This window comes from Stenotrophomonas sp. Nf1, from assembly GCF_003028475.1.
Taxonomy (GTDB): domain Bacteria; phylum Pseudomonadota; class Gammaproteobacteria; order Xanthomonadales; family Xanthomonadaceae; genus Stenotrophomonas.
Map to the genome: position 1 here is coordinate 230,687 of NZ_PYTV01000004.1, position 56,697 is coordinate 287,383.

Consider the following 56,697-nt stretch of genomic DNA (forward strand, 5'->3'; position numbering starts at 1 on the left):
GACACTCGCGATTGCAAAGCGCGACAAAAGCGTGTGTCCTGAGCCCGGGGGAAAAGTCCGTTCGTGTAATGAATGCGAGCTTCTCTCGGAGCGCCCTAAGAGATTGATGAACAGTCATACCAATGGTGACGACTTCGAGGTCATCGAGAGTACAGTCATCCTGCGTACCTCTACTCAACCACACCTCGAGATCGAACTGCCTGGTGGTCGGCCCTGCCAACAGCTTGTTTCGGACATCCTGCACAATAGCCATCTAAGCCGTAACTCCATTTCCGGTGACTCATGATACCGGCGCAGAGTGCGAGGATTTCGGGGCAGCCACCACGCCGAGTACTTTGCGATACCAGTCCATCCCTTCGATGGTTCCGGCGCTTCACTCAAAGAGCCACCACGGGTAGTGGACGGGAGCGGCCTGCGCTCGCGCTGCTCCTAGCTCGGGCATCTACTGATCGGCTGGCGAGGACAGCAAGACGCTGCGCGCGGACAGGCAGCTTCGGCTAAAAATCGGCTAAGGGAGTCTACTAGCAGCGGAGAATCGACCCCAGGCCCATAAGACTCATGGCTGCGCCATTCTGCGGCGCTTTCGTCGCTGCCTACGGAGGCGCTCTGCCTCTTCTGCGGGCTCTACAGATGCAGTATGCGGTCAGCGTAGCTGCGTTGCTGGGATCCGCAAATGAACGTCGAGGATCGAGCTTGAACCAGTTGAGGGCGTCACTTTTCAGGTAGCTCTAGTGAATCGATCATCCGATCAGAGATGGCGTACGCCCGGTGCGTGACCATCAGGCTTCGCCGCTCAGCCCCGCCAAGCAGGGTGAGCAGTAGACCAGGGGGCAGCGGCCCCTGATCCGAGCTCGCATTTGTCCCCATAGTTTGTGTAGGTGATCGCTCCCATAGTTTGTGCAATCGGCAGGAACTATGAGGACATGGCTACTACCGGCGCAGAGTTCCCTGAACGCCAGCCTTATTTATATACCAGTCAGTTCAATATTCAGGGTCGATTAGACCCCCTAACGGATAATTCACACCTGTCGACCGCCTCCTCTCTCTCCCCCTCCCGGGAGGCGGTCGACGAAACCAAAATAATTAAAGGTGTGTCCCGATGAACAAGAATTCGCTGCTCGCCCTGGGTCTTCTGGCTGCTCTGCCGTTCGCTGCATCGGCAACCGACGGCCTGTCGTACAACTATGTTGAAGGCGGCTACGTGAACACCGATGCCAAGGGCGGCGACGCCGACGGCTGGAAGGTGAAGGGTTCGGTGGCGGTGCACCCGAACTTCCACGTCTTCGGCGACTACAGCGCCCAGGAGACCGACAAGTTCAAGAATGACGTCGACCAGTGGCGCCTGGGTGTCGGCTACAACTACGGCATCGCACCGAACACCGACCTGGTGGCCCGTGTTGCGTACCAGAAGTACGACGAAAAGCGTGGCCTGGACTTCAACGGCTACTCCACTGAAGTGGGCGTGCGCACCGCGTTCAACCCGTACGTGGAAGGCTATGTGCTGGCCGGCTACGAAGATTTCAGCAAGAAGCACGGCATCAACCCGGACGGCGAGTTCTACGGCCGTGTCGGCGCCACCGCCAAGTTCAACCAGAACTGGGGCCTGAGTGGCGAAGTGAAGCTGGCCAAGGCCGGCGACCGCGAGTGGTTCGTGGGCCCGCGCTTCACCTGGTAACAAACGCCTGTCGTTAGTGCGTGTTGTGCTGGCGTGTGACTCTCTCTCTCTCTCTCCCACACGCCAACCGAAGCCCGGCCTCGCGCCGGGCTTCACTTTTTCCGGCGCCACTAGGGCATCGGTCATGCGCGGGCATACTGTCAGCCTACCGGATAGCGGATTCCGCATGCAGACCTCCCTTTGCGCTTACGTGCAGCAGGCCGATGGCAACACCGTGCAGGTGGTGCTTGTGGATACCACCGCGCAGCCGGCGCTGGGTGCGCTCGGTTTTCAGGGCGTGCCGCCGATCCTGCATGCCTGTGTCGCCGACGATGCTGCCAAGGCCCGCATGTTCGTCGCGTTGCGTGATCTGGGTGTGGCCTTCTCGGCGGGACGCGAGTGGTGCCCGGCCGAGGTGTTCGCCTGGCTGCGCGAACGCGGCCTGCTGGAAGGCGCGTACCTGCGCATCGCCTGGACGGGCCCGCAGCAGTTCCAGTTGACCCGGGCGTAGTGCGGCGCTGCTGGCAGCGGAACGAGAACCGCTCCGGCCGCGCGCAGGTGGTTCGGCTATGATCGCCCGCACATCGCCACGCGATGCGCCCGCCTCAAGCCAGCAGGAACTGCCGTGAACTCCCAGCCCGCCCCGATCACCGCCCTCAACCACACGCTCGACAACGAGCCGCAGCAGATCACTGCGCCGCTGACCCACTCGGCCGCGTTCCTGGTGCTGAGGGTGAAGGATGACGAGGCCTCGATCGCGAAGGCGCGCGAGGTGCTGGCCAGCACCGATGATCTGATCAAGAACACCGCCATCCGCGAGATCGAGCGCACCTTCACCTGCAACGTGGCCATCGGCCACCGTGTGTGGCAGCCGCTGGTGGGCACCACGCCGCCGCGCGAACTGCACCCGTTCCGCGAGATCAAGGGCGCCACCCACACCGCGGTGTCCACCCCGGGCGACCTGCTGTACCACATCCGGGCGCGCACCCTGGACCTGATCGTGGCGTTCGAGCGCAACCTGCTGATGGCCTTCGGCGATGCGGTGGAGGCGGTGGACGACGTGGCCGGGTTCCGCTATTTCGATGGGCGCGACCTGCTCGACTTCGTCGATGGCACCGCCAATCCGGAAGGGCTGTCGCTGCCGGAGGCGACGATCGTCGGCGATGAGGATCCGGACCATGCCGGCGGCAGCTACGTGGTGGTGCAGAAGTACCTGCACAACCTCGATGCCTGGCGCGCACAGAAGACCGAGGCACAGGAAGCGATCATCGGCCGCACCAAGCACGACAACATCGAACTGGACGATGCGCCGGCTGATGCGCAGAAGTCGCACAAGACGCTGTGCACCATCGAGGACGCCGACGGCGAGCATGAGATCCTGCGCGACAACATGCCGTTCGCCAACCCGGGCCGCGGCGAGTACGGCACCTACTTCATCGGCTATACGCGCCGCCTGTGGGTGATCGAGACGATGCTGGAGCGGATGTTCATCGGCAATCCGGCACCGCTGCACGACCGCATCCTCGACTTCTCCACCGCCGTGACCGGCGGAACCTTCTTCGCGCCGGCGCGCAAGGTGCTGGCCGACCTGGTCCAGTAGATCCACGCCATGCGTGGATGGATCAACCGGTTGCCCAGAACAGCCACGCATGGCGTGGCTCTACTTCATCGCCATCTGCCTGTCATCTACCGCGCCGACCATCACGTGCTGGATGCGAGTGCAGGAGGCAGGCGATGGCTGCAGCAGGACACAGGAACGGCGCACGCCGCGGGTGGCGGCCGCTGGCCGCCTTGTTCGGCGTGCTGGCATTGGGCGGTGGCAGCGCGTCCGCGCAGGAGGCACCTGCGCACTGGATGGCCTACGCCGCTGCCGTAGCTGGGCAGCTGCAGCAGCGTCTGCAACAGGAACAGGACCCGCAGGCGCAGCGTGTGCTGGCGTGGCTGCAGGCGCACCCGGACATGCCGGCACCGCTGCCGGTAAGCCTGTGGATCACCGCCGATGGGCGCATTTCGAAGCTGGCATTCGACAGCCTGGGTGACGCCCAGGTGGATGCAGATCTGCGCGCGACGCTGCAGGCCAGCCCGCTGCCGGCGCCACCGGCGGACATGCGCCAGCCGCTGCGCCTGGGCTTGGCCCTGACCCGGTAGATCCACGCCACGCGTGGATGTGCTGGGTAGATGCCGACCTTGGTCGGCACGCACGCCAACCCAGGTTGGCGACTACCGGTGAACCCCATCCACGCATGGCGTGGATCTATCGGGTTGCTGCCTGCGGTGCGCGTGCCGCCGCCTGCCACGCGCGCAGGCCGAACACGGCCAGGCCAAGGAAGAACACGTACAGCGCGGCGGTCACGTGCAGTGACTTGAACAGGTAGGCGCCCACATACACCACATCCACTGCGATCCACACCCACCAGCAGGCGGCGTGCCGGCGCGCCTGCCACCACTGCCCTACCAGGCTCAGCCCGGTCAGCAGGGCATCCAGCCACGGCAGCGCGGCGTCGGTGAAGCTGTGCATGACCGCGCCCAGCGCCAGGCCGCCACTCACGCCGATGGCCAGGTCGCGCAGCAGTTTGCCGCGCGCCAGTGGCACGATGCGGATGCTGCCTTCGTCGGCCGCATGCTGGCGCCAGTTGATCCAGCCATAGACCAGGAAGCCGCCGAAGATCACCTGCAGCAGGGTGTCCGAGTACAGTTTGGCCTCGGCGAACACCAGCCCGTACAGCGCCACCGACAGCAGGCCCACCGGCCACGCAGCGAGCTGGCGCCGGGCCATCAGCCAGACGCCCAGCACGCTGCACAGCGCGGCGGTCCACTCGAGCACGACGCCGCTCACAGCGCGAAGGTCACCGACAGGCGCGCCTGCCGCGGTGCGCCGGGGAACAGGTAGTAGTCACCGCCGCTGCTGCCGGTGTCGCGCCAGTAGAAGCGGTTGAACACGTTGTCCACCGACAGGTTCCAGGTCACCGCACGTTCGTGCAGGCGATGCTGGAAACGCAGGCCGGCATCGAACACCGAATAGTCTGGTGCACGCACGCCGCCATCGGCACGCGCGACGTTGGCACCGGCGTAGCGCCAGCCGCCAGTGACATCCAGGCCCTGCGCGAACGGCAGCGCGTAGGCTACGTGCACGCTGGCGCGCACCTTCGGCACGTTCACCAGCTGATGGCCTTCATAGGCCGGCGTGCCGGTATCGCGCGCGCGCGCCTGCAGCACGCTGGCACTGGCCACGATCTGCAGTGCGTCGGTCAGCTGGCCATTGGCGGTCAGCTCCAGCCCGGTGTGGGTCTGGGTGCCCTGCTCGACGAAGGTGTAGCCGACGTCGCTGTTGTCGGGCTGGGCGTACTGGTAGGGCTGCGAAATGCGGAACAGCGCCGCGCCCAGGGTCAGTGCTTCGACCGGCACGTACTTCACGCCTACTTCCAGCTGCCGCGACTGCACCGACGGCAGGAAGGTATCGGCGTTGCTGGTCCAGAACGGCGCTTCCTGGCCCAGCGAAATGCCGCGTACGTAGCTGGCGTAGGCGTTGAGCTGATCGGTAGCCTTCCACACCAGCGCGGTCTGCGGCAGGAAGCGCGACAGGCGGCTGTGGCGCTGCGGGGTGCCGCGCTTGTCGTAGGCACGCTCGTCCAGGCGCACGAAGCGGCCGCCGGCCAGCCACTGCCAGTCATCGCCGAAGCTCATCCGGTCCAGCGCGAAGAACGCGGTCTGGCGGCTGTCCAGGCGCCGTGCGGACGGGCCGGGCATCTTCGGCGACGGCTCGAACACCGGCACCGGCGCTTGGTGGATGTTGCTGGTGCCGACGTACTCGTTGACGCTGGGGCGCTTGTCCACGGTGCGGCGGAAGTAGTCGGCGCCGATGGTCAGCTGGTGGCCGATGCTGCCGGTCTCGAAGCGGCCGCGCAGTTCGGCGCGTGCCTGCTGGTTGCGGCGGGTATCGTCCGGGCTGCGATAGTCGTAGATGTCGTAGTCGCCGTTGGGCGCGAAGTAGTTGCCGGGCACGCTGCCATCGGCGCACTGCACGGCGTAGTAGCAGCCGTAGGCGAAGGCGACGTTGTCATCGATCACCGAGCGGCTGTGGCCAACCGACACGCGCGACTGCCAGGCGTCATTGAAATCGTAGGTGTGCAGCGCGGTGATATTGGTGCTGGCGATATCCACCGGGCGCTGCCACGGCTGGTAGCCCAACAGGTGTTCACGGTCGACGCCGCGTGGCAGGTCGCGTGCGCCCAGCAGCTGGTAGCCCGACACCGAACGCTGCGAGCTGGTCTGGTAGTTGGCATCCACCTCCAGCTTGCCGCGTTCGCCGATCAGCCAGTCGGCGGCCAGCGAGTAGAAGTTGCGGCGGCCATCGGCGTGCTCGACATAGGAGTTGCTGGAATCCCACGCAGCGTTCAGGCGCAGGCCGAAGCGCGGGGTGATCCAGTGGCCGACATCGACGGCGACGTAGCGCGAGCCTTCCGAATCGGTGCCGAGCGTGGCGGTGCGCACTTCGGCCGGGCGCTTGCCGATGTAGTTGATGATGCCGCCCGGCGCCATCACACCGGCGGCCAGGCCAGCCTCACCCTTGAGGATTTCCACCGCCTGCACGTTCTCCAATGCCAGGCGCTGCTCGCCGGCGATGGACAGGCCGTTGAAGCGGTAGCCGGTGGCCGCGTCCAGCGCGAAGCCGCGGATGGCGATGTTCTGGTAGTAGCCCACCGGCGCATACGCATCGCCCAGCGAGGCATCGTTGCTGGCCAGCTCGGACAGCGTGCGCACCTGGCGACGGTCGAGGTAATCGCGCTCGAGCACGTTCACCGAGGCCGGCGTGTCTTTCCAGCTGCCACCCCCGAAGGCGTTGACGCGCGAGGTATCGGTCTTCGGTTTGCCGGCCTGCACGCGCACCGCCGCCAGTTCGGTCGGCGAGCGTTCGGCGCCGGTGGCAGCCGCATCGGGGGAGGCATCGGCCTCGCTGGCATGCAGCGGCAGCGCAGTACAGAGGGCGAGGGCGAGCAGGGTGGGGCGCAGGCAGCGGTTCATTCGATTCGTCTTCGGACAACAAGGGAGACGAAGCGACGGCGCGCAGGTGCACCGGCCCGGAACGGGGGTGTGGCTGCGGCTCAAAGCTCCCTACGCCGGTGCAAACCGGATCAGGTTCCAAGGGACTCTCTCAGCCTGGCAGATCCAGGCACCCCCGCTTCAGATGACCATTTCACTACAAATGGTACGGATTTGCGAGCGCCGCCCGGGGTCAGATCCCTTTCCACTGGAAAGGGCTTTGACCCCCCAACCGGGAGAACTCATCGACGCATGGCGTCGATCTACCGGGGCGCGGGCAGGCCGACGCCGGGGTCGGATCCCTTTCCGCAGGAAAGGGCTCTGACCCCCCAACCGGGAGATCTCATCGACGCATGGCGTCGATCTACCGGGGCGCGGGCAGGCCGATGCCGGGGTCGGATCCCTTTCTGCAGGAAAGGGCTCTGACCCCAATGATGCGTCCCCGGCGGTGCGCCAACCAGGTCACGCGGCGGCGCGCAGCGCCTGCAGCAATGCCTGCCCGGGCGCGCTGTGGAACCACGCCGGATGCCCCAGCATGAAGGGCTGCCAGGCCACGTCGGCATTCGCGGTGGAGCCGGTGACGCCTTCGAAATACTCCACTTCGGACAGTGCGAAGTCGAAATGGACCATCGGCAGCAGGTCAGCCAGCAGCTGCACGCGCGTGGCCGACAGCGGCAGCACCTGCCGATAGCCCTCGAGCAAGGCCAGCGCGATATCAATGCGCACCGCCTCCCTGCCGCGCTCCAGTTCCAGCCACGCCACCGCATTGCGTTCGATGGCGGTGGCAAGGTCGAACAGTGCGCTGGTGGGTGAGGCCAGGCCGAAATCCAGCACGGTGCTGACCTGGCCATCGCGCCACAGCAGATTGGACACGTGCCAGTCGTTGTGTGCCCACAGCCGCGGTTCGTCGCGCAGGCGCTCGGCCAGGCCCGCATGCCAGGGCAATACGTCACGGCGCAGCTGCGCTTCCCAGGGGATGCGCGCGAGATAGCGGGCCAGCCCCGGGCGTGCAGGCAGGTCGGCCTTGATCGCTGCGATCGGATCGTCGGCGCGGATCAGATCGTCGCGCGCCACCAGCAGGTGGGTGCTGCGCTGGGGTGCGTCGTAGCTGGCCGCAGCGCGGTGCAGCTGCGCGAGAGCGCGACCGGCTTCGCGGGCCTGTGCGACGTCGGTCAGCAGCGACCACGACACCGCATCGCGGTACAGGTCCTCGCCCACTCCCAGCGCGTGCAGTTCAAAGGTCCATTGACCGTGCTCGACGGCAGTGCGGCCATCGGCCGAGGCCAGCACCTGCACCACCGGCACGCCACCGGCGGCGAGATGGGTGATGAAGCGGTGCTCTTCTTCCAGGCAGGACGCACTGCGCACGCTGTGGTGGTGGCGCTTGATGAACACCGGGCCATGCGGTCCGTCAACGATGGCGGCGGCCGACAGCGGGCGTGGGCTGTGCCAGCGCGGCACGCTGCGCTCGCCCAGCGGCGGGTAACGGGCGCTCAGCCATGCGATGTCAGCGGCGTTGATCGGTGGCCAGTCGGCGGCAACCTCGTCGTTGTTGAGGCCCTGCACGCGGTGGGAAGAAGAAGTCATGCCGCAGCCCATGAGGGAAGTCACATCCAAGGCTGCGCATTCAACGCGATGCCCGCCGGCAACGCAAACGGGCGGGTCATGGACCCGCCCGTCGTCAGGCGATCAGCCGCCGTGCCGCAGGGTGTGCTTACCAGCCGCGATGACGGCCACGGTCGTGGTAGTAGCGGTTGTCGTAGTAGCGCTCGCGCTGCCAGCGACGGTCGTCACCCCGGTCGTAATAGCCGCTGCGGTAATAGCCACGGTCGTAGCGGCGGTCGTAGCGGTTGTCGTAGTAACGCCGGTCGCGGCGGTCGGAGGTGGTCAGGTTGCCGATCGCGCCGCCGGCCACGGCACCGCCGACGGTTGCGGCCGGGTCGCCATTGGACAGCAGGTTGCCGGCCACGCCACCGACCACGGCACCGACCAGGGTGCGCTTGTCCTTCCTCGACATCGCGCTGGCATCGCTGACCACGGCCACGCCGGCAACCAGTGCCAGGGCCATCGCCAGACCACGGAAGCTGAGTGCGGAAGTACTGAGCATGTTCGGTTCTCCTGTGAGGTGCATGCCACGCGGGGCAGGGAGGGCGGGGGCGCCCCGGCTGCCGTGGAGACCACGCTGACGTTCCCACATTGCCGGAACATTGCCTGGCCGACCGAGCGGCGTGCGCATTCATCTAGCGTCAGGCGCCATGAAGGCGGCCTGAAAGTTCCTCCACCCGATGGCCGGTGTTCAGATTTTTCCGTCGCGCAGGTAGTCGAACAACTCGGCATCGCCCTTCAGCCCCAGCTTGAGCATGGCATCGCCCTTCTGACGGCTGATGGTGCTGACGCTCTTGTGCAGCTGCAACGAGATTTCCTTGACGGTCATGCCGGTGCCCAGCAGCCGCAGTACTTCCACCTCGCGTGGTGACAGCGGCTTGCCATCGCCTTCGCGCATGCGCCAGCTGCCGGCGGTCTCAACCCGCTCGCGCAGGCTGCGGCTGATGTAGGTCTGCCCGCGGTAGACGGCCTGGATGGCCTGCGGCAGCTCGTCCATCGACGAGCTCTTGTCGACCAGGCCGAGCACGCCGCTGTCGAGCACCATGCGCAGGATCGCCAGATTGTTGGAGACGCTGAGCATGAGCACCGGCAGATCCGGATGGCGGCGACGGATCATTCCGATCATGGCAAAGCCGTCGGCCTGCGGGCTGCCCGGCATGGAGTAGTCGGTGACCAGCAGGTCGCAGGGTTGGCTGCCCAGCATGGCCATCAGCGCCTGCGCGCTGTCAGCCTCGCCGACCACGCGGCCGACCCCGCTCGACTCGATGACGGCGCGGGTACCGATACGGACCACCGGGTGGTCGTCTGCGATGATGATGCGCAAGCTCATGCTCTAGTATGGCCATCGGGCACGCCGGACCGCGACCTTCGCGGATCCTGGCAGGATTCTGGGAGATCGACGCAGATGGGTAGGTGGGCTGTTCGTGGGCTGCTCCTGCTGCTGGCCATGCTGGTGGTGCCCGGTGCGCTGGCACAGGGGGCGTCTGGTCTGCTGCCACTGAGCCCGGTGCAGCGCCAGTACCTGGCGGCGCATCCGACCCTCGTCGTGGGGCAGTATGACAGCGGTTGGCCGCCCTTCGAATCCCTGCGCGACGGCCAGCAGGTCGGCCTGGGGCCGGAGTACCTGGCGCTGCTCGCCGGTCAGCTTGGCGTGAAGGTTGAAGGTCGTCGCTATCCGGACTGGCCTTCCGTGCTGGATGCGGCCTGCCGTGGCGAGATCGACGTAGTGATGAATGTCGGTCTCAGCGCCGACCGCACCCGCTGCATGGTCTATACCGCCGCCTACGGCGAAGCGCCGCTGGCGGTGGTTGGCCGCCCCGGTGACCTGCGTGCCTCCGAGGCGCCGGACCTGGACGGGCTGCGGGTGGTGATCGAGCAGGATTTCCTGACCGCCCCGCAGGTGCGGGCACGCTTCCCTCGCGCTCGTCAGCTTGTCGCAATCAACACGCTGACGGCCTTGCAGATGGTCAGAGACGACAAAGCCGATGTCTATATCGGCAATGCTTTCGTCGCCACCGAGTTGATCGCCAGCCAGCGCCTGCAGGGCGTGGTGCTGCTGCGGCCCAGCGATCTGCCCCCCGAGCGGCTGCATTTCGGGGTGCCCAACAGCAAGCAACCCCTGGCCGAAGCGCTGGATATGGCCCTGGCCGCGACCAGCCAGGCCCAGCGCGATGCACTGGAGCAGCGCTGGTTGATGCCGCCGAAGTGGTCGGCGTCGGCCCAGCTGGCATTGAGCCAGGCCGAGAAGCGGGTGCTGCAGCAACCGCTGAAGATCGGCTTCGCGCCGAACGCGGCGCCGCTGTCGTTCACCGGCGAGGATGGCCAGCCCAGTGGCCTGGCGGGCGAGTACCTGCGCCGGTTGATGCAGGCCGGGGCCAACCTGAAGACCGAAAGCAGCCACGACTGGTACGAAGTGCGTGAAAAGGCCCGTCGCGGTGAACTGCAGGCGGTGATGGGCATCCCTTCGGACTCGCGCTACCTGGGACCGGAGTGGGTGTTCAGCCAACCCTTCATCAGCGTGCCGAACGTGATCGTGACCCGCAGCGATGGCGGGGTCGTGCTGGGCCTGGCCGATCTGCAGGGCAAGCGGGTGCTGCTGTCCGACCCGGAGCGCGTGCGCGGCTATGTGCTGCAGCAGGCGCCGCGGGCCCGCATCATCGCCGCGCGCAGTGCCGAACAGGCCCTGCAGCGCCTGCTCGATGGCGAGGCCGACGCCTATATCGGCAACCTGGCGCTGGTGGACCACCTGCTGCGCGATCGCTTCCCGGGGCGGCTGCAGGTGGCCGCGCCCGCCGGTTTCAATGACCAGCTGGTGCTGGCGGTCGAACGCCGCCATGCGGCGCTGGCCACCACCTTCGACCGCCTGCTGCTGCAGATGACCCCTGGCAGCCGGGAGGCACTGCGCAGCACCTGGCTGGCCGTGGAATACCGCAGCGGCGTCGACTGGAGCCAACTGTTGAGCTGGGGCATACCGCTGCTGCTGGTGCTGCTGACCGCGTTGCTGGTGCACGGGATCGGCTACTGGCGCCTGCGCCGCGAGGTGGCCGGGCGGCGCCAGCTGGAACAGCGCCTGGCCGAGGTCACCGACAACCTGCCGGCGGTCGTCTACCAGGCGCGCCGAAGTGCCGATGGCATTCTGTCGTTCCCGTTCATCGCAGGCGATCTGCAGGCGCTGTTCGGCATCTCCCGGCAGCAGGCCGAGCAGGACGCGCGGGCGTTGCTGGCCTGTATCGAGGAGGACGACCGCGGCGGGATCGTGCGTGCGATCGAGCAGGCCGCGCGCCAGTTCGCGCCGCTGACGCTCGAGTTCCGCCTGTGCGGCGACGACGATCCACCGCGCTGGGTACGCAGCCACGCCCATCCCTATGCCACCGAGGAAGGCGCGGTGACCTGGAGCGGATACTGGGTGGACGTGAGCGAGGCACGCCTGCAGGCCGATGCGCTGGCGGCGGCCAAGGCCGAGGCCGAGCAGGCCGCCGAGACCAAATCGCGCTTCCTGGCCACCATGAGCCACGAGATCCGCACGCCCATGAGTGGCGTGCTGGGCATGCTGGAGGTGCTGGCGCATTCGCCATTGGATGCCGAACAGCAGCGCATCCTGGGGGTGATCGATGATTCTGCACAGATGCTGCGGCAGATCCTCGACGACATTCTCGACTACTCACGGCTGGAAGCCGGGGCGCTGCGCCTGGAGCCGGTGCCGCAACCGCTGCGGCCGCTGCTGGAGAGCGTGTGCCGGTTGCTCTCCGCGCAGGCCAGCGCACGTGGCCTGGCGCTGCAGGTGCAGATCGATCCGCAGTTGGCGGCGGCGCACGAAGTGGACGGTGTGCGGCTGCGCCAGATCGTGTTCAACCTGCTCAGCAACGCCATCAAGTTCACCACGCAGGGCGAAGTACGCCTGCAGCTGGATGTGCTGGGGCCGACCTCGGACGAAGGCGTGCAACCGCTGTGCCTGAGCGTGACCGATACCGGCATGGGCATTGCGCCGGAGCAGCTGCAGCACCTGTTCGAGCCGTTCACCCAGGTCGGTGTCTATATCCAGCGCGACCACGGGGGGACCGGCCTGGGCCTGAGTATCTGCCAGCGCCTGGTGCAGATGATGGAGGGCGAACTGACCCTGCAAAGCGCGCTGGGTGAAGGCACGCGCGCTGAAGTGCGGGTATCGCTGGTGGAAGCCGGCAGCGAGGATGCCGCCGCGCTGGTGGCCGAGCAGGACCAGGCCGCGCTGCTGCCGGCCGCGCTGCGCCAGGCACGGGTGCTGGTGATCGAGGACCACCCGACCAACCAGGCAATGATGGCCTGGCGCCTGCAGCAGCTGGGCGTACCCTATGTGCTGGAGGGTGATGGCCAGCAGGCGCTGGACCGGTTGCTCACAGAGTCGTTCGATCTGGTGATCACCGATTGCCGGATGCCGGTTCTGGACGGATTCGGCTTCACCCGGCTGCTGCGCGAACGTGAGGGCCGCAATGGCCAGCCACGGCTGACGGTGCTGGCCTTGACCGCCAGCGTGCTCGACGACGATGCGCGGCGTTGCCGTGAGGCGGGCATGGACGCGGTGCTGGCCAAGCCGTTGACGCTGGCAGCGCTGCGCGCGGCGTTGCTGCGCTGGCTGCCGCAGGCCCAGGGACAGCGACGGGCCCAGCCACAGGCGTTCGCTGCGCCGCTGCAGGAGTGTGCCGACGACAGCGCGGTGATGCCCGACCTGGCGGCGCTGGAGCGGCAGTTCGGCTCACGCGCGGTGGCCGAGCAGCTGCGCGACAGCCTGCTGCAGGCCAGCGAAAGTGATCTGGGCGCCGTGCTGCATGCGGTGCAGAGCGGCGACCCCGCAACGGCGGCCTTGCACCTGCATCGCCAGGCCGGTGGCCTGGGCGCGGTGGGTGCGGCGGCGCTGGCCAGCGAAGCCGGCGTGCTGGTCGAACGCCTGCACGCCGCCGGTGGATCCGATCCGGCGGAGCTGTTCGCGGCGGTCGAGGCCTTCGTGGCACGGCTGCGGCAACAGCTGCAACGCCTGGCTCACTGAGCGGGCAGCTGCTGCAGGTAGGCAATCACCAGCGCGCGGCGTTCGGCACTGGGAAAGGCGTTGTACATGCGGGTGCCGGGTACCACATGGGTGGGCGATTGCAGGAAGGCATCCAGGGTCTGCGCGGTCCAGGTGATGTCAGCGCGGCGCATGCCGTCCGAATAGCCGTAGTCGGGCAGGCTGCCGGCGCGACGGCCGATCACCCCGTGCAGGTTGGGGCCGAAGCGATGGATGCCGCCGGGTTGGACGGTATGGCAGCCGGCACACAGTTCGAACGCGCGCTGCATGGCCTGCTGGCGCGCCTGCTGCGGCGTGGCCGGCACGGCCGGTGGACGCTGGCAGGCGGTGCCGGCCAGGGCCAGGGCCATCACGATCAGGGCAGGGAGCACGCGCATGGGCGGGCAGGATAGCGGTCTGCTGGAACGGCTGGGCTGCGACATGCGGTCGCAGCCCATGACAGTCACATGCCCGAGTAGTTCGGGCCGCCGCCGCCCTGCGGGGTCACCCAGACGATGTTCTGGGTCGGGTCCTTGATGTCGCAGGTCTTGCAGTGCACGCAGTTCTGCGCGTTGATCTGCAGGCGCGCGTTGTCGGCTTCGCCGACGAACTCGTACACGCCGGCCGGGCAGTAGCGGGCTTCCGGGCCAGCGTACTCGGCCAGGTTCACCTTCACCGGAATGCTCGGATCCTTCAGCGTCAGGTGGCTGGGCTGGTTCTCGTCGTGGTTGGTGCTGCTCAGGAACACCGAACTGAGGCGATCGAAAGTCAACACACCGTCCGGCTTCGGGTAGGTGATGCGGGTGTGCTGGGCCGCCGGCTCCAGGCAGGCATGGTCCGGCTGGGTGCGGTGCAGGGTCCACGGCGGGTTGCGAACACCCAGCTTGGGCAGCAGCCACTGCTCCACGCCGGTCATCAGCGTGGCCACGGTCTGGCCCTTCTTGAACCACTGCTTGAAGTTCTTGGCCTGCTGCAGTTCGGTGAACAGCCAGCTGGCTTCGAAGGCCTTCGGGTAGGCGCTCAGCTCATCGTGCTGGCGGTCGGCGGCGAGCGCATCGAAGGCGGCGTCGGCGCACAGCATGCCGGTCTTGATCGCCGCGTGGCTGCCCTTGATGCGGCTGGCGTTGAGGTAGCCGGCCTCGCAGCCGACCAGCGCGCCACCGGGGAACACCGTCTTCGGCAGCGACAGCAGGCCACCGGCGGTGATGGCGCGGGCGCCGTAGCCGATGCGGGTACCGCCTTCCAGGTGCTTGCGGATGTCCGGATGGGTCTTGAAGCGCTGGAATTCCTCGAACGGGCTCAGCCACGGATTTTTGTAGTCCAGGCCGACCACGTAGCCGATGGCGACCTTGCCGCCGTCGGCGTGGTACAGGAACGCGCCGCCGTAGGTGTCGCTGTCCAGCGGCCAGCCGGCGGCATGCACCACCAGGCCCGGCTCATGCTTGGCCGGGTCGATCTGCCACAGTTCCTTGATGCCGATGCCGTAGGCCTGCGGGTCCTTGCCTTCGTCCAGCTTGTAGCGGGCGATCAGCTGGCGGCCGAGGTGGCCGCGCGCGCCTTCGGCAAAGATCGTGTACTTGGCCTGCAGCGCCATGCCGCGCTCGAAGGCCGGGCCGATGCTGCCGTCCTTCTCGATGCCCATGTCGCCGGTGGCCACGCCGATCACTTCACCGTTGTCGCCATACAGCACTTCGGCGGCGGCGAAGCCCGGGAAGATCGCCACTTCCAGCGCCTCGGCCTGCTGCGCCAGCCAGCGGGTCACTTCACCCAGGCTGATGATGTAGTTGCCTTCGTTGTGGAAGCACTCCGGCAGCAGCGCGTTGGGCGTGCTGCGCGAACCGGTCTCGCTGAGGAACAGGAATTCGTCGCGGGTGACCTTCTGCTTCAGCGGTGCGCCACGCTCGGCCCAGTCCGGGAACAGTTCGGTCAGCGCGCGCGGGTCCATCACCGCACCGGACAGCACGTGCGCGCCCGGCTCGGAACCCTTCTCCAGCACACACACCGACAGTTCGCGGCCGGTCTCGATCGCGCGCTGGCGCAGGCGGATCGCGGTGGCCAGGCCGGCAGGACCGGCGCCGACGATCACCACGTCGAATTCCATTACTTCACGCGGGGGCAGGGCGTTGGCTTCAGCGCTCATCGATTGCATGACTCGTGGGTAGGGCCGGCATCGGGGCCACCGGCGGTGCCTGGGAATCGCGCGTGCGGCCACGGGCGAAACGGTTGTTTGAATGTGTCAGGGTACCGGGACGCGCCGGATCCAGCTAGATCGCCGATGTTCACATCATGATTGCTGCAGTGCAGCGTACGCGGCTTCGGTAGTCGCCAACCTTGGTTGGCGTGAGCAGAAGCACCTGTGCCGACCAAGGTCGGCCTCTACCGGCACACCAACGCTGCCCGGATGACCGACAATGGCCGGGTCCTGACTGCGTGTGAGTGCCATGGCTTTGCATCCGTACGATCTGTTCGATGTCCGTTCCCTGCTCAACGAGGAAGAGCGCGCGGTGCAGGAGAGCGTGGCCCGCTTCACCAACGAACGCGTGCTGCCGATCATCGGCGATGCCTTCGACCAGGCGCGGTTCCCGTCCGAACTGGTCCCGGAGATCGCCGCGCTGGGCCTGCTTGGCGCGACCCTGCCGGCGCAGTACGGCGGCGGCGACCTGGGTGCGGTCAGCTACGGCCTGATCTGCCAGGAGCTGGAACGCGGCGACTCGGGCCTGCGCAGTTTCGTCTCCGTGCAGAGCTCGCTGTGCATGTACCCGATCTACGCTTACGGCAGCGAGGAACAGCGTCAGCAGTGGCTGCCGGCGATGGCACGCGGCGAGCTGATCGGCTGTTTCGGCCTGACCGAGGCGCACGGCGGTTCCGATCCGGCCAGCATGAAGACCCGCGCGGTGCGCGATGGCAGTGATTGGCGCATCAGCGGCAGCAAGATGTGGATCACCAGCGGCCCGGTGGCCGACCTGGCCATTGTCTGGGCCCAGACCGAGGATGGCATCCAGGGCTTCGTGCTGGAAAAGGGCATGGCCGGTTTCACCACCCAGGAAATCAAGCACAAGATGAGCCTGCGCGCCTCGTTGACCGGCGCCCTGTTCTTCGACGATGTGCGCGTGCCCGACAGCCACCGCCTGCCGAATGTGAAGGGCCTGAAGGGACCGCTGGGCTGCCTGACCCAGGCCCGTTATGGCATCAGCTGGGGCCCGATCGGTGCGGCCATTGCCTGCCTGGATGAAGCGCTGGGCTACGCCAAGGAACGCGTGTTGTTCGGTCGTCCGCTGGCGGCCACCCAGAGCGCACAGATCAAGCTGGCCGAGATGGCCCGCCGCATCACCACCGCGCAGCTGCTGGCGTTGCAGCTGGGGCGGTTGAAGGAAGCCGGCCAGCTGCAGCCGCAGCAGGTCAGCCTGGCCAAGTGGAACAACTGCCGCATGGCCATCGACATCGCCCGCGAGTGTCGCGATCTACTCGGTGGCGCCGGCATCACCACCGAGCATGTGGCGATCCGGCATGCGCTGAACCTGGAATCGGTGATTACCTATGAAGGCACCGAGACCGTGCACCAGTTGGTGATCGGGCGTGAGCTGACCGGGATCAACGCGTTCTGACCGTCATCCACGCATGGCGTGGATCTACCGGGTAGGTGCCAACCTTGGTTGGCACATTCCTTCCGCGCGCGGCCCTGCATCCGTGCGGACCAAGGTCCGCACCTACCAGAAGCGGTGCTGGTAGGTGCCAACCTTGGTTGGCACATTCTTTCCGCGCGCGGGCATGCTTCCGTGCGGACCAAGGTCCGCACCCACCAAGGGCGGTCCGCACCCACCACAAGCGGTCTGCGGCGTCATGCGCCGCCGGCAAACCCATGCTGGCGCCAGGCCTCGTACATCACCACGGCCACGGTGTTGGACAGATTGAGGCTGCGGTTGTCCGGCCGCATCGGCAGGCGCAGGCGGCGTCCATCGGGCAGGGCGTCAAGCACATCCTGCGGCAGGCCACGGCTTTCCGGGCCGAACAGGAACGCATCGCCATCTTCAAAGGCCACGCTGTCATAGCGGACGCTGGCACGCGTGCTCAGGGCAAACAACCGCTTCGGTGCGATCCGTGCCAACGCGGTGTCCAGGTCGGGGTGCACCTGCAGGCGCGAATACTCGTGGTAGTCCAGCCCGGCGCGCTTGAGCTGCTTGTCTTCCAGTGCGAAGCCGAGCGGCTCGACCAGGTGCAGCTGCGCGCCGGTGTTGGCGCAGAGCCGGATCACATTGCCCGTGTTGGGCGGGATTTCCGGTTGGAACAGGATCACGTGGAACTGGGGCGCGGCATTCATCGGCGCAGTGTACCTGCGACGGCGGCCGCCTTTACGGCGCACGCCCTGCGCGAGGCAGGGCGGCACCGCTTACGGGCGCAGCAGGACCTGGGCGGTTTCGGTGGCCAGGGCCTGCAGATCGGCGGCGCTCGGGCGCACCTGCAGGGCCGGCAGGTTGACGATCACCGAGTGGGCGACGTTGGTGGCGGCGGCAGCCAGGGTGTCGGCATAGCGCTGGGCTTCCTGCTCGGCGGCCAGGGCGACGCGCTGTTCCAGGCTGGGGCGCACTTCCACCGAGGCCAGGGTGGTGATCGGCATCGCGGCGGCAACCGGGGCGGCGACGTAGCCGTTGCGCTCGGCCAGCTGGTCGGCGCTCGGACGCACTTCCACGGTGGCCAGGGTCGGGATGCCGCTGGCGCGTTCCCAGGCCTGCTGGGCCAGCTGGTCGGCGGCCGGGCGGACCTGCACGGTGTCCAGGGTCTTGATGGATTCGGAGGCCTGCACCGACGAAACAACCGCGGTGCCGGCGATCAGGGCGATGGCGATGGCAATGGTCTTGGCGTTCATGACGGGGCCTGTTTAGTGTTGGTGAGCAGTGGTGTGGTAGTAAGGTAGTACACCGATTCTGGGCTTGCAAGGAAAATTTTCGATTTCCTGCATCTGTTCAGTCTTCAGTCAGCTTTCGTCTGAAGCCCTTCCTGGCGCAGGAAGTACCAAGCAATCCCCGTGCCAACTTTTAATCATTGATTTACAAGGGATTTTGTCGGCCTGGAAAGTGTCCGCTGGGCGGACACCTGTCCATTCGATGCGCGGCGGACACTGTCCGGACGCCGCCTGCGGGTGCATGTGACCGCCTTTACCCGGCCGCAAAGGGCGCGCGGATGGCGCAGAGGGGCAAACACCCCCAGTGACTGCCGACCGATTCCTGCCACTGCGCGCGCAGGCTAGGATCGGGGTTCACCTATGTGACCAAGGATCTGGATATGTCTTTCGCCGTTCGCCCGCGTGCTGCACTGCTGGCCGTCGCCCTCAGCACCGCCCTGGGCACGCTTGCGCCCACCTCTGCGCTGGCCGCCAAGCCCGCGGCTCCGGCCAAGGTCGACATTCCGTATGAGCAGTTCACCCTGCCCAACGGTCTGCGCGTGATCGTGCATACCGATCGCAAGGCGCCGATCGTGGCGGTCAACGTCTGGTACCACGTCGGCAGCAAGGACGAACCGGCCGGCCGCACCGGCTTTGCGCACCTGTTCGAGCACCTGATGTTCCAGGGCAGCGAAAACCACAGCGGCGAATTCTTCGAACCCTTCAAGCAGGTCGGTGCCACCAACCAGAACGGCACCACCAACACCGACCGCACCAACTACTTCGAGAACGTGCCGACCACCGCGCTGGACATGGCGTTGTGGATGGAATCGGACCGCATGGGCCATCTGGTCGGTGCGATCGACCAGGCCGCGCTGGATGAGCAGCGTGGCGTGGTGCAGAACGAGAAGCGCCAGGGCGAGAACCAGCCGTATGGCCAGGCCTGGGACCAGCTCACCAAGGCCCTGTACCCGGTGGGCCATCCGTACCACCACGGCGTGATCGGCTCGATGAACGATCTCAACGCCGCGTCGCTGGACGACGTCAAAACCTGGTTCCGCACCTGGTACGGCCCGAACAACGCGGTGCTGGTGCTGGCCGGCGACATCGACCTGGCCACCGCCAAGGAAAAGGTCGCCCGCTACTTCGGCAGCATCCCGGCCGGCCCGAGCATGGCGCAGCCGGCGGTGAACGTGGCCAAGCGCAGCGCCGATACGCGCGAGACGATGACCGACAAGGTGCCGCAGGCACGCATCTACCGCGCCTGGAACGTGCCGCAGGTTGGCACCACCGACATCGACCAGCTGCAGCTGTTCGCACAGGTGCTGGGCGGTGCCAAGTCCTCGCGCCTGAGCCAGCGCCTGCAGCACCAGGACAAGCTGGTGGACAGCATCGGCTCGGGCCTGTCGTCGTCGCAGCTGGGCTCCAACTTCCTGATCGTGGCCACGGTCAAGCAGGGCCAGGACCCGGCCAAGGTCGAAAAGATCATCGATGAGGAACTGGACCGGCTGATCAAGCAGGGCCCGACCGCCGCCGAACTGGAGCGCGCCAAGACCGGCGCCCGCGCCGGCTTCATCCGCGGCATCGAACGCATCGGTGGCTTCGGCGGCAAGGCCGACGCGCTGGCCGAGTGCGCGGTGTTCACCGGTGATCCGGGCTGCTTCCGCACCTCGCTGGCCAACATCGAGAAGACCACCGCCGCCGACCTCACCCGCCTCGGTGCGCAGTGGCTGGACAAGGGCAGCCACACCCTGGTGATCGCACCGGGTGAGCGCGTGGCGCTGAAGGAAGAACCGAGCCAGGCGCCGAAGCCGTTCACGGTGCCGGCGGTGGATCCGAAGTACAGCACCCTGCCCGACCAGGTCGACCGCAAGGCGGGCGTGCCGCAGACGCGCGAGTTCCCGCAGCTGAAGTTCCCGGCGCTGCAGCGCGCCACGCTGAAGAACGGCACCCAGGTGATCCTGGCCGAGCGCCATGAGATTCCGGTGGTGCAGTTCAGCTACCAGTTCCCGGGTGGCTTCAGCGCCGACCAGGGCCGCAAGCCGGGCACCGCCAACTTCACCATGAGCCTGATGACCGAAGGCGCCGGCAAGCTGGGGTCGCTGGCCTTCGCCGATGCGGCCGACGCGCTGGGTGCCAGCCTCGATGCCTCGGCCGGGCTGGATTCGATGAGCGTGGATCTGTCGGCCCTGAAGGAGAACCTGGCGCCGTCGCTGGCGCTGTACCGCGACCTGCTGCGCGAGCCGCGCTTCGAACAGGGTGAGATCGACCGCGTGCGCGCCACCTGGATCGCCGGCATCCAGCAGGAGAAGGTCAACCCGGGTGCGGTGGCGATGCGCGTGCTGCCGCCGCTGCTGTACGGCAAGGGCCATCCGTACGCCATTCCGTTCACCGGCAGCGGTGATGAAGCCGCCATCAGCGGCCTGACCCGCGAGGATCTGGTCGACTTCCACCACGACTGGCTGCGCCCGCAGAACGGCACCCTGATCGTCGTAGGTGACACCACGCTGGCCGAGATCGTGCCGCTGCTGGACAAGCAGCTGGGTGACTGGAAGGCCGCCGGCGATGCGCCGCAGGTGAAGGCGGCCACCGATGTGGCGCTGCCCAAGGGCCCGCGCGTGTTCCTGATCGACCAGCCGGGTGCGGTGCAGGCCAATCTGTTCGCCGGCCAGGTGGTGCCGCCGTCCAGCGCCGCCAGTTCGACCCGCTTCGACATCGCCAACGGTGTGATCGGTGGTGACTTCACCTCGCGCCTGAACATGAACCTGCGCGAGGACAAGCACTGGTCCTACGGCGCGCGCAGCAGCGCGACCAGCTCGGTGGGCCAGCGCCCGTGGATGGCCAGCGCGCCGGTGCAGATCGACAAGACCGGCCCGGCGATGGCGGAAATGCGCAAGGAGATCGCCGCGTTCGCCGATGGCAGCAAGCCGGCCACTGCCGACGAGGTCAACCGCATCCGCAACATCCAGACCCTGAGCCTGCCCGGTGCCTACGAGACCGCCAGTGCGGTGGCCGCGACCATCGGCTCGATCGTGCAGTTCAAGCGCCCGGACGATTACGTGCTGCGTCGCAAGGCCGAGATCGAGGCGATGACCCCGGCGCAGGTGCAGCAGGCCGCCGCCGAGATCAAGCCGCAGGCGCTGACCTGGGTGGTGGTGGGTGACCTGAAGCAGACCGAAGCGGCGGTGCGCGCGCTGAACCTGGGCGAGGTGACCGTGATCGATGCCGAAGGCAACCCGGTGAAGAAGTAAGGCAGGCTTGGCCCGGTAGTGCCGGCCGCTGGCCGGCAACCCGGTGACCCGACGGCGGGGTCAGATCCCCCTGCGGGGGATCCGACCCCTCTGCCGACCCCGGCCCCGGCTACCCCCGATTCAGGCTGTTCAGGCAGAATCCCCTCAACCCCTTCCAGGATCTGCCCATGCGCATTCTGCTGCTGTCCTCCCTGCTGCTTACCGTCACCGCCTGTACCTGGGTGCCGATCGAACCGGCCGGCAAGGCGACCCGCGTGCTGCCGGCAGGGCCGGTTCCGTCCGGCTGCATCGCCAAGGGCGAGGTGGTGGTGTCGGTGAAGAGCAAGGTCGGCTTCTACAACCGCAACCCGCTGCGCGTGCAGGAAGAGCTGGAAACGCTGGCCCGCAACGAGGCCCCCAGTGCCGGTGCCAACGCCGTGCAGGCCGCTGCCGCCCCGGCCGACGGCAGCCAGCGCTTTGCCGCGTTCCAGTGCCCGCCGCGCTGAACGCTTCACCATACGGGCAAGGCTGAATTCGTAAAGATGCGGTGAAAGCCCGGGGGTTATAGAATAGCGCCCCCTTTGCCTGAGCCTTGGCGCTAACCTCGATGCTCTTCAAGAATGTCTCGATCGCCGGCCTGGCACACGTCGACGCGCCGCATACGCTGACGACCAAGGAAATCAACGAACGCCTGCAGCCGACGCTGGATCGCCTGGGCATCCGCACCGACGTGCTTGGCGATATCGCCGGCGTGCACGCGCGCCGCCTGTGGGACAACGGCGTGCTGGCCTCGGACGCGGCCACCATGGCCGGCCGCAAGGCGCTGGAAGATGCCGGCATCGAAGCGACCCAGGTTGGCCTGCTGGTCAATACCTCGGTCAGCCGTGACTACCTGGAGCCGTCGACCGCGTCGATCGTGTCCGGCAACCTCGGCGTCAGCGACGAGTGCATGACCTTCGACGTCGCCAATGCCTGCCTGGCCTTCATCAACGGCATGGATATCGCCGCGCGCATGATCGAGCGCGGTGATATCGACTATGCGCTGGTGGTGGACGGCGAGACCGCCAACCTGGTGTACGAGAAGACCCTGGAGCGGATGACCGCCCCGGACGTGTCCGCCGATGATTTCCGCAATGAGCTGGCGGCGCTGACCACCGGTTCGGGTGCCGCGGCCATGGTGATGGCGCGCTCGGAACTGGTGCCCGATGCGCCGCGCTACAAGGGTGGCGTGACCCGCTCGGCCACCGAGTGGAACCAGCTGTGCCTGGGCAACCTGGACCGCATGGTCACCGACACCCGCCTGCTGCTGATCGAAGGCATCAAGCTGGCACAGAAGACCTTCGCCGCTGCCAAGATTGCACTCGGCTGGGCAGTGGAAGAACTGGACCAGTTCGTCATCCACCAGGTCAGCCAGCCGCACACCGCCGCGTTCATCAAGAACTTCGGCATCGACCCGAAGAAGGTGATGACCATCTTCGGCGAGCACGGCAACATCGGCCCGGCCTCGGTGCCGATCGTGCTGAGCAAGCTCAAGCAGCTGGGCAAGCTGAAGAAGGGCGATCGCATCGCGCTTCTGGGCATCGGCTCGGGCCTGAACTGCTCGATGGCTGAAGTGGTCTGGTAAACAGCCTGCTGCACGATCTCCTGTAGAGCCGAGCCCTGCTCGGCTCACGCGCGCAGCGCGGCTCTTCAGCAGCGGACGAGAAAGCAGCCGAGCATGGCTCGGCTCTACAGTGCGCCGCGACTCTCCTTAGGTGCTCCGCATGCGCGATCTTCCCGGTTACCCCGCCCACCCGCAGCGTTTCGAGGTTCGTCCCGGCCTGTCGATGAGCTATCTCGACGAAGGCCCGCGCGACGGCGAGGTGGTGGTGATGGTGCACGGCAACCCGTCGTGGAGCTATTACTGGCGCACGCTGGTGGCCGGCCTGTCGGACCGGTACCGCTGCATCGTGCCGGACCATATCGGCATGGGCCTGTCGGACAAGCCCGACGACCGCCGCTACGAGTACACCCTGCAGTCGCGCGTGGATGATCTGGATGCACTGCTCAAGCACCTGGGCATCACCGGCCCGGTGACCCTGGCCGTGCACGACTGGGGCGGCATGATCGGCTTCGGCTGGGCGCTGTCGCACCACGCGCAGGTCAAGCGCCTGGTGGTGCTCAACACGGCCGCCTTCCCGATGCCGGCGGCGAAGAAGATGCCGTGGCAGATCGCGCTGGGTCGCCACTGGAAGATCGGTGAGTGGATCATCCGCACCTTCAACGCGTTCTCCTCCGGTGCCTCGTGGTTGGGCGTGGAGCGGAAGATGCCGGCCGACGTGCGTCGCGCCTACGTGTCGCCGTACAACAGCTATGCCAACCGCATCAGCACCATCCGCTTCATGCAGGACATTCCACTGTCGCCGGCCGACAAGGCGTGGTCGCTGCTGGAACGCGCCGGCAAGGCGCTGCCGTCGTTCGCCGACCGCCCGGCCTTCCTCGGCTGGGGCCTGCGCGACTTCGTGTTCGACCACCATTTTCTGAAGGGCTTCCAGGCCGCGCTGCCGCAGGCCCAGGTGCATGCCTTCGAGGACGCCGGCCATTACGTGCTGGAAGACAAGCACGAAGTGCTGGTGCCGGAAATCCGCGCGTTCCTGGACAAGAACCCGATCTGAGGGGGCGTGCCGACCAACGGTCGGCACGCCGGACTACGCCGCGATCGGCGCCTGCGGTGGCGAGGACGGGCTGTTGCCGTTGTCGTCCGGATGATCGTCGTCGTTGCCCGCCTCGTCGCGCCAGCGCCAGTCGGCCAGGGTCAGCGGATCCAGCCCATAGGCGATGCGCGCCTTGTCGCACTGCGGGCTGGCCTTGCCGTACTCCCACGATGCGTCCACCTCGCGGCACACGCTGGGCCGGTTGGGGTGGATGGTGCAGCGCGAATACACGCCGATCTGCGCATCCAGCGCCACGCAGCGCACCGGCTTGGAATGGGTGCCGCGCATGCACAGGCGGTGCGGGTCCAGCACCTCGGTCAGCTGGTGCGGTACGCCGCCGGGGGTGACCTCGTCCGATTCCATCCAGTGGAAGGCCACGCGGTATTGGGTGCAGCAGGCGCCGCAGGTCATGCAGGGATGTTGCATGGGCAAGCCGCCTCGGGCGGCAGTCGGAATCGGGAACGAGGCAGCGGATTTTCCACGAAGCGGGCCGCCGCGCAAGAAATTCCGTAAGCGGCGACAATGAACGGATGAACCGACCCTGCAATATTGCCGCCCGCCTGCCTGAACTGGCGCGCGAACGGCCTGACCAGATCGCCATCCGCTGCCCTGGCCGCCGTGGCGCCGGCAACGGCATGGCCGCCTACGACGTGACCCTGGATTACCGCCAGCTGGACGCCCGCAGCGATGCCATGGCGGCCGGCCTGGCCGGCTACGGGATCGGCCGTGGGGTGCGCACGGTGGTGATGGTGCGGCCGTCGCCGGAGTTCTTCCTGCTGATGTTTGCCCTGTTCAAGCTGGGCGCGGTGCCGGTGCTGGTCGACCCGGGCATTGACCGGCGCGCGCTGAAGCAGTGCCTGGACGAGGCGCAGCCGGAGGCCTTCATCGGCATTCCGCTGGCGCATGTGGCGCGGCTGGTGCTGCGCTGGGCACCGTCGGCGACCCGCCTGGTGACCGTCGGCCGCCGCCTCGGCTGGGGCGGGACCACGCTGGCCGCGCTGGAGCGCGCCGGTGCCAACGGTGGGCCGATGCTGGCCGCCACTGACGGCGAGGACATGGCCGCGATCCTGTTCACCAGCGGCTCCACCGGCGTGCCCAAGGGCGTGGTCTACCGCCATCGCCACTTCGTCGGCCAGATCCAGCTGCTGGGCAACGCCTTCGGCATGGAAGCGGGCGGGGTGGACCTGCCGACCTTCCCGCCATTCGCGCTGTTTGATCCTGCGCTGGGCCTGACCTCGGTGATCCCGGACATGGACCCGACCCGGCCAGCGCAGGCCGATCCGGCGCGCCTGCACGACGCCATCCAGCGTTTCGGCGTGACCCAACTGTTCGGCTCACCGGCGCTGATGCGAGTGCTGGCGAAGCATGGCCGGCCACTGCCGACGGTGACCCGGGTGACCTCGGCGGGCGCGCCGGTGCCGCCGGACGTGGTCGCCACCATCCGCAGCCTGCTGCCGGCCGACGCGCAGTTCTGGACGCCGTATGGCGCCACCGAGTGCCTGCCGGTGGCCGTGGTCGAAGGCCGTGAACTGGAGCGTACCCGTGCCGCCACCGAAGCCGGTGCCGGCACCTGCGTGGGCAGCGTGGTGGCGCCGAACGAGGTCCGCATCATCGCCATCGATGACGCACCGTTGCCGGACTGGTCGCAGGCACGCGTGCTGGCCACCGGCGAGGTGGGCGAGATCACCGTGGCCGGTCCGACCGCCACCGACAGCTACTTCAACCGCCCGCAGGCCACCGCTGCAGCGAAGATTGCCGAGACGCTGGCCGACGGCAGCGCCCGCATCGTCCATCGCATGGGCGACGTGGGTTATTTCGATGCGCAGGGCCGCCTGTGGTTCTGCGGACGCAAGACGCAGCGCGTGGAGACCGCGCGCGGACCGCTGTACACCGAACAGGTCGAGCCGGTGTTCAACACCGTCGCGGGCGTGGCGCGCACCGCGCTGGTGGGCGTCGGCGTGGCCGGTGCGCAGGTGCCGGTGCTGTGCGTGGAACTGTTGCGCGGCCACTCCGACAGCCCGGCACTGCAGGAAGCGCTGCGCGCAAAGGCCGCTGCACGGGTGCCCGAGGCCGGCCTGCAGCGCTTCCTGGTGCATCCATCATTCCCCGTCGATATCCGTCACAACGCCAAGATCGGCCGCGAGAAGCTCGCCGTCTGGGCCAGCACCGAACTGGAGAAGCGCGCATGAAGATCCTGGTCACCGGCGGTGGCGGTTTCCTGGGCCAGGCGCTGTGCCGTGGGCTGGTCGAGCGCGGCCACCAGGTGCTGGCGTTCAACCGCAGCCATTACCCGCCGCTGCAGGCGCTGGGCGTGGGCCAGATCCGCGGGGATCTGGCCGATGCGCAGGCGGTACTGCATGCGGTGGCCGGCGTCGATGCGGTATTCCACAACGGTGCCAAGGCCGGCGCGTGGGGCAGCTATGACAGCTACCACCAGGCCAACGTGGTCGGCACCGACAACGTGATCGCCGCCTGTCGCGCGCATGGCATCGGCAAGCTGGTCTACACCTCCACGCCCAGCGTGACCCACCGCGCCACCCACCCGGTGGAAGGCCTCGGCGCTGACGAGGTGCCGTACGGCGAAGACTTCCAGGCGCCCTATGCGGCGACCAAGGCGATTGCCGAACAGCGTGTGCTGGCCGCCAACGACGCCACGCTGGCCACGGTGGCGTTGCGCCCGCGCCTGATCTGGGGCCCGGGCGACCAGCAGCTGGTGCCGCGCCTGGCCGAGCGCGCGCGGCAGGGCCGCCTGCGCCTGGTTGGCGATGGCAACAACAAGGTCGATACCACCTACATCGACAACGCTGCGCTGGCGCACTTCCTGGCCTTCGAGGCATTGGCACCGGGCGCGGCCTGCGCGGGCAAGGCGTACTTCATCTCCAACGGCGAACCGCTGCCGATGCGCGAACTGGTCAACAAGCTGCTGGCGGCCGTGGGTGCGCCGACCGTGGACAAGGCGATCAGCTTCAAGACCGCCTACCGCATCGGCGCGATCTGCGAGCGCCTGTGGCCGCTGCTGCGCCTGCGTGGCGAACCGCCGCTGACCCGCTTCCTGGCCGAGCAGCTGTGCACGCCGCACTGGTACAGCATGGAACCGGCACGCCGCGATTTCGGCTATGTGCCGCAGGTCAGCATCGAAGAAGGGCTGCGCAGGCTGAAGGCTTCATCTGCCGCATAGATCGCCGTCACTGGTTGCACACCGCCAGACCGGGAGGATGGACCCACGCCATCCAACGGCCCGGACATCTGCGAGGAGCGCCATGCTGCATTACGCCGTCATTTTCTTTGTCATCGCCATCATTGCCGCCGTGCTCGGTTTCTCCGGCATCGCCGGTGCAGCCAGCAACATCGCCTGGATCCTGTTCGTGGTGTTCCTGATCCTTGCGGTGATCTCGATGTTCCGCAAGCGCGGGTAGAGCCTGCAGGGCGTGCCGGTCACCGACCGGCACGCCGCTTTCCGGTGGGTGCCGACCGTTGGTCGGCACGCCTCCTGTAGAGTCGAGCTTGCTCGACTACCGCAAAAGCAGTCGAGCATGGCTCGACTCTACAGAAGCGGCTTCCCGGGTTACACCAGCGCCTTGTCAGCCGCATGGCGCTCCAGCGCCAGTTCGATCAACCGCGTGATCAGCGCGGTGTAGCCCAGCCCGCTGGCGCCCCACAGTTTCGGGTACATGCTGATGCGGGTGAAGCCGGGCAGGGTATTGATCTCGTTGATGACGATCTTGCCCTCGGCGGTGAGGAACACATCCACCCGTGCCATGCCTGCACACTCCAGCGCCTGGTACGCCTGCAGCGCGATCTGCTGGATGCGTGCCTGGGTATCGGCATCGATATCGGCCGGCACCACCACCTCGGCACCGTCGGCGTTGATGTACTTGGTGTCGTAGGCATAGAACTCATCGTGCAGCACCACTTCACCGCACACGCTGGCCTGTGGCTGCGCGTTGCCCAGCACGGCGCACTCGATCTCTCGGCCGACCACGGCCGATTCCACCAGTACCTTGTGGTCATGGCGCAGCGCCAGTTCCAGTGCGGCAGCAAAGTCGTGCGCGTCCTTCACCTTGCTCACGCCTACCGACGAGCCCTGGTTGGCTGGCTTCACGAACAGCGGCAGCCCCAGCTGCGCGATCAGCGCCGCCACGTCCACCTGCGCGGCCTGATGGCGGCGCAGGCATACCCAGGGCGCCACCGCCAGGCCGGCATCGCGCAGCAGGCGCTTGGCCACGTCCTTGTCCATGGCCGCCGCCGAGCCCAGTACCGATGACCCGACGAAGGGCAGGCCGGCCATGCGCAGCAGCCCCTGCAACGCACCGTCCTCGCCCAGCGGCCCGTGCACGATCGGCAGCACCACATCGATCTGGCCGAGCGCGGTGGACGCCTGCACCGGTTGCAGCGGCGCTTGCCCGGCCCCCGGCTGCAGCGCCAGCGTGGTGCCGGAAGGACGCAGCGCAATGCGTGCCGGATCATCGGCATTGAGCAGGAAGGTGTCTGGCTGGCTCAGGTGCCACTGGCCCTGCTTGTCGATGCCGATCAGCACCGGCTCGAAGCGCTCGCGGTCGAGCGCGTCGAGGATGTTCTTGGCCGACTGCAGTGAAACTTCGTGCTCGGAGGAGGTGCCCCCGAAGATGATGCCGACCCGGGTCCGTGCCATGGGGAAAGCGATGTCCTGTGCGTTGCGTGGCCTCATAGCATGAACCTTCATCGGCCCTTCGCGTGAGGCACAGATGAATCATCAGCAGGGGGCGGATCCCGTTGCCCAGCAACGGGACCCACCCCGCCACCCCACGGAATACCCGCTGTTGCTGTTGGTTTTGGTGTTGAGGTTGCCGGCCAGCGGCCGGCACTACCGCGGTTGCCGGGTGGCAGCCCGGCCCAAGCCCCTCACCCACGCAGGTAGAATGTGCACATGGCTCTTTCCCTGCTCAAGTCCCTCAAGCCGGCCGCCGGCCGTGCGCTGCAGATCGCCCTGAACCGCGCGCTGGCGCTGGATCCGGATACCCGTCTTGCGCTGACCGGTCTCGATGGCCGGCATATCGACCTGACCCTGGAGGCACCCTCGCTGGCGATGCGCATCAGCGTCGAGGGCGATCAGCTGCGGGTGGGCCCGGTGGACGCGCAGGAAGCCGATCTGGCTGTGCGCAGCAGCCTGGCCGGCGTGCTGGCGCAGCTGCCGCTGTTGGCCAACGCACGGCGTGCCGACAGCCAGGGCAAGGGCCGCGTACGCGTGGCCGGCGACGCCGAGCTGGCGCGGCGCCTGCAGCAGCTGGCCAAGGGTTTTGATCCGGACTGGCAGCAGCCGTTCGTGAGCGTGTTCGGCGAGGTGCTGGGCGTACAGGTGGCCAACACTCTGCGCAGCGCCCTGCAGCACGCGCGCCAGGGGGCGATCGATCTGGCCCACAGTGCCGCTGAATTCATCACCGAGGAATCGCGCGACGTGGTGCCGCGCGCCGAACTGGAGGCCTTCCACGATGACGTGGATGTGCTGCGCGATGATGTCGAGCGCCTCGGCGCGCGCGTGCAGCGCCTGCGGGGTGCCGCATGAAGGCGCTGTTGCGGGCCAGCCGTATCGGCCGGGTGATCCTGCGTTACCGCCTCGACGATCTGCTGCAGGGCACGCCGGCCGAACGCTGGCTGCGCCTGGCCAAGCCGTTCGTGCCGCGCGCTTCGGCCGACATCGCCGCACAGTCGCGTGGCGCACGCCTGCGCCTGGCGCTGCAGGACCTGGGCCCGATCTTCGTCAAGTTCGGCCAGATCCTGTCCACCCGTCGCGATCTGGTGCCACCGGATGTAGCCAACGAACTGACCCTGCTGCAGGACCGGGTCAAGCCGTTCGACGGCGATACCGCGCGCCGCATCGTGGAAGAAGCGCTGGGCCTGCCGGTCAGCGAGGCCTTCGCCAGCTTCGACACCGAACCGCTGGCCTCGGCCTCGATCGCGCAGGTGCATGCCGCCACCCTGGCCGATGGCCGCCAGGTGGTGGTCAAGGTGCTGCGCCCGGGCATCGAGAAGCAGATCGATGCCGACATCGCCCTGCTCAATTCGCTGGCCACGCTGGTCGAGCGCACCCATCCGCGTGCCGACAAGATCCGCCCGCGCGAAGTAGTGGCCGAAGTGGAAAACACCCTGGCTGCCGAGCTGGACCTGCAGCGCGAAGGCGCCAATGCCAGCGTGCTGCGCCGCTTCTGGGAAAACAGCGACGACCTGTACGTGCCGGAAGTGATCTGGAGCCACACCGCCGAGCGCGCGTTGACTCTGGAACGCGTGTGGGGCATTCCCTCCGATGACATCGCCGCGCTGGACCAGGCCGGCATCGACCGCAAGGCGTTGGCCGCCAAGGGCGTGCGGGTGTTCTACACCCAGGTGTTCCGCGACAACTTCTTCCACGCCGATGCGCACGCCGGCAACATCTGGGTCGATACCGATCCGGCACGCCGCGCCAACCCGCGTTTCATCGCGCTGGACTTCGGCATCATGGGCCAGCTTTCGCAGGAAGATCAGTACTACCTGGCCGAGAATTTCATGGCCATCTTCAATCGCGATTACCGCCGCATCGCCGAGCTGCACGTGCAGGCACGCTGGATGCCCGACCACGTGCGCATCGATGATCTGGAAGCGGCGGTGCGCTCGGTGTGCGAGCCGTACTTCACCCGCCCGCTGTCGCAGATCTCGCTGGCCGAAGTGCTGATGAAGCTGTTCCGCGTGGCCCAGCGCTACCAGCTGACGTTGCAGCCGCAGCTGATCCTGCTGCAGAAAACCCTGCTGAACATCGAAGGTGTCGGCCGCCAGCTGGACCCGCAGATCGACATCTGGGCGGTGGCCAAGCCGGTGCTGGCCAGGATCCTGCGCGAGCGCTACAGCCCGCGCCGGGTGGTGCGCGAGATCGGCAAGCGGCTGCCGGAGATCATGACCCACGCGCCGGACATGCCGCGCCTGGTACACGCCTGGCTGACCCAGCAGGTGGAGGGCCGACACGAACTGGCGATGCGCTCGCGCGATCTGGTCGCGCTCGATGCCAGCGTGCAGCGCCTGCAGAAGCGTGCGGTCGGCGCGATCACCGGGGTCGGCCTGCTGGCCATCGCCGCGCTGATGTACGTGTTGCAGCCGCCGGGCTGGTACTGGGGTGACCTGCCGATGTGGAGCTGGCTGTCCGGTGCGATCGGCGCGGTGGCGCTGGCGCGCGCCTGGTGGAAGTAGACGCCATGCTGCAGGCGCTCAAGGATGAGCTGGCGCGCTTTGGCGCCGACAATGACGCGCGCGAGACCGAGCGCGGTCGGCGCATGCTCAACATCACGCCCGATACCGGTGAATTCCTGTCGGTGCTGGTGCGCTTCGGCAACGCACGTCGGGTACTGGAAATCGGCACCTCCAACGGCTATTCCACGTTGTGGCTCGCCGAGGCCGCCGCTGCCGTCGATGGCCATGTGACCACACTGGAGTTCGCCGAGGACAAGGCGGCGATGGCGCGTGCCACGTTCGCACGCAGCGGCCTGGAGCAGCGCATCACCCTGGTCCACGGTGATGCCGGTTGCTGGCTGGCGCAGGCGGCCGAGGCCAGCATCGATCTGCTGTTCCTCGATTCGGACCGCGAACAGTACGCCGGCTGGTGGCCGCAGCTGCGCCGCGTGCTGCGGCCCGGTGGGCTGCTGGTGGTGGACAACGCCACCTCGCATGCAGCACAGATGGAACCGCTGCGGGCGCTGCTGGTAGGCGATGAGCGCTTCAGCACCAGCCTGGTGCCGGTGGGCAACGGCGAACTGCTGGCCGTGCGCAACGCCTGATTGCCGCGCCGCCCCCCTGATTCGGTAGTGCCGGCCGCTGGCCGGCAACCGCAGCAGTCAGGCGACCGGGAGGCAGCCGGCCAGCGGCCGGCTCTACCCCATTCAGTGCCCAGCCCCGATAATCCTGCGGTGAGTACTGATACCGAAACCACCCCCGAAACCGCGCCCCTGCAACTGCTGCACCTGGATGAACGCCTGGCCGTGGTCAACAAGCCGGCCGGGCTGATGGTTCACGACAGCAAGCTGGCCCGTGGCGAAGACGACTTCCTGGCCGACCGCCTGCGCGAGCAGCTGGGCCGCCCGATCTTCCTCGTGCATCGCCTGGATCGGGCCACCAGTGGCTGCCTGCTGCTGGCCTTCGACCGTGACACCGCCAGCACGCTGGGCAAGGCGCTGATGGGCGGCGACGTGCTGAAGGACTACCTGACGGTGTGCCGCGGCTGGCCGGCCGAGCTGTCCTGGCAGGTCGATCACGATCTGGACGGTGGGCCGGGCAAGCCGGTGAAGAAGCCGGCGATCACCGACTTCCAGCGCCTGGCCACCGGCGAGCTGTCGGTGCCGATCGGCGAATTCAGCAGTTCGCGTTATGCGTTGCTGCGCTGCCAGCCGCAGACCGGACGCTTCCGGCAGATCCGGCGGCACCTCAAGCACCTGTCGCACCACATGATCGGCGACACCAGCCACGGCGATGGCCGCCACAACCGCATCTTCCGCATGCAGGGTGTGCACCGCATGCTGCTGCACGCCGAGCGCCTGCGTTTTCCCCATCCAGAGGGCGGCGGCGTGGATGTGCGTGCACCGCTGGACCGCGAGTTCCAGAAGGCGCTGGACCTGTTCGGCTGGAGCCAGGACCTGTAGACGGTAGTGCCGGCCGCTGGCCGGCATCCGCCCGATTCCGGTTGTCCCGGAATTGCCGGCCAGCGGCCGGCACTACCTCATTTCTTTTCCGGCTCGTTGACGATCGTTTCCAGGTCCTTCTGCAGGTCCACGAACAGTGGCTGCATGCGTGCCTGGATGGCCACCATCACGTTCTGCATCAGCGCCGGGGTCTTGTCCAGCAGGCTCTGGCCGGCCGAACTCTCGTAGAACTCGGCCATCGCCAGCACGTCTTCCTTGCTGAAGGTCTTCTTGTACAGGTCCACGTACATCGGCCGCAGCTGCTGCCACGACAGGGCCTGGCGCAGGGTCTGGCTGGTGCGGGCCTGGATCCGCTTGAGCTGTTCCTGCTGCTGCGCGTTGAGCTGGCGCTGCGCGGCCACCTGCTGGAACTGCTGCTGCTGCATCGCCTCGATCTGCGGCAGCATGGTGTCGATCATGCTCTGCGCGCGCGAGGCCGACAGCAGGCGGTTGATGTCGCCGTCGGTCGGCGGCGCGGCCAGGGCCGGGGTGCTGGCCACGGCCAGCGCCAGCAACAGGGCGGTACGGCGCAGCAGGGACGGCAGGGCGGGTGCGAAGCGGGTCATGCGAAGCTTCCTGCGGTACATGGGATGGCCAGCATACCCGCAGCCAAGGCGAAGGCGGCGTGTTCGGTGCCTGATCGGCGGCATACGGTGCGCGATGTCGCACTCCGGTGCGTGGCTGCCGCTACAATGCGCGGATGGGCAGTGGACCGGTCACCATCAACGCGCAGCTTGAAATCCCCGACGGCGAGATCGTCGAGCGGTTCGTGCGCGCCAGTGGCGCCGGTGGCCAGAACGTCAACAAGGTGTCCACCGCGGTGGAACTGCGTTTCGATGTGGCCAACTCGCCCTCGTTGCCCGACCCGTTGCGCGAGCGCCTGCTGGCGCGACGTGACCGGCGGGTGACCGGCGAAGGCGTGCTGGTCATCGATGCGCAACGTTTCCGGACCCAGGATCGCAATCGCGAGGATGCGCGCGAGCGGCTGGCGGCCTTCATCCAGGCCGGGCTGAGCGTGCCCAAACCGCGCAAGGCCACCAAGCCGACCCTCGGGTCGAAACTGCGTCGTCTGGACGCCAAACGCGGGCGCGCGCAGATCAAGCGCGGGCGCTCATCACGTGACTGGGAGTGATTGCTTGAACAAGCCGACTTCGTTGCTGCCGGCCGTGCCGCCGCAGATGCCGCAGGTCAAACCCAACGCCTTCCTGCGCTGGCTGGCGCGCTGCACCCTGCGCATGGGCGGCTGGAAGGTGACCGGCACCCTGCCTGACATCCCCCGGCTGGTGTTCATCATCGCGCCGCATTCGTCCAACTGGGACGGCCTGTGGGGCATGGCCGCCAAGATCGCGCTGGGCATGAAGGTGAAGGTGCTGGGCAAGGCCTCGCTGTTCTGGTGGCCGCTGGGCCCGCTGCTGCACAGGCTGGGCGTGATCCCGCTGGACCGCAGCTCGCCGCAGGGCACGGTGGGCCAGGCGGTGGACCTGCTGCGCAACAACGAGAAGATGTGGTTCGCCATCACCCCCGAGGGCACCCGCAAGGCGGTGAAGGACTGGAAGGCCGGCTTCCTGAAGATCGCCCGGATGGCCGACGTGCCGATCCTGGCCGCCTATTTCCACTACCCGGAAAAGACCATCGGCATCGGCCCGCTGTTCACGCCCAGCGGCGATGATGCCGCCGACATGGCCGCCATCCGCGAGTTCTACCGGCCGTGGATGGGCAAGACCCGCGGCACGGTCTGAGCCGCCTGCGGGCTGCCGCCTAGACGCCACGTCCGGCACATGCCGGGCGTGCGCGACAGGAGTAGGGTGGAGGGCTGGTATCCCGTACCGTCTGCCCAAGGAGCGTTCCACATGTCGCGTACCGTAGTCCTGGCCGCCGCCATCAGCCTGGCGCTGGCGGCCTGTTCCGGCAAGGAGTCCACCCCCGTGTCCGATGCACAGAAGACCCCGGCCCAGCAGCCGGCCGAAGCGTCCACCAATCCGCTGCTGAGCGCCAGCACGCTGCCGTTCCAGGCGCCGCAGTTCGACAAGATCAAGGACAGCGACTACCTGCCGGCGTTCGAAGAAGGCATGCGCCAGCACCTGGCCGACGTGCGCAAGATCGCCGACAGCAGCGAACCGGCCACCTTCGACAACACCATCGTGGCGATGGAGCGCAGCGGCGAGACCCTGACCCGCGTGTCGCGCATCTTCTTCGGCCTGGTCCAGGCCGATACCAACGACGCGCGCCAGAAGATCCAGGAAGAGGTGGCGCCGAAGCTGGCCGCGCACCAGGACGAGATCAACCTCGACCCGAAGCTGTTCGCGCGCGTGAAGTCGATCTATGACCAGCGCGACACGCTGGAACTGGACCCGGTGCAGAAGCGCCTGGTCGAGCATTACTACGACGGCCTGGTGCGTGCGGGTGCGCAGCTGTCCGACGCCGACAAGGCCTCGCTGCGCAAGCTCAATGTGGAAGAGACCACCCTCTCCACCCAGTTCCACACCCGCCTGGTGGCGGCCACCGCCGCTGCGGCCGTGGTTGTCGACGACAAGGCCAAGCTGGCCGGGCTGGACGAAGGCGCGATCAACAACGCGGCGGCCGCCGCCAAGGACCGCAAGCTGGACGGCAAGTTCCTGCTGCCGCTGCAGAACACCACCCAGCAGCCGGTGCTCGGTTCGCTGAGCGACCGCGACCAGCGCGCTGCCGTGCTGAAGGCTTCGGAAACCCGCGCCGAGCGCGGCGATGCCAACGACACCCGGCAGACCGTACAGCGCCTGGCCCAGCTGCGTGCGCAGAAGGCCAAGCTGCTGGGCTTTGACACTTTCGCCGACTACCAGCTGGGCGACCAGATGGCCAAGACCCCGGCCGCTGCGCTGAAGCTGCTGACCGACACCGTGCCGGCCGCCACCGCCAAGGCGCGTGCCGAAGCCGGCGAGATCCAGAAGGTGATCGACGCGCAGAAGGGCGGCTTCCAGGTTGCTGCCTCGGACTGGGACTTCTACGCCGAACAGGTGCGCAAGGCCAAGTACGATCTGGACGAATCGCAGATCAAGCCGTACTTCGAACTGGACAACGTGCTGCAGAACGGCGTTTTCTACGCCGCCACCCAGCTGTACGGCATCACCTTCAAGCCGCGCACCGACATTCCGACCTACAACCCGGACATGAAGGTGTACGAAGTGTTCGACAAGGACGGCACCTCGCTGGCGCTGTTCTACACCGACTACTTCAAGCGTGACAGCAAGTCCGGCGGCGCCTGGATGGACGTGTTCGTTGAACAGGACGGCCTGACCGGTGCCAAGCCGGTGGTCTACAACGTCTGCAACTTCACCAAGCCGGCCGCCGGCCAGCCCGCGCTGATCAGCTTCGACGACGTCACCACGATGTTCCATGAGTTCGGCCATGCACTGCACGGCATGTTCTCCAACGTGAAGTACCCGTCGATCGCCGGCACCGCCACCTCGCGCGACTTCGTCGAGTTCCCGTCGCAGTTCAACGAGCACTGGGCGCTGGATCCGAAGGTGTTTGCCAACTACGCCAAGCACTACAAGACCGGCGAGGCGATGCCGCAGGAACTGGTCGACAAGATCCTCAAGGCGCGCAGCTTCAACCAGGGCTATGCGACCACCGAGTACCTGTCGGCCGCACTGCTGGACCTGGCCTGGCACACGCAGAAGGCCGATGCGCCGCTGCAGGATGTCGGCGCCTTTGAGGCCAGCGCGCTGAAGAAGTTCAAGGTCGACCTGCCGCAGGTGCCGCCGCGTTACCGCACCACCTACTTCGACCACATCTGGGGTGGCGGTTACTCGGCCGGTTACTACGCCTACTTCTGGGCCGAAGTGCTCGACCATGACGCCTACCAGTGGTTCACCGAACACGGTGGCCTGACCGCCGCCAACGGCCAGGAATTCCGCGACAAGATCCTCTCGCGCGGCAACAGCGTGGAGCTGTCGACCCTGTACCGCGATTTCCGTGGCAAGGACCCGTCGGTGGAACCGCTGCTGAAGTTCCGCGGCCTGAAGTAAGAAACGGAAAACGGCGGGGGCAACCCCGCCGTTTTCCCTTGTGTAGCGTCGAGCTTGCTCGACGTTTTTTGTAGAGCCGAGCCATGCTCGGCTGCCTTTCCCGCCTCTGTAGAGCCGAGCCATGCTCGGCTGCCTTTCCCGCCTCTGTAGAGCCGAGCCATGCTCGGCTGCCTTTCCAGGAAAACCAGTCGAGCATGGCTCGACTCTACAGAAGCGCGTCACGTGCCCACGTGCACGCGATTGGCCTGCTCGGCCAGCCCCAAGTGGTCGAGCGCGATATCCAGCGCCAGCACATAGCTCTGCGCACCATACCCAGCCGCAATGCCCAGGCGCTGGCCGACACCGGCCGGCAGGCACGGCTCGGCCACCGCACCGTCGTCATGCACTTCCACATAGGCGTTGTGCAGGTACGGCAGCAGGCGCTGCAAGCGCAGGCTGTTGGCACACGCACCCGGATCGAGCAGGGTCACTTCGCCGCGGCTGTGATCGGCCACGCGCAGCGCATCCAGCAGTTCCTGTTCCGAACCGCAGGCACGGATCGCCACGCTGGTGCCGGCGTCGATCGCACGATGCACCAGCGATTTCAGTACCGGTGCCGGCAGCGGCATGGCCGTGCGGATCAGCGCGCCGGCGGCTTCCGGGCCACGGATGATGAAGATCGACATGGCTCAGCCCTCCTGCGCCAGGCGGCGGCCGACAATGGCCAGCGACAGCGGATAACCGGCCTGCTGGCTGCGCTGGTCGATCACCACCGCGGCCGGGCCGTGCTGCAGATGCAGGCGTGCATCCAGGCCACGCTCGCTCGGGGCCTGCAACTCGATGTACTGCGCCGGCAGCCGTTCCAGCGCCGCCTGCAGTGCGCCACCTTCGGCCTGCCACTGCGCTTCGTCGGCCACGCCGACATCCAGCAGCACCCAGTCGGCCGAGCGCGCCTGCGGCTGGCACAGGCATTGGCGCACTTCGGACAGGCTGGCGCAGTCGCTGCACAGCACGCGGTGGCCGGACAGCTGCGCCGGCAGCTGCGGGCGCGGTGCCGACGCAGACGCGTGGCGGATCACCAGGAGGGTCATACAACACCTTGCGGAATGCGCCCTGCGGCGCGGTAGGCACACGATGCGCGCGGCCGCCGTAAAGGTGCGATGCCCGGAGCCGGCCCCGCGCGTAAATCCTGCGTAACCCTTCCTGTAGAGCCGAGCCCACGCTCGGCGTGCACTTTGTAGCGTCGAGCTTGCTCGACTGAGGCGCAGGGCGGTCGAGCAAGCTCGACGCTACGAAGATGCCGGCGCGGGAACCTCTGCGGCCCGACTGTGGTCTGATGCAGCTACCACCCACCCGGAGCCTGACATGGATGCTGTTGCCCGCCCTCCCTTTTCCGAACGCGCGCTGGCCTGGCTGAAGAAGGAGGCGCTGCCGCTGCTGGTGATGCTTGGCCTGCTCGCCGCCGCGCGCGATACCCTGGCCAACCACTACGTGGTGCCGAGCGGTTCGATGCAGCCGACCCTGCAGCCCGGCGACCGGGTGGTGGTGGACATGCGCGCCTATGGTCTGCGCCTGCCGTTCACCGGCAAGGAACTGCTGGCCACCGGCACCCCGCAACGCGGCGAAGTGGCGGTGTTCGACTCGCCGGCCGACGGCACCCGCCTGATCAAGCGCATTGCCGCGGTGGCCGGTGACCACGTGCAGATGCGCGAGGGCCACCTGAGCATCAATGGCCAGCCGTTGCAGATGGCCGACCTGCAGGACGTGGAAGCCTTCGGCCAGCGTCGCGCCCGCCTCGACCTGGACATGGGCGGTGGCCCGGACATCGCCGATCTGGTGGTGCCGGCCGGCAAGCTGCTGGTGCTCGGCGACCACCGGGGCAACAGCTTCGATGGCCGCTTCTTCGGGTTTGTCGACGCCGACAAGGTCTATGGCCGCGCGGTGGCGGTGTACTACCGCCGTGGCGACGGCTTCGAGTGGCAGCGCCTGTAAGCTGAATTGATACTTTCCATGTATCAATCATGATCCAACAGGTTATGGATCGACTGGATGGACGGGCCTAGTCTGGGCCCGTTCCTCTCCACCCGGCCGCCCCCACCGGCCCATCGATCCCATGACTGGCGAAACCGCGGCGGCCGTTGAAGGCCGTCCTTCCACTCTCGATACCGGCACTGACACCCGCATCCAGCAGGGCACGCCGGCCTTCCGCCGCACTGCGCTGGCGCTGTTCCTGGCCGGCTTTTCCACCTTCGGCCTGCTGTACACGGTGCAGCCGCTGCTGCCCGAGTTCAGCCGCCACTTCGGCGTGTCCGCCGCCGGCAGCGCGATGTCGCTGTCGCTGACCACCGGCACGCTGGCGGTGGCGATGCTGCTGGCCGGCCTGCTGTCCGACGCGGTCGGCCGCCGCCCGTTGATGATCGCCGCCTTGCTGGCCTCGGCCGTGCTGTCGCTGTGCACCGCGCTGGTGGATGACTGGACCACGCTGCTGGTGCTGCGCACCCTGCTGGGGCTGGCGCTGAGTGGCGTGCCGGCGGTGGCGATGACCTACCTGGTCGAGGAAATGGACAGCCGCGCGCTGGGCCTGGCGATGGGCCTGTACATCGGCGGCAATGCCATCGGCGGCATGAGCGGGCGTCTGCTGGCCGGCATCATCGCCGACCACTGGGGCTGGCGCTGGGGCATCGGCGTCGTCTCGATCATCGCCATCGCCAGCACCGTGCTGCTGTGGCTGCAGCTGCCGCCGTCGCGGCATTTCCAGGCCCGGCGCGGTGGCCTGCGCCACCTCCCGTCGCGTTGGCGTACGTTGTTTGCCGATCCCGGCCTGCCGTGGCTGTTCGCCACCTCGTTCGTGTTGATGGGCGTGTTCGTCACCCTCTACAACTACCTCGGTTACCACCTGCTGGCGCCGCCGTATCACCTCAGCCAGACCGTGGTCGGGTTGATCTTCAGCGTGTATCTGGTGGGTACCTTCAGTTCGGCGTGGATGGGCCAGCAGGCCACGCGCTACGGCCGTGGCCGCATCCTGTCGATCTCCTTCGCGCTGATCGGTGCCGGCATCGCGCTGCTGGCGATGCCGTGGCTGGGCACGATGGCGCTGGGCATCGCGCTGGTGACGTTCGGCTTCTTCGGTGGCCATTCGGTGGCCAGCAGCTGGGTGGGGGCGCGTGCCGGTGCGATGCGCGCCGAAGCCTCGGCGCTGTACCTGTTCGCCTATTACCTGGGGTCGAGCGTACTGGGCGGCGTGGGTGGCCTGGCCTATGCGGCCTGGGACTGGCGCGGCGTGTGCGCGTTCGCCGCCGTGCTGACCCTGGCCGGTGGCGGCATCGTGTGGGCGTTGCAGCAGCGCGCCCCGCAGCCGGTGGCGGCGCGGTAGTGCCGGCCGCTGGCCGGCATGCCGACCCATGTGGGGTTGCCGGCCAGCGGCCGGCACTACCGGTTCACCCCTCGGCAAACGCGCCGCGCAACAACCCGGCGAAATTGCGGATCAACGGCGTCACCCGTTCGCGATGCCAGGCCAGCTGCACTTCCGAATGCGCACCGGCATCGGCCAGCGCTACGAAGCGCGCGCCTTCCACGCGGATGTGATCGCACGAGGAGGGCAGGATGGCCGCGCCCAGCCCGGCGGCGGCCAGGCTGATCAGGGTCGAGGCTTCGCCCGCTTCCTGCACGATGCGCGGGGTGAATCCTGCCGCCGTGCACAGCGCGATCATATGGTCGTGGATGCCGGCGCCGGCACTGCGACGGAATGCCACGAACGGCTCCTGCGCGAAATCGTGCAGCGACAGCGTGCCCTGTTTCGAGAGCCGATGCAGGGCGGGGTGGCCGGCATGCACGATCATCGCCAGTGGATCGACGAACAGGCTGTGCGCCACCAGTTCCGGCGGCAGCGCGCGTTTGCGGATGATGCCGACGTCCAGCGTGCCGTCGAGCAGCGCATCGATCTGCTGGAGCGTGTTCATCTCGCTCAGCTGCAACCGCACCTGCGGGTATTGCTGGCGGTAATGCAGGATCGAGCGCGGAATCTGCGGCGACAGCGGCGTGGCCCGGGTCAGCCCGATGTGCAGCTCGCCCTGCTCGCCGCGCTGCGCGCGCTGCACCTCGTCCACCGCCGCTTCCACCTGCTGCACGATCGCGCGCGCGCGTTCCTGCAGCAGCTCGCCGGCGGCGGTCAGCTGCACGCGGCGATGGCTGCGCACGAACAGGCGCGCGCCGATCAGTTCTTCCAGCTGCCGTATCTGCTGGCTGAGCGGCGGCTGCGACATGCCCAGCCGCTCGGCCGCCTGGCCGAAGTGCAGCGTGTCGGCAACGGCGAGGAAGTAGCGCAGATGGCGGAGTTCGATGGACATGGGGCCAGTCTATTCATCGCCAGCGGGAAATGAATCAGAGATGGGGTCAGAGCCCGTTGCGCAGCAACGGGATCCGACCCCGTGCCGACCAACGGTCGGCACCCACCAACAGCAGCGACCAACTGTCAGAGGCGGGGCGGTGTGGGTGGGCAGGACCGTTGGCGCCATGGATGGCGCCATCGAGCCCCCATGGATGGGTTTACGGCGTGTCCTGCCTACCCACACCGTCCCGCCATCCCACGGAATGCACGCTTTTGACGTTGACGTTGACGTTGACGTTGATTCGGCAGGTGCAGGGCGGCAGCCCTGCCCAACAACCCCCTCACCGTTCCGAATGCCCGCTCTGGTCGTAATCGCGCGGGCTGAACAGCTCTGGCTGGATCAGCTCGATGAACGCTCGCGCCTGCGCCGACAACGCCTTGCCACGTCGCACGATCACGCCATAGCTGCGCTCGGGGAACCAGCGCTTCATCGAGCGCGCCGCCAGCCGCTCGTGGTCGGCCTCGTTCAGGCACAACGCCGGCACGATGGAGATACCCATGCCCATCGCCACGTACTGCTTGATCACCTCCCAGCCGCCAACCTCCAGCGCCACGGTGTAGGCGATGCGGTGGCGCTGGAAGACCTGGTCGACCAGGCGGTAGGTGATCTGCCGCTTCGGTGGCAGCACCAGCGGATAGCGCGCGATGTCAGCCAGCTCCAGCTCACCCCCGCTGGCCAGCGGATGATCGTGCGGGGCGATCAGCACCTGCTCGAAACGGTAGGCCGGGGCATAGCTGAGATCGGCCGGCACATCGGTCATCGAACCAATGGCCAGGTCGGCGGCGTCCTCGCGCAGCAGGTCGGTGCCGTCGGCGCTGATGGCGTTGTGCAGGGTCAGGCGCACGTCCGGATGGTGCAGGCGGAAGCGTTCGACGATCTTCGGCAGCAGGTACAGGATGGTGGAACTGTTGGCGGCAATGTTCAGCTCGCCCGCGTCCAGGCCGCGCACCTTGTCGCGGAAGCGTGCCTCCAGTCCATCCAGGTTCTCCACCAGCGGCTGCGCCATTTCGTACAGCAGCTGGCCCTCGCGGCTGGGCACCAGGCGCCGCCCGCTGCGTTCGAACAGCGGCACGCCCAGCTCCCGTTCCAGTGCCTGCAACTGCAGGCTGATGGCGGGCTGGCTGACGAACAGCGCCTCAGCTGCCCGTGAGACCGAGCCCAGACGCACCGTCTGGCAGAACGCGCGCAGCGGCTTCAGCCGGTCGGATTTGTAGGAAAAACGCGGACTTGGCGAGGAGCGCGTGGTCATGGTGTCACAAGTATTAGCACAATTTATGTAGAACATTGCAAAAACTGTTTTGCCAAATACTCGGCCCCGACGGCACCGTGGAGACGTTCCCCCACCGCTGGAGTCGCCCCATGTCCGCCGTCGCTTCCGCTGTTCCCACCCCCGCCAGCAAGGCCACCCCCGGTATCGCCCTGGCGACCCGCGTGGCCGGCCAGGACACCGTGCTGCCGGCGCCGCTGCTGGCCCTGCTGGTGTCGCTGCACCGCGCGGTGGAACCGGGCCGGCAGGCACGGCTGCAGGCCCGGCGCGAGCGCCAGGCATTCTTCGACCAGGGCGGCCTGCCGGATTTCCGCGAAGACACCGCCGCCATCCGCAGTGGCGACTGGACCGTCGCGCCGCTGCCGGGCGCGCTGCAGGACCGTCGCGTCGAGATCACCGGCCCGACCGACCCGAAGATGGTCATCAACGCGCTGAACTCGGGCGCCAAGGTGTTCATGGCCGACTTCGAGGATTCGACCTCGCCGACCTGGCGCAACCTGCTGGCCGGGCAGCAGTCGCTGGCGGCGGCGGTGCGCGGTGATCTGGAATTCACTGCGCCGGCCGCCAATGGCAAGCCGGGCAAGCACTACCGCCTGCGCCCCTACGACGAACAGGCGGTGCTGATCGTGCGCCCGCGTGGCTGGCACCTGGACGAGAAGCATGTGGCCATCGATGGCCAGCCGCTGGCCGGCGGCCTGTTCGATGCGGCCGTGTTCGCCTTCCACAACGCCCGCACGCTGCAGGCCAAGGACCGCGGCCCGTACTTCTACCTGCCCAAGCTGCAGAGCATGGAAGAGGCCGCGCTGTGGGAGACCGCGCTGTCGCACATCGAAGGCATGCTCGGCCTGCCGCACGGCCAGATCAAGGTGACGGTGCTGATCGAAACGCTGCCGGCGGTGTTCGAGATGGACGAGATCCTGTACGCGCTGCGTGATCGCATCGTCGGCCTGAACTGCGGGCGTTGGGATTACATCTTCTCCTACCTGAAGACCTTCCGCCGCCACGCCGACCGCGTGCTGCCCGAGCGCGGCCAGGTGACCATGACCCAGCCGTTCCTGAAGGCCTATTCGGAACTGCTGATCCAGACCTGCCACCGCCGTGGTGCGCATGCGATGGGCGGCATGGCCGCGCAGATCCCGATCAACAACGATGCGGCCGCCAACGAACAGGCGATGGCCCGCGTGCGCGCCGACAAGCTGCGCGAAGTCACCGCCGGCCATGACGGCACCTGGGTCGCGCACCCGGCGCTGATTCCGGTGGCGATGGCGATCTTCGACGAACACATGCCCACCGCGAACCAGCACAACGTGCTGCGCCAGGATGTGCGCGTCGGCCGCGATGAGCTGATCGCACGGCCGCCGGGCAGCATCACCCGCGCCGGTTTCGAGGGCAATGTGGAAGTCTGCGTGCGCTATCTGGCGGCGTGGCTGGATGGCAACGGTTGCGTGCCGATCCATCACCTGATGGAGGACGCGGCCACCGCCGAGATCAGCCGCAGCCAGCTGTGGCAGTGGCTGCACACGCCGGGCCAGCAGCTCGACGATGGCACCGCGATCGACCTGGCCCTGCTCGACGCCACGCTGGCGCAGCTGCCGGCACGGCTGGGCGATACCGCCGCGCTGCCGGGTGGCGCCCGCATCGGTGAGGCCATCGCCCTGCTGGGCGAACTGAGCCGCAGCAACGAACTGACCGATTTCCTGACCCTGCCGGCCTACGCGCGCATCGACTGACTGCCGCCCGCGTCTACCGCCGTTTCCCTCCCCGCTGCACGCACGAACCGAACTGGAGAAAGACATGAGCAAGCTGCCCACTGCCGAACAGATCCAGCACGACTGGGATACCAACCCGCGCTGGGAAGGCATCCAGCGCAACTACAGCGCCGCCGACGTGGTGCGCCTGCGCGGCACTGTGCACATCGAGCATTCGCTGGCCCGCCTGGGTGCAGAGAAGCTGTGGGCGTCGCTGCACGAGCGCGAGTTCGTCAACGCGCTGGGTGCGTTGACCGGCAACCAGGCCATGCAGCAGGTCAAGGCCGGGCTGAAGGCGATCTACCTGTCCGGCTGGCAGGTGGCGGCCGATGCCAACCTGGCCGGGCAGATGTACCCGGACCAGTCGCTGTACCCGGCCGATTCGGTGCCGGCGGTGGTCAAGCGCATCAACAACACCCTGCTGCGTGCCGACCAGCTGCATCACGCTGAAGGCAAGGATGACATCGACTTCCTGCAGCCGATCGTGGCCGATGCCGAAGCCGGTTTCGGCGGCGTGCTCAATGCGTTCGAACTGATGAAGGCGATGATCGAGGCCGGTGCGGCAGGCGTGCACTTCGAAGACCAGCTGGCCTCGGTGAAGAAGTGCGGCCACATGGGCGGCAAGGTGCTGGTGCCGACCCGTGAGGCGATCGAGAAGCTCAACGCCGCGCGCCTGGCTGCCGACGTGCTGGGCGTGCCGACCCTGCTGGTGGCGCGTACCGATGCCGAGGCGGCGGATCTGCTGACCAGCGACATCGACGGCAACGACAAGCCCTTCGCCACCGGCGAGCGCACCGTGGAAGGCTTCTACAAGACCCGCAACGGCCTGGACCAGGCGATCAGCCGTGGCCTGGCCTATGCGCCCTACGCCGATCTGGTGTGGTGCGAGACCGGCAAGCCGGACCTGGAATTCGCACGCAAGTTCGCCGAGGCGATCCATGCGAAGTTCCCGGGCAAGCTGCTGGCCTACAACTGCTCGCCCAGCTTCAACTGGAAGAAGAACCTGGACGACGCCACCATCGCCAAGTTCCAGCGCGAACTGGGCAGCTACGGCTACAAGTTCCAGTTCATCACCCTGGCCGGTTTCCACGCGCTGAACTACGGCATGTTCAACCTGGCCCACGGCTATGCGCGCCGCCAGATGAGCGCGTTCGTGGAACTGCAGGAAGCCGAGTTCGAAGCGGCCGAGCGTGGCTTCACCGCGGTCAAGCACCAGCGCGAAGTGGGCACCGGCTACTTCGACGCGGTCACCCAGGCGATCCAGCAGGGACAGTCGTCCACCACCGCATTGACCGGTTCGACCGAAGAAGAGCAGTTCCACGGCGGGCGCAGCGAACGCGCCGCGTGATCGGTAACCGCTGATGCGCTGGGCAATGGATCTGACTGGGTAGTGCCGGTCGCTGGCCGGCAACCAGGTGGACTCCGGGAACATCGACGGGTTGCCGGCCAGCGGCCGGCACTACCGGGTCTGATCAGGGTGGCCAGGGAAGGGCCAGACAACGCCGGCCGGTCGGGGGACCTGCCGGCGTTGTTGTATCCAGGCAACGGCGCGCGCGGCGCAACGCGTCAATCGGGCGCACCCGCGCGATCGCAACTTGGCCGAAACCCTGTGAAATCCGCCATCGGCTTGATCCAGCAGGGGTTTTGCGCGGACAGGCGTGACCAGAACGGGCCACGCGGGATCTTCACATCACGAACGTGCGGCCAGAGACTCAAAATGAGATAGGGCGCACACTTTAAAGCGGTGCTATGCTCCGCGGCTCACCAGGGGACGCTGGCGGCGGGTGCAGGGAATGACCGGCAGGGGTGCGGCCGAGAACAGTGATGTGACGACAGGTATCGCCCGCGTGGCGATGGCCGAGATCGTGCATGCGCTGCTGTCCGATGCCGAGGTTGCATTGTTCGCCAGATTCGCCCGCCCATGCAAGCTTCATGCCGGACAGTGGTTGTTCCAGCGTGGACACCGTGGCGAGCGCATGTATGTGATCCTCCAGGGCCAGATCGAACTGGACTTCGGCGAGGACCTGGTGATCAAGACGCTTGGCCAGCACGAGTTCTTCGGTGAGCTGGGCCTGCTGGTCGGCGATCACCTGCGCAGCGCCAGTGCGCGCGCGCTGGACGACTGCGAAGTGCTGGAGCTGGGCCCGAGCGATTTCCATCGGCTGGTCGAATCCGATCCCGGCCTGGTGGCCTACTTCCTGCGCCGCACGATCATGCGCGTGCTGACCAACGAACAGGCCCTGATCAGCCAGCTGCGGCGGCGCAACCACGACCTGGAAACCGCGCTGGACAACCTGTACATCACCACCCACCAGCTCACCCACACCCGCGAGCTGGTGCGCACGGACGAGCTGACCGGGCTGCACAACCGCCGCGGCCTGACCCTGTACCTGCAGGAGTGCCGCGCCCACGCCGATGGCCCGCCGCAGGCGCTGCTGCTGATCGACTGCGACCGCTTCAAGCAGATCAACGACCGCCACGGCCATCAGGCCGGCGACCGCGTGCTGCAGAGCATGGGCAACATCCTGCGTTCGATGGCCGGTGAGCAGGACCTGGCGTGCCGGCTCGGCGGCGATGAGTTCTGCCTGATCCTGCGCCGTGGCAACCACGAGATCGTGCAGCACGCCGCCGAGTTCATTCTCAGCGCGGTGCACGGCCTGCTCGAACGCAGCCATGGCACGCCGCACGTAAGCCTGGTCAGCATCGGTGCCAGCCTGCTGGTGGCCGAGGCGGACTGGAGCGAGTGGTACGCCAGCGCCGACCGCGCGCTGTACCAGGCCAAGCGCGATGGCGGCAATTGCCTGCGCTGGGGCGATGGCCCCGACAACGGATCATGAGCGGCAGAGGTGGCAATGGACGGCATCCAGGATTCCCTTCCGGTGCAGAGCCCGCAGGTGCGGACCCTGTTGTTCACCGACCTGTGCGATTCGCTGCAGCTGGTCGAGCGCATCGGCGACATCAGCGCCGCTGAGCTGTTCCAGCAGCACGACCGGCTGGTGCTTGGCCTGCAGCAGCGCTGGAACGGCCAGCTGATCGATCGCTCCGACGGCCTGTTCATGCTGTTCGAGCGCACCATCGATGGGGTCGGCTTCGCCCTGTCCTACCAGAGCGCGGTGGATGCGCTGGGCCGCGAACGCGGCATCGTGCTGCGCGCGCGCGCCGGGCTGCACGTGGGCGATGTGCTGCTGTGGAACAACAGTGCCGAGGCCATGGCCCACGGCGCCAAGCCGGTGGAAGTGGAGGGACTGGCCAAGCCGATGGCCGCGCGGCTGATGCAGCTGGCGTGGCCGGGGCAGGTCCTGCTGTCGGCCAGCGCGGAAAAGATGGCGCGCCGGGCCAGCGGCGAACTGCCGTGGGCGGCCGATGAGCTGCGCTGGAAGGACCATGGCTGCTGGCGGTTCAAGGGCATCAGCGAGCGCCAGGAAGTCTTCGAGATCGGCCTGCGTGGCAGTGCGCCGCTGCGCAGGCCGCGTTCGGGCGAAAAGGCCTGGCGTGATCTGCCGCTGTGGCGGCGCCCGGCTGCCCTGGTGACCGAGGCTGCGCTGGCGTTGGCGCTGGGTGTGCTGCTGTGGACGCTGCTGCGGCCGGCACCGGCCATCGCCTTTGCCGAGCGTGACTGGGTGATCGTCTCGGCCGTGCACAACGCCACCGCGTACCCGCAGCTGGACAGCAGCCTGGAGCAGGCGCTGTACATCAGCCTGGGGCAGTCGCGGTTCGTCAACATCCTCAGCGAACTGAAGGTGCGCGACACCCTGCAGCTGATGCAGCGGCCACCGCAGGCGCGGCTGGACCGCAGCCTGGCCATCGAAGTGGCGCTGCGCGATGGCGTGCGCGCGGTGCTGGTGCCCAGCGTGCTGGAGCTCAACGGCAAGGTGCGGGTCAGTGTCGAGGTGGTCGATCCACGCAGCGGGCAGACCGTCTACACCCGCTTTGCCGACGGTCGCGGGCTGGATTCGATCCTGGCCTCCACCGACCACGTGGTCGCGGCGCTGCGCACGGACCTGGGCGAGGCCCTGCGCGATGTCGGCCGCGACCAGCGGCCGCTGCCGACCGTGGCCACCGCCAACCTTGATGCGCTGCATGCCTATGCCAAGGGCGTGGACGCCACCGCGGCAGCGCGCTATGACGACGCGCTGATGTTCTTCGAACAGGCCACCCGGCTCGACCCCGGGTTCGCCTTTGCCTATGTCGGGCAGATGAACATCCAGCACGCCAAGGGCAACCTGGAGCAGGCCGCCGCGTTGTACCAGAAAGCGGTCAGCCAGCGTGCGCACCTGACCGCGCGTGACCAGCTCTACCTGGACGCGTGGGCCGCCGATTTCCAGGGCGCTCCGCCGGCACGCATCGCCGACCGCTGGCGGATGCTGACCGAGCTGTACCCGGATGATCCGGCCGGCTGGATGAACTACGCCAAGATCCTCTACACGCAGGGTGACTACGACGGCGCCCTGGCCGCTGCGCAGCCGTTGCTGGCCCGGCAGCATTCGCGCCGTGCACTGGTGCTGGTGTTCGTGGCGCGGGTGCAGCTGGCGCGTGGCGAGATCGCCGCCGCCGAAGCCGCCCTGCGCGGCGCACGCCTGCATCCTGGCTGGAACGGGGATGCGATGGAACCGCTGCTGCTGGCCCTGTCGGGGGATTTCGATGCGGCCAATGCCGGCTTTGCAGCAATGCGGTCCTCCGGGCTGGGAGCGCGCATGCTGCGTGCGGCGGTGCTGGGCATGCAGGATCGCCGCAGCGAAGCGGCCAACGACATGCAGCAGGCGGCCGCGCAGTGCACGACCGGCTCCGGCCTGTGCGACATCCTGGCGTTGCAGGCGCTGGCCTGGCGTGGCCAGCAGCCGGTGCCCACCGCCTCGCAGGCCTACCAGCAGGTGCTCGACCGGACATTGCAGGCGGTCGATCGTTCGCAGCCGGCGCCGGCACGGCGCAACGCATTCATCGCGCTTGCCGCGGCCTACCACGCCGTGCGCGCCGGTCAGGGCGCGGTGGTGGCGCAGCGGCGGGAGGCGTTGCAGGCGCTGCCCGAACGCGATGCAGACCCGCGCCTGCGCGAGCTGTGGAACCTGTTGCAGGCGCGCATCGCGCTCGACCAGGGCCGGCTGGCCCAGGCCCAGTCGCTGCTGGCCCAGCAACCTGCTGCGAGCCTGTTCCAGAGGCGGGTGCTGCAGTTGGACCTGGCCACGGCCAGCGGCGACCATGCCACGGCCCTGCGCCACGCACAGTGGCTGCAACGCCACGTAGGCCTGGCATTTGCCGAGGACGTTGGCGACTACGCGCTGCTTCCACTGAACGCGATGGACGTGCAGCGGTTGACGTCGATCCGGCCCGCCCCGCTGGCGGGCAAGGGCGCGTCAGCCGCGCCCTGAGGTCGGTTTACTGATCCAGGCCCGGCAGGCCATCTTCGAACAGGAAAGGCACGGTGAACGCGGCGCGCACGTCCAGCAGCTGGTGCATGCGCGCAGCGGCCTTGGCGAACTCCGCCTTGCCGCCCAGCGAGGCCAGCGGCGTATGGCAGGCGCGCACGGTTTCCTCGTCGGCGCCGAGCGCGAGCAGCGCCTGGCCCGGATCCCTGGCAAATTCGGCACGGAAGGCATCATCGCTGGACAGCCGGTCCAGCAGCTGCCGGACAACGTCGGCGGAGAGGGGCGAAGCAGACATGGGATACGACCGCAAGGTTGGGAAAATGGAAATATCGGCGGCAACGCCGCGAAGTTGATGGGCGTGCGCGCGTGCCACGCTATGATCGGCGCCCTGCACAACCGTGGGATGCCATCGCGATGAGATTCCGTCGTTGCCGGACGCTGTTCGTCGAGCCGGTGGAACGCCTTGCCTTCAACCTGGATGCGCTGCTGGCCGGTGGTACGGGCGTGCAGCTGCAACCGGTGCTGCAGGTACACGCCGCGCATCTGCCGACCGTGCAGGTGATCGATGCGGCCAGTTGTGCCTGGTTGCTGGCCTGCAGTGCCGAACGCTGGCAGTCGTTGCCGCAGGCGCCGGAGGCGCGCAGCCGCGTGCTGGCGCTGCTGCAGCAGGGGCTGCTGGTCAGCGATGACCCGGCCCACGCCGAGGTGTTCGCGGCCGAGCAGGAGCTGCGCGACAGCCACTGGTGGCCGCTGTCGGCCCTGCATTACCAGCAGTCGTGCTGGGACGGCGTGGACAGCGTGCAGGACATGGAGCAGCACCAGCTGGTGACGGCACGCGATCTGGTGCGCAGCTTCGGCAACCCGCCACCGGAAGCGCCGCCGCGGTTGCCCGGCGCGGTGCCGCTGCCGCGTTGCCAGGACGATCCGCTGCAGCCGCTGTTGCAGGCACGGGCCACCTGCCGCAATTTCGATCGTGCCCGCGCGTTGCCGCTGCCGTTGCTGGCGCGGGTGCTGCAACAGGTGCTGATGGCCCAGGCACAGGTGGAAACCGATCCCGGGGTGCGCTTCCTGAAGAAGAACGTGCCCTCGGCCGGCAGCCTGCATCCGCTGGAAGCCTATCTGCTGGTGCGCAACGTGGAGGGTCTGGCGCCGGGCCTGTACCACTACCATGCGCTGGCGCATGAGCTGGGGCGGCTGCCTGACCAGGAGGACGATCCGGCAGCATTGGGCCTGCGGCTGCTGGCCGGCCAGCACTGGTTCGCCGATGCGCCGGTGCTGCTGGTGCTGGTGTGCCGGTTCGAACGCAACTACTGGAAGTACCGCAACCACGCCAAGGCCTATCGCGCGGTCACGCTCGATGCCGGGCATGTCTCGCAGGCGCTGTATGCGGCCGCGACCGTACAGGGCCTGGGCGCGTTCGTCACCGCCGCCATCAACGAAGCCGAGGCCGGGCGCGCGTTCGGGCTGCGGCCGATGGCCGAGGGCGCGCTGGCCATCTGCGGGCTGGGCTGGCGCAAGGCCGAAAAGACCACCGCGGAACTGGATCCGGGTGGCCACGTGTGGCCGCTGCCGGGCTGACGGTCAGCGGCCCAGGCTGTCGCCGGGCCATAGGGCCCGGCCACGCCCCCTCAGGCGGCCTCGAAGTCCACCAGCACTGCACCATCACCGACCTGGTCGCCGGCCTTGGCACGATAGCCCTTCACCGTGCCATCGGCCGGTGCCTGCAGGGTGTGCTCCATCTTCATCGCCTCCAGCACCACCAGCGGCGTGCCGCGCTTGACCTCGGTGCCGGCCGCGACCAGCGTGGCCACGATCCTGCCGGGCATCGGTGCCAGCAGGCTGCCGGCGTCGGCCACGGCATGGTCCGATTCACCCACCGGATCGTGCAGGGTGAAACGATGCTGGCCATCGGCACCGAACAGGTACAGCTGGTCGCCGTCGCGCAGCAGCTGCAGTGTCCAGCGGCGCCCGCCCAGCTGCAGGGTCAGTGCGTGCGCGTCGGCCGTGCCGATGGCCAGTACCGGCGCGGCGTCATCGCACTGCATCCGCCAGCCGTCAGCCTGCGCCCACACCTTCAGGCTGTGCCGCCGCTCGCCCTGCTGCACTGGCAGCACGCGTGGCGCACGGGCACCCAGGCGCCAGCCGTCCTGTGCCTGCCACGGCGAATGCGGATCGCGTGCGTCGGTGCTGGCGCCCGCGGTGCTGGCCACCGCGGCCACCGCCGCCAGCAGCCACAGGGCGTCGTCGCTGTCGCCCAGCACGCTCAGCGCCGCCTGTTCGCGTTCGATCAGTGCGGTATCCAGCTTGGCGTGGGTGAACGAATCGGTGTTCACCAGCCGGCGCAGGAAACCGGCATTGGTGGTCACGCCCACCACCTGGCAGTCGGCCAGGGCCTGGCTCATGCGGCGCAGCGCGGCATCACGATCCACGTCCCAGACGATCAGCTTGGCGATCATCGGGTCGTAGTACGGGGTGATGCTGTCGCCTTCCTCCACGCCGGTGTCCACGCGCACGTTGGCCGACGGCGTCGGCAGGCGCAGCCGGCGCAGGGTGCCGGTGGAGGGCAGGAAGCCGCGGTCGGCATCTTCGGCGTACAGACGCGCCTCGATGGCGTGACCGCGGATGGCCAGCTGCTCCTGGCGCAGCGGCAGCGGCTGGCCTGCGGCCACGCGCAGCTGCCATTCCACCAGGTCGGTACCGGTGATGTACTCGGTGACCGGATGCTCCACCTGCAGCCGGGTGTTCATCTCCATGAAGTAGAAATCGCCATCCGGGCCGGCGATGAACTCCACCGTGCCCGCACCCTCATAGCCCACCGCGCGCGCGGCATCGACGGCGGCCTTGCCCATCGCCGCACGACGCTCGGCGCTCATGCCCGGTGCGGGGGCCTCTTCCAGCACCTTCTGGTGGCGGCGCTGCACCGAGCAGTCGCGCTCGAACAGGTACACCGCATCACCGTGGGAATCGCCGAACACCTGGATCTCGATGTGGCGCGGGCGCTCGACGTACTTCTCCACCAGTACGTGATCGTTGCCGAACGCCGAGGCCGCCTCGCGCTGGCAGCTGGCCAGTGCATCGACGAAGTCCTCGCTGCGTTCGACCTTGCGCATGCCCTTGCCACCGCCACCGGCGCTGGCCTTGATCAGCACCGGGTAGCCGATGCCGTCGGCCTGCGTGCGCAGGAAGTCCGGCGCCTGCTGGTCACCGTGGTAACCCGGCGTCAGCGGTACACCGGCCTTGGCCATCAGCGCCTTGGCCGCGCTCTTGTCGCCCATCGCGCGGATGGCGCTGGCCGGCGGCCCGATGAAGGTGATGCCGGCGGCGGCGCAGGCATCGGCGAAGTCGGCATTCTCGGACAGGAAGCCGTAACCGGGGTGGATCGCCTGCGCGCCGGTCGCGCGTGCGGCCTCGAGCAGGGCATCGCCGCGCAGGTAACTCTCGCGAGCGGCGGCCGGGCCGATGTGGATGGCTTCGTCGGCCAGCCGTACGTGGCGCGCGTTGCGGTCGGCATCGGAATACACCGCCACGGTGGCGATGCCGAGGCGACGGCAGGTGGCGATCACGCGGCAGGCGATTTCGCCACGGTTGGCGATCAGGATCTTGGTGAACATGGCAACGGGCTTCATGGGAGCGTGCTCGGTCATGGCATGGGTTACATGCGGAACACGCCGAAGCGCGTCTGCTGCGGGGCGGCGTTGAGGCTGGCCGACAGCGCCAGCGCCAGCACCCGGCGGGTGTCGGCCGGATCGATCACGCCGTCGTCCCACAGGCGGGCACTGGCGTAGTAGGGATGGCCCTGTTGTTCGAACTGCTCGCGGATCGGCGCCTTGAACGCGTCTTCCTCCGCGGCTGGCCACTGGCCGCCCTTGGCCTCGATGCCATCGCGCTTGACCGTGGCCAGCACGCTGGCGGCCTGCTCGCCGCCCATCACGCCGATGCGCGCGTTGGGCCACATCCACAGGAAGTTGGGCGAATAGGCACGGCCACACATGCCGTAGTTGCCGGCACCGAACGAACCTCCGATCACCACGGTGAACTTGGGCACCTTGGCGCAGGCCACCGCCATCACCAGCTTGGCCCCGTCCTTGGCGATGCCGCCCTGCTCGTACTTGCGGCCAACCATGAAGCCGGTGATGTTCTGCAGGAACACCAGCGGGATGTTGCGCTGGGTGCACAGTTCGATGAAGTGCGCGCCTTTCAGGGCCGATTCGGAGAACAGGATGCCGTTGTTGGCGATGATGCCGATCGGGTAGCCGTTCAGATGGGCAAAGCCGGTGACCAGGGTCGCGCCATAGCGCGGTTTGAATTCATCGAAACGCGAGCCATCGACCAGGCGCGCGATCACTTCGCGCACGTCGTAGGGCTTGCGCGTGTCGGCGGGAATCACGCCATACAGATCATGCGCCGGCAGCAGCGGCTCTTCGGAGGCCTGCACCGCCATCGCCGGTTCCGGCTTGCGCCAGTTCAACTGCGCGATGATCGCGCGCACCCGGGCCAGCGCCTGCAGGTCGTTGTCGGCCATGTGGTCGGCCACGCCGGAGATGCGCGTGTGCACATCGGCGCCGCCCAGTTCCTCGGCCGTCACCACTTCACCGGTGGCCGCCTTCACCAGCGGCGGGCCACCGAGGAAGATCGTGCCCTGCTCGCGCACGATCACCGTCTCGTCGCTCATCGCCGGCACGTAGGCACCACCGGCGGTGCAGCTGCCCATCACGCAGGCGATCTGCGGAATGCCCTGCGCCGACAGGTTGGCCTGGTTGTAGAAGATGCGGCCGAAATGGTCGCGGTCGGGGAAGACCTCGTCCTGCAGCGGCAGGAAGGCGCCACCGGAGTCGACCAGGTAGATGCATGGCAGGTGATTCTGCTCGGCGATCTCCTGCGCGCGCAGGTGCTTCTTCACCGTCATCGGGTAATAGGTGCCGCCCTTGACCGTGGCGTCGTTGGCCACGATCACGCACTCCACACCGCTCACCCGGCCGATGCCGGCCACCACGCCCGCCGCAGGCACGGCATCGTCGTACATGCCATGCGCGGCCAGCGGCGCGATTTCCAGGAAGGCGCTGCCCGGGTCGAGCAGGGCGTCGATGCGGTCACGCACCAGCAGCTTGCCGCGTGCGGTGTGCTTGGCGCGCGCCGCCTCGCTGCCGCCCAGGGCGGTGCGGGCCAGGGTGGCGTGCAGGTCGTCGACCACCGCCTGCATCGCTGCGCGGTTGCCTTCAAACGAATCGCTGCCCGGTTGCAGCTGGCTGTTCAGTACGGTCATCGCGGTGGCCTTACAGGGTGCGCTGGAACAGTTCGCGGCCGATCAGCATGCGGCGGATCTCCGAGGTGCCGGCGCCGATTTCATACAGCTTGGCGTCGCGCCACAAGCGGCCGGTCGGGTACTCGTTGATGTAGCCGTTGCCACCGAGGATCTGGATCGCCTGGCCAGTCAGCCAGGTTGCCTTCTCGGCGGCGTACAGGATCGCACCGGCGGCATCCTGGCGGGTGGTACGGCCCTGGTCGCAGGCGCGCGCCACCGCATAGACATAGGCGCGGCAGGCACCCAGGCCCACGTACATGTCGGCGATCTTGGCCTGGATCAGCTGGAAGCTGCCGATCGGCTCGCCGAACTGGTGGCGTTCGTGCACATAGGGCATCACCACGTCCATCGCTGCGGCCATCAGGCCCAGCGGGCCACCGGACAGCACCACGCGCTCGTAGTCCAGGCCGGACATCAGCACGCGCACGCCGCCGCCCACCGCACCGAGCACGTTCTCTTCGGGAATCTCGCAGTCCTGGAACACCAGTTCACAGGTGGGCGAGGAGCGCATGCCCAGCTTGTCCAGCTTCTGTGCGGTGGAAAAACCCTTCATGCCCTTCTCGACCAGGAAGGCGGTGATGCCCTTGGCGCCGGCCTCCATGTCGGTCTTGGCGTAGACCACCAGCACATCGGCGTCCGGGCCGTTGGTGATCCACATCTTGTTGCCGTTGAGCACGTAGCGGTCGCCGCGCTTGTCCGCGCGCAGCTTCATCGACACCACGTCCGAACCGGCGCCCGGTTCGCTCATCGCCAGCGCACCCACCTTGGCGCCGCTGCACAGGTCCGGCAGGAAGCGCTGCTTCTGTTCCTCGCTGCCGTTCTTGCGCAGCTGGTTCACGCACAGGTTGGAGTGCGCACCGTAGGACAGGGCGATGCCGCCGGAGGCGCGCGAGATCTCTTCCATCGCCACCACGTGGGCCAGGTAACCCATGCCGGTGCCGCCGTATGCTTCTTCCACGGTCAGGCCGAGCAGGCCCTGTTCGCCCAGCTTCGGCCACAGCGCCAGCGGGAACTGGTTGGTCGCATCGGCCTCGGCGGCGAGCGGGGCGATCTCGGCGGCGGCAAAATGGGCCACGCTCTGGCGCAGCAGGTCGATGTCTTCGCCAAGATCGAAGTTCAGGGATGGCACGTGCATTGTGGTGGCTCCACGGCGGGATGGCAGGAAATGGACGCACCCGGCGGGGGAGTGGATGGCGGTGTACAGGACCGCCACCCACACGGGCGATGGCCCCAGCGTAGCGGGGTTCGGGTAAGAAGTGAATACGAATTCAAAAATTGAAACTAGAATCAGAACATGGCCTACAAACGCTCTGCATTGATGGAAGAACGCCTGGCGGGCGCCCGTGAACGGATCCTGCTGGCGACCCGTGCGCTGGTCGCCACCGGCGGCTGGCGCAACGCCCCGGTGACTGCCGTGGCGACCCAGGCGGGGGTGTCCACCGGGCTGATCTACCGCCATTTCCCGTCCAAGGCCGAGCTGTTCGTGGAAGTGCTCAACGCCGCGGTGGCCCATGAGGTGGCGATCATGGAGCGCATCGCGCAGGGTCCGGAGGCCGCCAGCGAGCGGTTGCGGCTGGCGATCACCGCCTTCGTCCGTCGCGCCCTGGCCGGGCCGGGGCTGGCGCATGCCTTCATCGTCGAACCGGTCGACCCGGATGTGGAAGCCGAGCGCATGCGCGGCCGGCGCGCATTCGGCGATGTGTTCCTGCGGCTGGTGGAAGAAGGCGTGGCGGCCGGTGAGCTGCCGGCGCAGGACGCACATGCGGCCGCTGCCTGCCTGGTCGGTGCGTTCACCGAAGCGATGGTCGGCCCGACCGCACCCAGCCGCGAAGCGCATCGCGACGAGGACG

The 56,697-nt window shown here is 67.7% G+C and carries 49 protein-coding genes and 1 riboswitch (2 of these 50 only partly in view); of the genes, 28 read left to right on the forward strand and 21 right to left on the reverse strand.

Annotated elements, in window-relative coordinates; translation table 11 throughout:
- Window positions 1-253: the beginning of a hypothetical protein gene (locus tag C9412_RS09720; RefSeq protein ID WP_107231425.1), read on the reverse strand. It extends 1,778 nt beyond the left edge of the window; only the first 253 of its 2,031 coding nucleotides appear in the window; the start codon lies at window positions 251-253; its stop codon lies beyond the left edge, outside the window.
- Between the two features lie 846 nt (window positions 254-1,099).
- Here C9412_RS09720 and C9412_RS09725 point away from each other — a divergent pair.
- The 4 genes from C9412_RS09725 (at window position 1,100) to C9412_RS09740 (ending at window position 3,802) form a co-directional block, all read left to right on the forward strand.
- A complete protein-coding gene (locus tag C9412_RS09725) occupies window positions 1,100-1,675 on the forward strand; it encodes an Ax21 family protein (protein ID WP_057496450.1) in 576 nt (191 codons plus the stop codon).
- 166 nt (window positions 1,676-1,841) lie between these two features.
- Entirely contained in the window at window positions 1,842-2,165 is a 324-nt protein-coding gene (locus C9412_RS09730) for a hypothetical protein (RefSeq protein WP_107231426.1), read from the forward strand.
- Between the two features lie 114 nt (window positions 2,166-2,279).
- Window positions 2,280-3,254 carry a Dyp-type peroxidase gene (locus C9412_RS09735; protein WP_107231427.1) on the forward strand — a complete coding sequence of 325 codons (975 nt, stop codon included), beginning with the start codon at window positions 2,280-2,282 and terminating at the stop codon, window positions 3,252-3,254.
- A gap of 134 nt (window positions 3,255-3,388) precedes the next feature.
- Window positions 3,389-3,802, forward strand: coding sequence for a TonB C-terminal domain-containing protein (locus C9412_RS09740; RefSeq protein WP_107231428.1), 414 nt, complete (start codon window positions 3,389-3,391; stop codon window positions 3,800-3,802).
- Window positions 3,803-3,908: 106 nt separating this feature from the next.
- Here C9412_RS09740 and pnuC read toward each other — a convergent pair whose 3' ends face one another.
- The 5 genes from pnuC to C9412_RS09765 form a co-directional block, all read right to left on the reverse strand.
- Window positions 3,909-4,478, reverse strand: coding sequence for a nicotinamide riboside transporter PnuC (gene pnuC / locus C9412_RS09745; RefSeq protein ID WP_107231566.1), 570 nt, complete (start codon window positions 4,476-4,478; stop codon window positions 3,909-3,911).
- Window positions 4,479-4,486: 8 nt separating this feature from the next.
- On the reverse strand, window positions 4,487-6,676 hold the full coding sequence (locus tag C9412_RS09750) for a TonB-dependent siderophore receptor (RefSeq protein ID WP_107231429.1): 2,190 nt from the start codon (window positions 6,674-6,676) through the stop codon (window positions 4,487-4,489).
- Between the two features lie 70 nt (window positions 6,677-6,746).
- A riboswitch (TPP riboswitch) is annotated at window positions 6,747-6,842 on the reverse strand.
- A 314-nt stretch (window positions 6,843-7,156) separates the two neighbouring features.
- Window positions 7,157-8,281 carry a phosphotransferase gene (locus C9412_RS09755; protein WP_107231567.1) on the reverse strand — a complete coding sequence of 375 codons (1,125 nt, stop codon included), beginning with the start codon at window positions 8,279-8,281 and terminating at the stop codon, window positions 7,157-7,159.
- A gap of 127 nt (window positions 8,282-8,408) precedes the next feature.
- Complete coding sequence (locus C9412_RS09760; protein WP_057496459.1) at window positions 8,409-8,801, reverse strand: glycine zipper 2TM domain-containing protein; 393 nt, start codon at window positions 8,799-8,801, stop codon at window positions 8,409-8,411.
- 189 nt (window positions 8,802-8,990) lie between these two features.
- Entirely contained in the window at window positions 8,991-9,629 is a 639-nt protein-coding gene (locus C9412_RS09765; protein WP_057496460.1) for a response regulator transcription factor, read from the reverse strand.
- Window positions 9,630-9,704: 75 nt separating this feature from the next.
- On the opposite strand from C9412_RS09765, the gene C9412_RS09770 reads away from it, so the two are divergent.
- Window positions 9,705-13,319 carry a transporter substrate-binding domain-containing protein gene (locus C9412_RS09770; RefSeq protein WP_107231430.1) on the forward strand — a complete coding sequence of 1,205 codons (3,615 nt, stop codon included), beginning with the start codon at window positions 9,705-9,707 and terminating at the stop codon, window positions 13,317-13,319.
- Here C9412_RS09770 and C9412_RS09775 read toward each other — a convergent pair.
- Both C9412_RS09775 and C9412_RS09780 read right to left on the reverse strand, forming a co-directional pair.
- Window positions 13,313-13,714: a c-type cytochrome gene (locus C9412_RS09775; protein WP_107231431.1), complete on the reverse strand. Its 402-nt coding sequence runs from the start codon at window positions 13,712-13,714 to the stop codon at window positions 13,313-13,315. The two genes, C9412_RS09770 and C9412_RS09775, sit on opposite strands and share 7 nt — an antisense overlap.
- Before the next feature lie 65 nt (window positions 13,715-13,779).
- Window positions 13,780-15,456, reverse strand: a complete 1,677-nt coding sequence (locus C9412_RS09780; protein ID WP_107231432.1) for an electron transfer flavoprotein-ubiquinone oxidoreductase — start codon at window positions 15,454-15,456, stop codon at window positions 13,780-13,782.
- A gap of 301 nt (window positions 15,457-15,757) precedes the next feature.
- Here C9412_RS09780 and C9412_RS09785 point away from each other — a divergent pair, with 301 nt between their 5' ends.
- Entirely contained in the window at window positions 15,758-16,921 is a 1,164-nt protein-coding gene (locus C9412_RS09785; protein ID WP_107231433.1) for an acyl-CoA dehydrogenase family protein, read from the forward strand.
- A 233-nt stretch (window positions 16,922-17,154) separates the two neighbouring features.
- On the opposite strand, the gene C9412_RS09790 is transcribed toward C9412_RS09785, so the two are convergent.
- Window positions 17,155-17,634, reverse strand: coding sequence for a tRNA (cytidine(34)-2'-O)-methyltransferase (locus C9412_RS09790; RefSeq protein WP_005407625.1), 480 nt, complete (start codon window positions 17,632-17,634; stop codon window positions 17,155-17,157).
- A gap of 69 nt (window positions 17,635-17,703) precedes the next feature.
- Entirely contained in the window at window positions 17,704-18,180 is a 477-nt protein-coding gene (locus C9412_RS09795; RefSeq protein ID WP_107231434.1) for a hypothetical protein, read from the reverse strand.
- 416 nt (window positions 18,181-18,596) lie between these two features.
- On the opposite strand from C9412_RS09795, the gene C9412_RS09800 reads away from it, so the two are divergent.
- From C9412_RS09800 to C9412_RS09815, 4 genes are all read left to right on the forward strand, one after another.
- Window positions 18,597-21,446: a pitrilysin family protein gene (locus C9412_RS09800; RefSeq protein ID WP_107231435.1), complete on the forward strand. Its 2,850-nt coding sequence runs from the start codon at window positions 18,597-18,599 to the stop codon at window positions 21,444-21,446.
- A 167-nt stretch (window positions 21,447-21,613) separates the two neighbouring features.
- A complete protein-coding gene (locus C9412_RS09805) occupies window positions 21,614-21,931 on the forward strand; it encodes a DUF4156 domain-containing protein (RefSeq protein ID WP_107231436.1) in 318 nt (105 codons plus the stop codon).
- Between the two features lie 101 nt (window positions 21,932-22,032).
- Window positions 22,033-23,049: a 3-oxoacyl-ACP synthase III gene (locus C9412_RS09810; RefSeq protein WP_057496978.1), complete on the forward strand. Its 1,017-nt coding sequence runs from the start codon at window positions 22,033-22,035 to the stop codon at window positions 23,047-23,049.
- Window positions 23,050-23,188: 139 nt separating this feature from the next.
- Window positions 23,189-24,079: an alpha/beta fold hydrolase gene (locus C9412_RS09815; RefSeq protein WP_107231437.1), complete on the forward strand. Its 891-nt coding sequence runs from the start codon at window positions 23,189-23,191 to the stop codon at window positions 24,077-24,079.
- A gap of 33 nt (window positions 24,080-24,112) precedes the next feature.
- Here C9412_RS09815 and C9412_RS09820 read toward each other — a convergent pair whose 3' ends face one another.
- Window positions 24,113-24,544, reverse strand: coding sequence for a YkgJ family cysteine cluster protein (locus C9412_RS09820; protein ID WP_046985344.1), 432 nt, complete (start codon window positions 24,542-24,544; stop codon window positions 24,113-24,115).
- A gap of 104 nt (window positions 24,545-24,648) precedes the next feature.
- Here C9412_RS09820 and oleC point away from each other — a divergent pair, with 104 nt between their 5' ends.
- From oleC to C9412_RS09835, 3 genes are all read left to right on the forward strand, one after another.
- On the forward strand, window positions 24,649-26,307 hold the full coding sequence (oleC, locus tag C9412_RS09825) for an olefin beta-lactone synthetase (RefSeq protein ID WP_107231438.1): 1,659 nt from the start codon (window positions 24,649-24,651) through the stop codon (window positions 26,305-26,307).
- Complete coding sequence (gene oleD, locus C9412_RS09830) at window positions 26,304-27,296, forward strand: 2-alkyl-3-oxoalkanoate reductase (RefSeq protein WP_107231439.1); 993 nt, start codon at window positions 26,304-26,306, stop codon at window positions 27,294-27,296. The genes oleC and oleD overlap by 4 nt, the downstream gene beginning before the upstream one ends.
- Before the next feature lie 82 nt (window positions 27,297-27,378).
- Complete coding sequence (locus C9412_RS09835) at window positions 27,379-27,534, forward strand: DUF1328 domain-containing protein (RefSeq protein ID WP_107231440.1); 156 nt, start codon at window positions 27,379-27,381, stop codon at window positions 27,532-27,534.
- A 149-nt stretch (window positions 27,535-27,683) separates the two neighbouring features.
- On the opposite strand, the gene ddlA is transcribed toward C9412_RS09835, so the two are convergent.
- A complete protein-coding gene (ddlA, locus tag C9412_RS09840) occupies window positions 27,684-28,769 on the reverse strand; it encodes a D-alanine--D-alanine ligase (RefSeq protein ID WP_107231441.1) in 1,086 nt (361 codons plus the stop codon).
- A gap of 255 nt (window positions 28,770-29,024) precedes the next feature.
- Here ddlA and C9412_RS09845 point away from each other — a divergent pair, with 255 nt between their 5' ends.
- The 4 genes from C9412_RS09845 to C9412_RS09860 all read left to right on the forward strand — a co-directional run bounded on the left by C9412_RS09845 (window position 29,025) and on the right by C9412_RS09860 (window position 32,754).
- A complete protein-coding gene (locus tag C9412_RS09845) occupies window positions 29,025-29,660 on the forward strand; it encodes an SCP2 sterol-binding domain-containing protein (RefSeq protein ID WP_107231442.1) in 636 nt (211 codons plus the stop codon).
- Window positions 29,657-31,312, forward strand: a complete 1,656-nt coding sequence (ubiB, locus tag C9412_RS09850; RefSeq protein WP_107231443.1) for a ubiquinone biosynthesis regulatory protein kinase UbiB — start codon at window positions 29,657-29,659, stop codon at window positions 31,310-31,312. Before C9412_RS09845 ends, ubiB begins: the two co-directional genes overlap by 4 nt.
- Window positions 31,313-31,317: 5 nt before the next feature.
- Entirely contained in the window at window positions 31,318-31,896 is a 579-nt protein-coding gene (locus C9412_RS09855) for an O-methyltransferase (RefSeq protein WP_107231444.1), read from the forward strand.
- 129 nt (window positions 31,897-32,025) lie between these two features.
- Complete coding sequence (locus C9412_RS09860) at window positions 32,026-32,754, forward strand: pseudouridine synthase (RefSeq protein ID WP_258190124.1); 729 nt, start codon at window positions 32,026-32,028, stop codon at window positions 32,752-32,754.
- Window positions 32,755-32,831: 77 nt separating this feature from the next.
- Here C9412_RS09860 and C9412_RS09865 read toward each other — a convergent pair whose 3' ends face one another.
- Window positions 32,832-33,359, reverse strand: a complete 528-nt coding sequence (locus tag C9412_RS09865; RefSeq protein ID WP_107231446.1) for a DUF2059 domain-containing protein — start codon at window positions 33,357-33,359, stop codon at window positions 32,832-32,834.
- A gap of 134 nt (window positions 33,360-33,493) precedes the next feature.
- Here C9412_RS09865 and arfB point away from each other — a divergent pair, with 134 nt between their 5' ends.
- From arfB to dcp, 3 genes are all read left to right on the forward strand, one after another.
- Complete coding sequence (gene arfB / locus C9412_RS09870) at window positions 33,494-33,925, forward strand: alternative ribosome rescue aminoacyl-tRNA hydrolase ArfB (protein WP_107231447.1); 432 nt, start codon at window positions 33,494-33,496, stop codon at window positions 33,923-33,925.
- 4 nt (window positions 33,926-33,929) lie between these two features.
- On the forward strand, window positions 33,930-34,532 hold the full coding sequence (locus C9412_RS09875) for a lysophospholipid acyltransferase family protein (RefSeq protein WP_057496989.1): 603 nt from the start codon (window positions 33,930-33,932) through the stop codon (window positions 34,530-34,532).
- A 111-nt stretch (window positions 34,533-34,643) separates the two neighbouring features.
- Window positions 34,644-36,800 (forward strand): peptidyl-dipeptidase Dcp, encoded by a 2,157-nt coding sequence (gene dcp / locus C9412_RS09880; RefSeq protein ID WP_107231448.1) that lies wholly within the window; start codon window positions 34,644-34,646, stop codon window positions 36,798-36,800.
- A 218-nt stretch (window positions 36,801-37,018) separates the two neighbouring features.
- On the opposite strand, the gene C9412_RS09885 is transcribed toward dcp, so the two are convergent.
- Both C9412_RS09885 and C9412_RS09890 read right to left on the reverse strand, forming a co-directional pair.
- The gene (locus C9412_RS09885; RefSeq protein ID WP_004153636.1) at window positions 37,019-37,465 is read right to left on the reverse strand and encodes a 3-dehydroquinate dehydratase; all 447 of its coding nucleotides are present in this window, start codon (window positions 37,463-37,465) and stop codon (window positions 37,019-37,021) included.
- Window positions 37,466-37,468: 3 nt separating this feature from the next.
- Complete coding sequence (locus C9412_RS09890) at window positions 37,469-37,870, reverse strand: hypothetical protein (protein ID WP_107231449.1); 402 nt, start codon at window positions 37,868-37,870, stop codon at window positions 37,469-37,471.
- Window positions 37,871-38,144: 274 nt separating this feature from the next.
- Here C9412_RS09890 and lepB point away from each other — a divergent pair, with 274 nt between their 5' ends.
- Window positions 38,145-38,771, forward strand: coding sequence for a signal peptidase I (gene lepB, locus C9412_RS09895; protein ID WP_107231450.1), 627 nt, complete (start codon window positions 38,145-38,147; stop codon window positions 38,769-38,771).
- Window positions 38,772-38,892: 121 nt separating this feature from the next.
- Window positions 38,893-40,152 carry an MFS transporter gene (locus C9412_RS09900; RefSeq protein ID WP_107231451.1) on the forward strand — a complete coding sequence of 420 codons (1,260 nt, stop codon included), beginning with the start codon at window positions 38,893-38,895 and terminating at the stop codon, window positions 40,150-40,152.
- A gap of 64 nt (window positions 40,153-40,216) precedes the next feature.
- Here the strand turns inward: C9412_RS09900 and C9412_RS09905 are convergent, their stop codons facing one another.
- On the reverse strand, window positions 40,217-41,125 hold the full coding sequence (locus C9412_RS09905) for a LysR substrate-binding domain-containing protein (protein ID WP_107231452.1): 909 nt from the start codon (window positions 41,123-41,125) through the stop codon (window positions 40,217-40,219).
- Window positions 41,126-41,447: 322 nt separating this feature from the next.
- The gene (locus tag C9412_RS09910; RefSeq protein WP_107231453.1) at window positions 41,448-42,416 is read right to left on the reverse strand and encodes a LysR family transcriptional regulator; all 969 of its coding nucleotides are present in this window, start codon (window positions 42,414-42,416) and stop codon (window positions 41,448-41,450) included.
- Window positions 42,417-42,526: 110 nt separating this feature from the next.
- Here C9412_RS09910 and aceB point away from each other — a divergent pair, with 110 nt between their 5' ends.
- The 4 genes from aceB to C9412_RS09935 all read left to right on the forward strand — a co-directional run bounded on the left by aceB (window position 42,527) and on the right by C9412_RS09935 (window position 49,548).
- Window positions 42,527-44,164, forward strand: coding sequence for a malate synthase A (gene aceB, locus C9412_RS09915; protein WP_107231454.1), 1,638 nt, complete (start codon window positions 42,527-42,529; stop codon window positions 44,162-44,164).
- 64 nt (window positions 44,165-44,228) lie between these two features.
- On the forward strand, window positions 44,229-45,530 hold the full coding sequence (aceA, locus tag C9412_RS09920) for an isocitrate lyase (RefSeq protein WP_004153647.1): 1,302 nt from the start codon (window positions 44,229-44,231) through the stop codon (window positions 45,528-45,530).
- Between the two features lie 445 nt (window positions 45,531-45,975).
- The gene (locus C9412_RS09930) at window positions 45,976-47,019 is read left to right on the forward strand and encodes a GGDEF domain-containing protein (RefSeq protein ID WP_107231456.1); all 1,044 of its coding nucleotides are present in this window, start codon (window positions 45,976-45,978) and stop codon (window positions 47,017-47,019) included.
- Between the two features lie 15 nt (window positions 47,020-47,034).
- A complete protein-coding gene (locus C9412_RS09935; RefSeq protein WP_107231457.1) occupies window positions 47,035-49,548 on the forward strand; it encodes a putative peptide modification system cyclase in 2,514 nt (837 codons plus the stop codon).
- Window positions 49,549-49,555: 7 nt separating this feature from the next.
- Here C9412_RS09935 and C9412_RS09940 read toward each other — a convergent pair whose 3' ends face one another.
- Entirely contained in the window at window positions 49,556-49,840 is a 285-nt protein-coding gene (locus C9412_RS09940; protein WP_107231458.1) for an NHLP-related RiPP peptide, read from the reverse strand.
- 119 nt (window positions 49,841-49,959) lie between these two features.
- Here C9412_RS09940 and C9412_RS09945 point away from each other — a divergent pair, with 119 nt between their 5' ends.
- Complete coding sequence (locus C9412_RS09945; RefSeq protein ID WP_107231459.1) at window positions 49,960-51,123, forward strand: putative peptide maturation dehydrogenase; 1,164 nt, start codon at window positions 49,960-49,962, stop codon at window positions 51,121-51,123.
- 50 nt (window positions 51,124-51,173) lie between these two features.
- On the opposite strand, the gene C9412_RS09950 is transcribed toward C9412_RS09945, so the two are convergent.
- Genes C9412_RS09950 through C9412_RS09960 form a run of 3 tightly spaced genes read right to left on the reverse strand, consistent with a single transcriptional unit; the run spans window position 51,174 to window position 55,982 of the window.
- The gene (locus tag C9412_RS09950; protein ID WP_107231460.1) at window positions 51,174-53,156 is read right to left on the reverse strand and encodes an acetyl/propionyl/methylcrotonyl-CoA carboxylase subunit alpha; all 1,983 of its coding nucleotides are present in this window, start codon (window positions 53,154-53,156) and stop codon (window positions 51,174-51,176) included.
- Window positions 53,157-53,197: 41 nt separating this feature from the next.
- Window positions 53,198-54,808: a carboxyl transferase domain-containing protein gene (locus C9412_RS09955; RefSeq protein ID WP_107231461.1), complete on the reverse strand. Its 1,611-nt coding sequence runs from the start codon at window positions 54,806-54,808 to the stop codon at window positions 53,198-53,200.
- Window positions 54,809-54,818: 10 nt separating this feature from the next.
- Window positions 54,819-55,982, reverse strand: coding sequence for an isovaleryl-CoA dehydrogenase (locus tag C9412_RS09960; RefSeq protein WP_107231462.1), 1,164 nt, complete (start codon window positions 55,980-55,982; stop codon window positions 54,819-54,821).
- Between the two features lie 159 nt (window positions 55,983-56,141).
- Between C9412_RS09960 and C9412_RS09965 the strand changes: the two genes are divergently transcribed.
- Window positions 56,142-56,697: the 5' portion of a TetR/AcrR family transcriptional regulator gene (locus C9412_RS09965; protein ID WP_107231463.1), read on the forward strand. It continues 62 nt past the right edge of the window; only the first 556 of its 618 coding nucleotides appear in the window; it begins with the start codon at window positions 56,142-56,144; its stop codon lies off the right edge, out of view.

Excerpts from the sequence above, each read along its gene's own strand:
- aceA (WP_004153647.1), top strand. The coding sequence starts at position 44,229 with ATGAGCAAGCTGCCCACTGCCGAACAGATCCAGCACGACTGGGATACC.
- C9412_RS09775 (WP_107231431.1), bottom strand. The coding sequence starts at position 13,714 with ATGCGCGTGCTCCCTGCCCTGATCGTGATGGCCCTGGCCCTGGCCGGC.
- C9412_RS09955 (WP_107231461.1), bottom strand. The coding sequence starts at position 54,808 with ATGACCGTACTGAACAGCCAGCTGCAACCGGGCAGCGATTCGTTTGAA.
- C9412_RS09845 (WP_107231442.1), top strand. The coding sequence starts at position 29,025 with ATGGCTCTTTCCCTGCTCAAGTCCCTCAAGCCGGCCGCCGGCCGTGCG.
- C9412_RS09930 (WP_107231456.1), top strand. The coding sequence starts at position 45,976 with ATGACCGGCAGGGGTGCGGCCGAGAACAGTGATGTGACGACAGGTATC.
- C9412_RS09910 (WP_107231453.1), bottom strand. The coding sequence starts at position 42,416 with ATGACCACGCGCTCCTCGCCAAGTCCGCGTTTTTCCTACAAATCCGAC.
- aceB (WP_107231454.1), top strand. The coding sequence starts at position 42,527 with ATGTCCGCCGTCGCTTCCGCTGTTCCCACCCCCGCCAGCAAGGCCACC.
- ubiB (WP_107231443.1), top strand. The coding sequence starts at position 29,657 with ATGAAGGCGCTGTTGCGGGCCAGCCGTATCGGCCGGGTGATCCTGCGT.
- C9412_RS09800 (WP_107231435.1), top strand. The coding sequence starts at position 18,597 with ATGTCTTTCGCCGTTCGCCCGCGTGCTGCACTGCTGGCCGTCGCCCTC.
- C9412_RS09810 (WP_057496978.1), top strand. The coding sequence starts at position 22,033 with ATGCTCTTCAAGAATGTCTCGATCGCCGGCCTGGCACACGTCGACGCG.
- C9412_RS09780 (WP_107231432.1), bottom strand. The coding sequence starts at position 15,456 with ATGAGCGCTGAAGCCAACGCCCTGCCCCCGCGTGAAGTAATGGAATTC.
- C9412_RS09885 (WP_004153636.1), bottom strand. The coding sequence starts at position 37,465 with ATGTCGATCTTCATCATCCGTGGCCCGGAAGCCGCCGGCGCGCTGATC.
- C9412_RS09725 (WP_057496450.1), top strand. The coding sequence starts at position 1,100 with ATGAACAAGAATTCGCTGCTCGCCCTGGGTCTTCTGGCTGCTCTGCCG.
- C9412_RS09960 (WP_107231462.1), bottom strand. The coding sequence starts at position 55,982 with ATGCACGTGCCATCCCTGAACTTCGATCTTGGCGAAGACATCGACCTG.
- C9412_RS09820 (WP_046985344.1), bottom strand. The coding sequence starts at position 24,544 with ATGCAACATCCCTGCATGACCTGCGGCGCCTGCTGCACCCAATACCGC.
- C9412_RS09900 (WP_107231451.1), top strand. The coding sequence starts at position 38,893 with ATGACTGGCGAAACCGCGGCGGCCGTTGAAGGCCGTCCTTCCACTCTC.
- C9412_RS09795 (WP_107231434.1), bottom strand. The coding sequence starts at position 18,180 with ATGAACGCCAAGACCATTGCCATCGCCATCGCCCTGATCGCCGGCACC.
- oleC (WP_107231438.1), top strand. The coding sequence starts at position 24,649 with ATGAACCGACCCTGCAATATTGCCGCCCGCCTGCCTGAACTGGCGCGC.
- C9412_RS09805 (WP_107231436.1), top strand. The coding sequence starts at position 21,614 with ATGCGCATTCTGCTGCTGTCCTCCCTGCTGCTTACCGTCACCGCCTGT.
- C9412_RS09785 (WP_107231433.1), top strand. The coding sequence starts at position 15,758 with ATGGCTTTGCATCCGTACGATCTGTTCGATGTCCGTTCCCTGCTCAAC.
- C9412_RS09730 (WP_107231426.1), top strand. The coding sequence starts at position 1,842 with ATGCAGACCTCCCTTTGCGCTTACGTGCAGCAGGCCGATGGCAACACC.
- C9412_RS09790 (WP_005407625.1), bottom strand. The coding sequence starts at position 17,634 with ATGAATGCCGCGCCCCAGTTCCACGTGATCCTGTTCCAACCGGAAATC.
- C9412_RS09905 (WP_107231452.1), bottom strand. The coding sequence starts at position 41,125 with ATGTCCATCGAACTCCGCCATCTGCGCTACTTCCTCGCCGTTGCCGAC.
- C9412_RS09770 (WP_107231430.1), top strand. The coding sequence starts at position 9,705 with ATGGGTAGGTGGGCTGTTCGTGGGCTGCTCCTGCTGCTGGCCATGCTG.
- C9412_RS09740 (WP_107231428.1), top strand. The coding sequence starts at position 3,389 with ATGGCTGCAGCAGGACACAGGAACGGCGCACGCCGCGGGTGGCGGCCG.
- ddlA (WP_107231441.1), bottom strand. The coding sequence starts at position 28,769 with ATGGCACGGACCCGGGTCGGCATCATCTTCGGGGGCACCTCCTCCGAG.
- C9412_RS09815 (WP_107231437.1), top strand. The coding sequence starts at position 23,189 with ATGCGCGATCTTCCCGGTTACCCCGCCCACCCGCAGCGTTTCGAGGTT.
- dcp (WP_107231448.1), top strand. The coding sequence starts at position 34,644 with ATGTCGCGTACCGTAGTCCTGGCCGCCGCCATCAGCCTGGCGCTGGCG.
- C9412_RS09935 (WP_107231457.1), top strand. The coding sequence starts at position 47,035 with ATGGACGGCATCCAGGATTCCCTTCCGGTGCAGAGCCCGCAGGTGCGG.
- C9412_RS09765 (WP_057496460.1), bottom strand. The coding sequence starts at position 9,629 with ATGAGCTTGCGCATCATCATCGCAGACGACCACCCGGTGGTCCGTATC.
- oleD (WP_107231439.1), top strand. The coding sequence starts at position 26,304 with ATGAAGATCCTGGTCACCGGCGGTGGCGGTTTCCTGGGCCAGGCGCTG.
- C9412_RS09865 (WP_107231446.1), bottom strand. The coding sequence starts at position 33,359 with ATGACCCGCTTCGCACCCGCCCTGCCGTCCCTGCTGCGCCGTACCGCC.
- C9412_RS09755 (WP_107231567.1), bottom strand. The coding sequence starts at position 8,281 with ATGACTTCTTCTTCCCACCGCGTGCAGGGCCTCAACAACGACGAGGTT.
- C9412_RS09855 (WP_107231444.1), top strand. The coding sequence starts at position 31,318 with ATGCTGCAGGCGCTCAAGGATGAGCTGGCGCGCTTTGGCGCCGACAAT.
- C9412_RS09760 (WP_057496459.1), bottom strand. The coding sequence starts at position 8,801 with ATGCTCAGTACTTCCGCACTCAGCTTCCGTGGTCTGGCGATGGCCCTG.
- C9412_RS09950 (WP_107231460.1), bottom strand. The coding sequence starts at position 53,156 with ATGTTCACCAAGATCCTGATCGCCAACCGTGGCGAAATCGCCTGCCGC.
- C9412_RS09940 (WP_107231458.1), bottom strand. The coding sequence starts at position 49,840 with ATGTCTGCTTCGCCCCTCTCCGCCGACGTTGTCCGGCAGCTGCTGGAC.
- lepB (WP_107231450.1), top strand. The coding sequence starts at position 38,145 with ATGGATGCTGTTGCCCGCCCTCCCTTTTCCGAACGCGCGCTGGCCTGG.
- C9412_RS09945 (WP_107231459.1), top strand. The coding sequence starts at position 49,960 with ATGAGATTCCGTCGTTGCCGGACGCTGTTCGTCGAGCCGGTGGAACGC.
- C9412_RS09835 (WP_107231440.1), top strand. The coding sequence starts at position 27,379 with ATGCTGCATTACGCCGTCATTTTCTTTGTCATCGCCATCATTGCCGCC.
- C9412_RS09890 (WP_107231449.1), bottom strand. The coding sequence starts at position 37,870 with ATGACCCTCCTGGTGATCCGCCACGCGTCTGCGTCGGCACCGCGCCCG.
- C9412_RS09750 (WP_107231429.1), bottom strand. The coding sequence starts at position 6,676 with ATGAACCGCTGCCTGCGCCCCACCCTGCTCGCCCTCGCCCTCTGTACT.
- arfB (WP_107231447.1), top strand. The coding sequence starts at position 33,494 with ATGGGCAGTGGACCGGTCACCATCAACGCGCAGCTTGAAATCCCCGAC.